This is a genomic window from Bradyrhizobium cenepequi, assembly GCF_020329485.1.
In the GTDB taxonomy this organism is placed as follows: domain Bacteria; phylum Pseudomonadota; class Alphaproteobacteria; order Rhizobiales; family Xanthobacteraceae; genus Bradyrhizobium; species Bradyrhizobium cenepequi.
Genome location: NZ_JAGKJI010000018.1, coordinates 1 through 56,721, shown reverse-complemented (window position 1 = coordinate 56,721; position 56,721 = coordinate 1). Strand labels below are relative to the sequence as shown.

The 56,721-nt window shown below is 64.0% G+C and carries 55 protein-coding genes and 1 pseudogene (1 of these 56 only partly in view); 25 read left to right on the top strand and 31 right to left on the bottom strand.

Features of this window, described 5'->3' with window-relative positions; genetic code table 11:
- From J6497_RS19880 to J6497_RS19835, 10 genes are all read right to left on the bottom strand, one after another.
- On the bottom strand, positions 1-304 hold the 5' end (the start) of the coding sequence (locus J6497_RS19880) for an efflux RND transporter periplasmic adaptor subunit (protein ID WP_225705974.1). The gene continues 881 nt to the left of window position 1, outside the view; only the first 304 of its 1,185 coding nucleotides appear in the window; it begins with the start codon at positions 302-304; the stop codon falls past the left edge of the window.
- 73 nt (positions 305-377) lie between these two features.
- The gene (locus J6497_RS19875; RefSeq protein ID WP_225705973.1) at positions 378-656 is read right to left on the bottom strand and encodes a metal-sensing transcriptional repressor; all 279 of its coding nucleotides are present in this window, start codon (positions 654-656) and stop codon (positions 378-380) included.
- Positions 657-805: 149 nt separating this feature from the next.
- Positions 806-1,528, bottom strand: a complete 723-nt coding sequence (locus tag J6497_RS19870; protein WP_225705972.1) for a LamG domain-containing protein — start codon at positions 1,526-1,528, stop codon at positions 806-808.
- Positions 1,525-2,904, bottom strand: a complete 1,380-nt coding sequence (locus J6497_RS19865; protein ID WP_225705971.1) for an ABC transporter permease — start codon at positions 2,902-2,904, stop codon at positions 1,525-1,527. The genes J6497_RS19870 and J6497_RS19865 overlap by 4 nt, the downstream gene beginning before the upstream one ends.
- Entirely contained in the window at positions 2,891-3,631 is a 741-nt protein-coding gene (locus J6497_RS19860) for an ABC transporter ATP-binding protein (RefSeq protein WP_225705970.1), read from the bottom strand. Before J6497_RS19860 ends, J6497_RS19865 begins: the two co-directional genes overlap by 14 nt.
- A 39-nt stretch (positions 3,632-3,670) precedes the next feature.
- Entirely contained in the window at positions 3,671-4,015 is a 345-nt protein-coding gene (locus J6497_RS19855; protein ID WP_225705969.1) for a hypothetical protein, read from the bottom strand.
- A gap of 11 nt (positions 4,016-4,026) precedes the next feature.
- Complete coding sequence (locus J6497_RS19850; RefSeq protein WP_225705968.1) at positions 4,027-4,968, bottom strand: DUF1259 domain-containing protein; 942 nt, start codon at positions 4,966-4,968, stop codon at positions 4,027-4,029.
- Between the two features lie 68 nt (positions 4,969-5,036).
- Positions 5,037-5,267: a PepSY domain-containing protein gene (locus J6497_RS19845; protein WP_376708239.1), complete on the bottom strand. Its 231-nt coding sequence runs from the start codon at positions 5,265-5,267 to the stop codon at positions 5,037-5,039.
- A 48-nt stretch (positions 5,268-5,315) separates the two neighbouring features.
- The gene (gene chrA, locus J6497_RS19840; RefSeq protein ID WP_225705967.1) at positions 5,316-6,707 is read right to left on the bottom strand and encodes a chromate efflux transporter; all 1,392 of its coding nucleotides are present in this window, start codon (positions 6,705-6,707) and stop codon (positions 5,316-5,318) included.
- Positions 6,704-7,522 (bottom strand): chromate resistance protein ChrB domain-containing protein, encoded by an 819-nt coding sequence (locus J6497_RS19835; protein WP_225705966.1) that lies wholly within the window; start codon positions 7,520-7,522, stop codon positions 6,704-6,706. Before J6497_RS19835 ends, chrA begins: the two co-directional genes overlap by 4 nt.
- A 265-nt stretch (positions 7,523-7,787) precedes the next feature.
- On the opposite strand from J6497_RS19835, the gene J6497_RS19830 reads away from it, so the two are divergent.
- The 3 genes from J6497_RS19830 to J6497_RS19820 all read left to right on the top strand — a co-directional run bounded on the left by J6497_RS19830 (position 7,788) and on the right by J6497_RS19820 (position 11,520).
- Positions 7,788-8,060 carry a DUF6719 family protein gene (locus J6497_RS19830; protein ID WP_225705965.1) on the top strand — a complete coding sequence of 91 codons (273 nt, stop codon included), beginning with the start codon at positions 7,788-7,790 and terminating at the stop codon, positions 8,058-8,060.
- Positions 8,061-8,132: 72 nt separating this feature from the next.
- Entirely contained in the window at positions 8,133-8,723 is a 591-nt protein-coding gene (locus J6497_RS19825) for a GNAT family N-acetyltransferase (protein WP_376708238.1), read from the top strand.
- A gap of 139 nt (positions 8,724-8,862) precedes the next feature.
- A complete protein-coding gene (locus tag J6497_RS19820) occupies positions 8,863-11,520 on the top strand; it encodes a flavin-containing monooxygenase (RefSeq protein ID WP_225705963.1) in 2,658 nt (885 codons plus the stop codon).
- A 14-nt stretch (positions 11,521-11,534) separates the two neighbouring features.
- Here the strand turns inward: J6497_RS19820 and J6497_RS19815 are convergent, their stop codons facing one another.
- Entirely contained in the window at positions 11,535-12,584 is a 1,050-nt protein-coding gene (locus tag J6497_RS19815) for an AI-2E family transporter (protein ID WP_225705962.1), read from the bottom strand.
- A 242-nt stretch (positions 12,585-12,826) separates the two neighbouring features.
- Here J6497_RS19815 and J6497_RS19810 point away from each other — a divergent pair, with 242 nt between their 5' ends.
- The gene (locus J6497_RS19810) at positions 12,827-13,408 is read left to right on the top strand and encodes an MFS transporter (RefSeq protein ID WP_225705961.1); all 582 of its coding nucleotides are present in this window, start codon (positions 12,827-12,829) and stop codon (positions 13,406-13,408) included.
- Positions 13,409-13,527: 119 nt separating this feature from the next.
- Here the strand turns inward: J6497_RS19810 and J6497_RS19805 are convergent, their stop codons facing one another.
- The 13 genes from J6497_RS19805 to J6497_RS19745 all read right to left on the bottom strand — a co-directional run bounded on the left by J6497_RS19805 (position 13,528) and on the right by J6497_RS19745 (position 25,589).
- A complete protein-coding gene (locus tag J6497_RS19805) occupies positions 13,528-13,947 on the bottom strand; it encodes a DUF411 domain-containing protein (protein ID WP_225705960.1) in 420 nt (139 codons plus the stop codon).
- 120 nt (positions 13,948-14,067) lie between these two features.
- A complete protein-coding gene (locus J6497_RS19800; RefSeq protein ID WP_225705959.1) occupies positions 14,068-14,679 on the bottom strand; it encodes a class I SAM-dependent methyltransferase in 612 nt (203 codons plus the stop codon).
- A gap of 10 nt (positions 14,680-14,689) precedes the next feature.
- Positions 14,690-15,397: a c-type cytochrome gene (locus J6497_RS19795; protein WP_225705958.1), complete on the bottom strand. Its 708-nt coding sequence runs from the start codon at positions 15,395-15,397 to the stop codon at positions 14,690-14,692.
- 134 nt (positions 15,398-15,531) lie between these two features.
- On the bottom strand, positions 15,532-18,723 hold the full coding sequence (locus J6497_RS19790) for an efflux RND transporter permease subunit (RefSeq protein WP_225705957.1): 3,192 nt from the start codon (positions 18,721-18,723) through the stop codon (positions 15,532-15,534).
- Entirely contained in the window at positions 18,720-20,165 is a 1,446-nt protein-coding gene (locus J6497_RS19785; RefSeq protein ID WP_225705956.1) for an efflux RND transporter periplasmic adaptor subunit, read from the bottom strand. The genes J6497_RS19790 and J6497_RS19785 overlap by 4 nt, the downstream gene beginning before the upstream one ends.
- Positions 20,162-20,569, bottom strand: a complete 408-nt coding sequence (locus J6497_RS19780; protein ID WP_225705955.1) for a FixH family protein — start codon at positions 20,567-20,569, stop codon at positions 20,162-20,164. Before J6497_RS19780 ends, J6497_RS19785 begins: the two co-directional genes overlap by 4 nt.
- Positions 20,570-20,668: 99 nt before the next feature.
- Positions 20,669-21,064, bottom strand: a complete 396-nt coding sequence (locus J6497_RS19775) for a hypothetical protein (protein WP_225705954.1) — start codon at positions 21,062-21,064, stop codon at positions 20,669-20,671.
- A 110-nt stretch (positions 21,065-21,174) separates the two neighbouring features.
- Complete coding sequence (locus tag J6497_RS19770) at positions 21,175-21,477, bottom strand: copper-binding protein (protein ID WP_225705953.1); 303 nt, start codon at positions 21,475-21,477, stop codon at positions 21,175-21,177.
- A gap of 20 nt (positions 21,478-21,497) precedes the next feature.
- On the bottom strand, positions 21,498-21,956 hold the full coding sequence (locus J6497_RS19765) for a cupredoxin domain-containing protein (protein WP_225705952.1): 459 nt from the start codon (positions 21,954-21,956) through the stop codon (positions 21,498-21,500).
- 46 nt (positions 21,957-22,002) lie between these two features.
- The gene (locus J6497_RS19760; protein WP_225705951.1) at positions 22,003-23,373 is read right to left on the bottom strand and encodes a multicopper oxidase family protein; all 1,371 of its coding nucleotides are present in this window, start codon (positions 23,371-23,373) and stop codon (positions 22,003-22,005) included.
- Between the two features lie 14 nt (positions 23,374-23,387).
- Positions 23,388-24,821, bottom strand: coding sequence for a TolC family protein (locus J6497_RS19755; RefSeq protein WP_225705950.1), 1,434 nt, complete (start codon positions 24,819-24,821; stop codon positions 23,388-23,390).
- On the bottom strand, positions 24,818-25,108 hold the full coding sequence (locus J6497_RS19750; RefSeq protein WP_225705949.1) for a hypothetical protein: 291 nt from the start codon (positions 25,106-25,108) through the stop codon (positions 24,818-24,820). The genes J6497_RS19755 and J6497_RS19750 overlap by 4 nt, the downstream gene beginning before the upstream one ends.
- Before the next feature lie 76 nt (positions 25,109-25,184).
- Positions 25,185-25,589 carry a hypothetical protein gene (locus J6497_RS19745; protein WP_225705948.1) on the bottom strand — a complete coding sequence of 135 codons (405 nt, stop codon included), beginning with the start codon at positions 25,587-25,589 and terminating at the stop codon, positions 25,185-25,187.
- A 139-nt stretch (positions 25,590-25,728) separates the two neighbouring features.
- Between J6497_RS19745 and J6497_RS19740 the strand changes: the two genes are divergently transcribed.
- On the top strand, positions 25,729-26,964 hold the full coding sequence (locus J6497_RS19740; RefSeq protein ID WP_225705947.1) for an MFS transporter: 1,236 nt from the start codon (positions 25,729-25,731) through the stop codon (positions 26,962-26,964).
- A gap of 210 nt (positions 26,965-27,174) precedes the next feature.
- Here J6497_RS19740 and J6497_RS19735 read toward each other — a convergent pair whose 3' ends face one another.
- Positions 27,175-27,723, bottom strand: coding sequence for a cupin domain-containing protein (locus J6497_RS19735; protein ID WP_225705946.1), 549 nt, complete (start codon positions 27,721-27,723; stop codon positions 27,175-27,177).
- A 148-nt stretch (positions 27,724-27,871) separates the two neighbouring features.
- On the opposite strand from J6497_RS19735, the gene aptA reads away from it, so the two are divergent.
- Together aptA and J6497_RS19725 are read left to right on the top strand one after the other, a co-directional pair.
- Complete coding sequence (gene aptA / locus J6497_RS19730) at positions 27,872-29,200, top strand: omega-aminotransferase AptA (RefSeq protein WP_225705945.1); 1,329 nt, start codon at positions 27,872-27,874, stop codon at positions 29,198-29,200.
- A 68-nt stretch (positions 29,201-29,268) separates the two neighbouring features.
- Positions 29,269-30,534 carry a D-amino acid dehydrogenase gene (locus J6497_RS19725; RefSeq protein ID WP_225705944.1) on the top strand — a complete coding sequence of 422 codons (1,266 nt, stop codon included), beginning with the start codon at positions 29,269-29,271 and terminating at the stop codon, positions 30,532-30,534.
- Positions 30,535-30,634: 100 nt separating this feature from the next.
- Here the strand turns inward: J6497_RS19725 and J6497_RS19720 are convergent, their stop codons facing one another.
- The gene (locus J6497_RS19720) at positions 30,635-31,273 is read right to left on the bottom strand and encodes a TetR/AcrR family transcriptional regulator (protein WP_225705943.1); all 639 of its coding nucleotides are present in this window, start codon (positions 31,271-31,273) and stop codon (positions 30,635-30,637) included.
- A gap of 153 nt (positions 31,274-31,426) precedes the next feature.
- Here J6497_RS19720 and J6497_RS19715 point away from each other — a divergent pair, with 153 nt between their 5' ends.
- From J6497_RS19715 to J6497_RS19705, 3 genes are read left to right on the top strand one after another with little or no spacing between them, the layout of a single operon-like run.
- On the top strand, positions 31,427-31,924 hold the full coding sequence (locus tag J6497_RS19715) for a (2Fe-2S)-binding protein (RefSeq protein WP_225705942.1): 498 nt from the start codon (positions 31,427-31,429) through the stop codon (positions 31,922-31,924).
- The gene (locus J6497_RS19710) at positions 31,921-32,979 is read left to right on the top strand and encodes an FAD binding domain-containing protein (protein ID WP_225705941.1); all 1,059 of its coding nucleotides are present in this window, start codon (positions 31,921-31,923) and stop codon (positions 32,977-32,979) included. Before J6497_RS19715 ends, J6497_RS19710 begins: the two co-directional genes overlap by 4 nt.
- Positions 32,969-35,236 carry a xanthine dehydrogenase family protein molybdopterin-binding subunit gene (locus J6497_RS19705; protein WP_225705940.1) on the top strand — a complete coding sequence of 756 codons (2,268 nt, stop codon included), beginning with the start codon at positions 32,969-32,971 and terminating at the stop codon, positions 35,234-35,236. The genes J6497_RS19710 and J6497_RS19705 overlap by 11 nt, the downstream gene beginning before the upstream one ends.
- Positions 35,237-35,484: 248 nt before the next feature.
- On the opposite strand, the gene J6497_RS19700 is transcribed toward J6497_RS19705, so the two are convergent.
- On the bottom strand, positions 35,485-37,074 hold the full coding sequence (locus J6497_RS19700) for a gamma-glutamyltransferase family protein (protein WP_225705939.1): 1,590 nt from the start codon (positions 37,072-37,074) through the stop codon (positions 35,485-35,487).
- A gap of 307 nt (positions 37,075-37,381) precedes the next feature.
- Here J6497_RS19700 and J6497_RS19695 point away from each other — a divergent pair, with 307 nt between their 5' ends.
- A complete protein-coding gene (locus tag J6497_RS19695) occupies positions 37,382-37,897 on the top strand; it encodes a Dps family protein (protein WP_225705938.1) in 516 nt (171 codons plus the stop codon).
- Positions 37,898-37,932: 35 nt separating this feature from the next.
- Positions 37,933-38,790, top strand: coding sequence for a formate dehydrogenase accessory sulfurtransferase FdhD (gene fdhD, locus J6497_RS19690; RefSeq protein ID WP_225705937.1), 858 nt, complete (start codon positions 37,933-37,935; stop codon positions 38,788-38,790).
- 556 nt (positions 38,791-39,346) lie between these two features.
- On the opposite strand, the gene katG is transcribed toward fdhD, so the two are convergent.
- Complete coding sequence (gene katG, locus J6497_RS19685) at positions 39,347-41,527, bottom strand: catalase/peroxidase HPI (RefSeq protein ID WP_225705936.1); 2,181 nt, start codon at positions 41,525-41,527, stop codon at positions 39,347-39,349.
- Between the two features lie 105 nt (positions 41,528-41,632).
- On the opposite strand from katG, the gene J6497_RS19680 reads away from it, so the two are divergent.
- Positions 41,633-42,571: a hydrogen peroxide-inducible genes activator gene (locus tag J6497_RS19680; RefSeq protein WP_225705935.1), complete on the top strand. Its 939-nt coding sequence runs from the start codon at positions 41,633-41,635 to the stop codon at positions 42,569-42,571.
- A gap of 52 nt (positions 42,572-42,623) precedes the next feature.
- Positions 42,624-43,862, top strand: coding sequence for a dienelactone hydrolase family protein (locus J6497_RS19675; RefSeq protein ID WP_225705934.1), 1,239 nt, complete (start codon positions 42,624-42,626; stop codon positions 43,860-43,862).
- Positions 43,863-44,022: 160 nt separating this feature from the next.
- Here J6497_RS19675 and J6497_RS19670 read toward each other — a convergent pair whose 3' ends face one another.
- A complete protein-coding gene (locus J6497_RS19670; protein WP_225705933.1) occupies positions 44,023-45,021 on the bottom strand; it encodes a LacI family DNA-binding transcriptional regulator in 999 nt (332 codons plus the stop codon).
- A gap of 132 nt (positions 45,022-45,153) precedes the next feature.
- Between J6497_RS19670 and J6497_RS19665 the strand changes: the two genes are divergently transcribed.
- Positions 45,154-46,026, top strand: a complete 873-nt coding sequence (locus J6497_RS19665; RefSeq protein ID WP_225705932.1) for a phytanoyl-CoA dioxygenase family protein — start codon at positions 45,154-45,156, stop codon at positions 46,024-46,026.
- A gap of 87 nt (positions 46,027-46,113) precedes the next feature.
- On the top strand, positions 46,114-47,463 hold the full coding sequence (locus J6497_RS19660; RefSeq protein ID WP_225705931.1) for an MFS transporter: 1,350 nt from the start codon (positions 46,114-46,116) through the stop codon (positions 47,461-47,463).
- Positions 47,464-47,555: 92 nt separating this feature from the next.
- Here J6497_RS19660 and J6497_RS19655 read toward each other — a convergent pair.
- Positions 47,556-47,678, bottom strand: a pseudogene (locus tag J6497_RS19655) (VOC family protein); the annotation flags it as partial.
- 701 nt (positions 47,679-48,379) lie between these two features.
- On the opposite strand from J6497_RS19655, the gene J6497_RS19650 reads away from it, so the two are divergent.
- The 5 genes from J6497_RS19650 to J6497_RS19630 are packed head-to-tail and all read left to right on the top strand — an operon-like array spanning position 48,380 to position 52,594.
- Positions 48,380-48,817, top strand: coding sequence for a hypothetical protein (locus J6497_RS19650; RefSeq protein WP_225705930.1), 438 nt, complete (start codon positions 48,380-48,382; stop codon positions 48,815-48,817).
- Positions 48,814-49,671 (top strand): alpha/beta fold hydrolase, encoded by an 858-nt coding sequence (locus tag J6497_RS19645; protein WP_225705929.1) that lies wholly within the window; start codon positions 48,814-48,816, stop codon positions 49,669-49,671. Before J6497_RS19650 ends, J6497_RS19645 begins: the two co-directional genes overlap by 4 nt.
- Before the next feature lie 17 nt (positions 49,672-49,688).
- Positions 49,689-50,885 (top strand): ABC transporter substrate-binding protein, encoded by a 1,197-nt coding sequence (locus J6497_RS19640; RefSeq protein ID WP_225705928.1) that lies wholly within the window; start codon positions 49,689-49,691, stop codon positions 50,883-50,885.
- Between the two features lie 60 nt (positions 50,886-50,945).
- A complete protein-coding gene (locus J6497_RS19635) occupies positions 50,946-51,830 on the top strand; it encodes an NAD(P)-dependent oxidoreductase (RefSeq protein WP_225705927.1) in 885 nt (294 codons plus the stop codon).
- Positions 51,831-51,838: 8 nt separating this feature from the next.
- Positions 51,839-52,594, top strand: a complete 756-nt coding sequence (locus tag J6497_RS19630) for an IclR family transcriptional regulator (RefSeq protein WP_225705926.1) — start codon at positions 51,839-51,841, stop codon at positions 52,592-52,594.
- A 9-nt stretch (positions 52,595-52,603) separates the two neighbouring features.
- Here the strand turns inward: J6497_RS19630 and J6497_RS19625 are convergent, their stop codons facing one another.
- The gene (locus J6497_RS19625) at positions 52,604-53,284 is read right to left on the bottom strand and encodes a GntR family transcriptional regulator (protein WP_225705925.1); all 681 of its coding nucleotides are present in this window, start codon (positions 53,282-53,284) and stop codon (positions 52,604-52,606) included.
- Positions 53,285-53,425: 141 nt separating this feature from the next.
- On the opposite strand from J6497_RS19625, the gene tcuA reads away from it, so the two are divergent.
- The 4 genes from tcuA to J6497_RS19605 form a co-directional block, all read left to right on the top strand.
- Positions 53,426-54,817, top strand: a complete 1,392-nt coding sequence (tcuA, locus tag J6497_RS19620) for an FAD-dependent tricarballylate dehydrogenase TcuA (protein WP_225705924.1) — start codon at positions 53,426-53,428, stop codon at positions 54,815-54,817.
- A gap of 180 nt (positions 54,818-54,997) precedes the next feature.
- On the top strand, positions 54,998-56,107 hold the full coding sequence (gene tcuB, locus J6497_RS19615; RefSeq protein ID WP_225705923.1) for a tricarballylate utilization 4Fe-4S protein TcuB: 1,110 nt from the start codon (positions 54,998-55,000) through the stop codon (positions 56,105-56,107).
- 20 nt (positions 56,108-56,127) lie between these two features.
- Complete coding sequence (locus J6497_RS19610) at positions 56,128-56,430, top strand: putative quinol monooxygenase (protein WP_225705922.1); 303 nt, start codon at positions 56,128-56,130, stop codon at positions 56,428-56,430.
- Between the two features lie 54 nt (positions 56,431-56,484).
- On the top strand, positions 56,485-56,721 hold a 237-nt coding region (locus J6497_RS19605), incomplete at its 3' end, for a transposase (protein WP_225704199.1).

Below are 56,721 nucleotides of genomic sequence, written 5' to 3'. Positions count from 1 at the left end.
TCTTGCGCAGCTCGGCCACTGTCCCGGACAGCTTCACCGAAACATGGGACACCCGGCCAGCATCTGGAGTCACTGTCCCCGGCACGGCCAGGCGTTTCGCTACCATTCCGGCGCCTGCCGTTGCCAGGTCGATGTGCGCCAGCTTGATCCGGTCGTCGTCCATGGCAACGATGGGTATCCTCGGTTCGGTCTGCCCGGGCTTGCTGCTGGCCTGCGTCGGGGCATTGCCCGGCGCGATACCAACGGCGCGTTGCAGCGTAGCCCACACGCCCGGCGTCAGCGCCACGGCCGCGGCGCCGGCCATGAAGGCAATCGCTGCGATGATGGAGCGGCTTGCCATTGACGGCTCTTTGATCGGACGAAAGGACACTGCAGCCCTAGAGATACTTGGAGATGGCCTTGAAGTCGGCCACCACGCTCTTCGTCGATTTCACGGAACCGTTCACTGCTGTATCCAGGCAGTGATCGACATGATCGTGAATCAAGCTTCGCTTGGCTTCGCTGATCGCCTTCTCGACGGCATGAAGTTGCTGGGCGAGATCGAGGCACGGCCGCCCCTCGCCAAACATTTCAATCACGCGACGCAGATGCCCTTCGGCCCTGCGAAGCCGCTTGAGGATTTCCGGATGGGTTTCGTGGATGTGCTCATGAGTCATGGCAAGACCCTATCCCCCGGGAGGGGATAGGGCAACCAGATTTGCACCGGCGCGATTGCCGATGGGCGCCCCAGCCTGCGTGGCGATCAGTCGCGGGCCCGGCCGGTCCGCGCTGCGACCGCGACGCGAGTCGCTTCACGATGCATTTCTCAGTCGGCTGCCGTGACAGTATAGTCGGAGAATTGCACGTGGCTATCGGCCTTCGACCACAGGCCGACGCGGCCTGAGACGGGCTGCGCCAGTGTGTGCTCGAGATAGAGCTTGCCATCGAGATAACCCGCGACCTTTGTGCCGTTGATGCGGATCTTGAGGTCGTGCCATTGGCGCGTGGCGGTTGGCGTGTTGCGCACCCATTTGACCGACGAGCGCTTGCCCTTCTCGAACTTCCAGAGCACGAGGTTGTTTTCCAGACAGTTGGCGCGGATGGTCAGGTAGTCGCCGTTCGGCTTCAGGTTGAACAGGATTCCGGCACCCTGATCGATGCGGCCTGACAATCCCTGGAAGCGCACCGTGATCTCGCCGTCGGTGAAGTTTTGGATGTCGGGCGCGATCGCGTAGGGGAAATAGGCATAGGCCTGGACGCGGTCGAGGAATTCGGCGTAGCGCTCGCCATAGAGCGCGCGCGCCTTGTCGGCGATCCCGGCAGACGATTGTCCCTCCTTCCACTGCCGGCCGTCCACGGCGAGCACCTTCTTGCCGCTATCGCTCTCGATCCGCCAGGTGCCGACGACCGGCACCAGCGATTTCGGTTCGGCGCCAATGGTGTCGTCGACGAAGTCGATTTTCGTCGGCTGCCCGGCGAGTGCCGGCAGCACCAGTACTGCGAGAACCGTCGCGGCAGCGACGCGTCCGATGCTTCCTGCTGTGGTCATGGTTGAGCTCCTTTGCAGGTGAACAGGGATATGACCGGCGGCCGTCGGCTCCACCACCAGGCGCCGGCGATCAACAGCGGCAGCCCGCCGATGAACCAGAACAGTGTCGCATCCGCCGTGGCGACCAGCGGATAGCCCGGATATGCGTCACCAGGTGCGGCCGCGGGCGGCTGCACGCCGGCCAGGGCGTACAGCAGCGGCAGGACTTCGCGCGGACTGGTTGAGCGGCTGACATCCGATCGGGTGCCGTAGGAATATTCGATTTCGCCATAAGTATCGTTGGCGGGTCGGCTGGCGGCATCGCGGCGGCTGCCGGCGAGAACGATCAAAACGTTTGGCATTGCGCGATCGAGCTTCGCCAGCACGTTGCGCTGCAGATCGCCATAGCGTGGATCCTCCGGTGCGAGATAGACCTTGATGATCAAAGGCAATCGGAGGGTGGCGAGCAGCCGCTGATCGGCCGCCGGGAAGGAGTTCCGCCGATCCTCGGTGACATCGATCGTTTGCCTGATCTGTGTCGACAGGCCGAGCGTCAGCAGGGTGGCGAGGACGCACGGGACGGAACGTATGCACTTGGTTTGTGTTGCCACGCCGGGCAGCAGCCAGACGGACGCGAGGGCGGACAGGCCCGCGATTGCGCCGGTCCCGCCGAGCACCAGCCCGGCGGAGAACAGGCCTTGTTCGAACGGGCGGAGCACTTGCGTCAGCGATAGTTGTGCGACAAAGGCCGCGACGCCGGAATGGCCGGCAAGGGTGAAATCGAGCACCCATGATCCGATCGTCACCGCCAGCGCAATGATGGCGGCCGTGGCCGAGCTGTCGGCAATGGTCGCGGCGAATAGTGCGATCGCGCCCACGAGCAGGCCGTAGAGCAGATGGCCGAACAGGAGATTGACAGTCTCGGATGCCGCAAGATGCCCGCCGATCATCGCCCAGATTGCCAGTGCTGAAAGAGCGGGGATGCTTACCAGGGTCCAAGCCGCGAGCACGGCGGTCAGCTTGGCAAGAATGAGCGTCGAGGATCGATAGGGCAACTGGACCAACAGGCTCAGCGCGCCCGACTCCTTTTCCTGACCCAGCACGCGGATTGCCACGAATGGGAACAACAGCGTGACCGCGACGTAGAACGAGCCGAACGTCGGCACCAGGATGCCGTCGAGCGGCGACAGACTTGCCGCCAGCACCGGAGATTGCTGCGCCGACGCGCTCGCTTCGCCATAGAGCGAGACGGCTTGAACGAAGCTGTAGCCGATCAACGGACAGACCAGGAGCAGCATCGTCCACAGCGCCCGGCCGCAGACAATCTCGGCCAGTTCCTTCGCAAGCAGCGGAGCGAGCGGCGCCTGGCGAGCGCGATATGGTTCATGTGAGCGCAAGAAAAATCTCCTCCAGCGAACCGCCGGCCAGCGCCGTTTTCGCGCGCAGCTCGCCGAGGGTGCCGATGCCGCGCACTTTTCCGCCGGCGAGCAGCAGAAAGCGGTCGCAGGCGCGCTCGGCATCCGCAAGCTGGTGGATGGCGAGGATGAAGGTGCGTCCGCGCGCTGCTTCCTGGCGGATCACGTCGATGATGGCTCGCGTCTGCCTGATGTCGAAGCCATCGAACGGTTCGTCCATCACCAGCACGTCGTGCGGCGTCAGCAGGCCGAGCCCCAACAGCAGCCGGCGGCTAAATCCCTTGGACAGCGCATGCACGCGCTTGCCAAGCACCGGCGTCAATCCGACGGAAGCGATCGTTGCGGCCACCTGCGCTTCCGTTCGCTTGTAGACCCGCGCAAAGAAGGTCATGACGTCGATGGCGAACCGGTCCTGATAGGGCCGTATGCCGTCAGGCAGATAGAACAGCGCTTCCTTTCTCCGCTGCTGCGGCAATTCCTCTCCGCACCAGAACGCGACGCCTTGCTCCGCTGGAAGCAGGCCCGCAAGCACTTCCAGCAAGGTCGTCTTCCCGGCCCCGTTCGGACCGACAATGCCAAGGATTTCGCCGGCCGCGATGGAAAATGAGACGCGCGCGATCGCTGTCTCCCCGTCGTAGCGCTTGGCGAGGTTTTCCACGCGCAAGAGCTCGCGGGACGAATTGCGAGCGGCGTCATCCGCGAAGATCATAGGCTGGCTCCCATCGCGGCGCGCGCACCATCGACGTAGTTACTCCTTGCGAAGCTCTATGATCGTTCTCTCTTCACCGATCCTCTCCACTGTCAGTTCGACCGGATCGCCATAGCGGACCGAATTGAAGATCAGGCCGTCCTGGACCTTGAACTCTTCCGTCGTGTCAGGGGATAGCCGGACCTTCAGCGTATCGTGGCCTTGGTCGATGCTATCGATGACACCGCGCAGCGTCTCGGTCGCGGGTTTTGTCGCGACGCTCTCGGTGTCTCGGACAACAATTTCCTGCTCGGCTGTCGCGGCGGCCGCCGGCTGCGGAAGGACCGCGCCGGCTGCGATCACGGCGAAGATTGCAGTGAGCGAGCTAAGGACGATGGATGACATGGCTGCACCTGTCACTTCTGCGCCACCGCGGTCTTGTCGAGCGCGGCGCGGACGCTTCGGGCGAGCTTCAGCGCGTCGTCGTTGGCCCAGAAATGGATGAAGAACATCCGGGGTTGCTCGTCGAGCATGTGGCTGTGGATCGCGGTCACCTCGATGTCGCCTGCGCGCAAGGCTCGGATCAGCGGATTGACCTCATCGCCGGTGACGAGGAAGTCGCCGGTGATGGCGGCCTTGCCGCCGCCGGTCGGCTGGAAGTTGATTCCGTTAGCGCCGCCCATCGCGGGGGTGACTGTCATGCCGGCTTCGGCCGCCGGATCGCGGCGCGGGATCGCGAACTGATCGACGCCGCCGGTCACCATTCCCTTGGCGCGCATGATCTCGTCGAGCTTCGCGGTGTCGAGGTCGACGGTCGCGGCCGGGCCGGCGGTGGTCGGCGCATCGAACGGCGTCTTGCTGCCGGTGGACAGCGCCTCGTGAATCGCAGTGGCCAGCTTGGCCGGATCGCCATGTCCGCCGACGTGCATATAGAACGTCGCCGGCGAAGCGCGCAGGATGTGGTTGTGGACCGCAGTGATGTCCAAGCCACTGTTCAAGAGCTTCGTCATGACAGGCGTGATCTCGGATTCGAGCAGGACGAGATCGCCCATCACCATCGCCTGACCATTCACGGGGGCGAAGGCCACCCAGCCGCCGAGCGCGAGCGCGGGCTTTATCGCCACGCCGTCAAGGGTGACGTGCAGATCGGACCGCGGCAGGCCATAGCGATGGACCTCGCCGCTGACGGTAGCCGTTTTGCCGAGCGCGGCGTCCACCTTCTTCCAGTCGATCGCCTCTGCATGCGCATCCGAGATAAACGGCTCGGCAAAGATGTTCCAGTCGACGGGCTGCGCCGCCGCGAGGTTGGGCAACAGCAAGGCCGCCGCGATGGCGGTAAGGCGAGACGTCTTGGTCATGGGGATTTCTCCTCTTGTTGGAGTTCGTGTATTGGAGATGCTTGTGCTCGCGAGGGCAGCGCGCAGCTCTACCGCCGCTCCTTGAACTGACCGCTGCTGTCGACGACGATGTGGACTTCCTTTCCGTCTTTCACCGCCTTCACGATCGTGCCTTCGGCGGTTGATTTCATTTCACCGACTTGCGAGTAGCCTGCGGCCTCAAGCTTCGCGACGAGTTCCTGTTGTGTCAGGGCATAAGCAGGCGACAGCACGCCCGTCATCGCCAGGCAAAGGGCTGCGCCAGAGATCAGTCGCATCATGGTCTTTGCTCCCAGGTTGTGCCTCCAGCCCGTTGTTTGCGGTTGTCGTCAGATGATGCCCGTCAGGCGCAACAGGACGCCGGTGATGCAGGACGCTGCGAGGACGACGAGCATCCCCATATTGAAGCGAAAGATCGCGGTGGCTGCCGCGATCGACAGGGCAAGCGCTGGCCAATCCACGCTGCGCAGTATCGGCGCATCGAAGAAGAGGCCGAAGCCTTGCACCGGGACGGTCTGCCGGAAGATCGTGTGCAGCGCGAACCAGATCGAGAGATTGAGGATGACGCCGACGACCGCGGCGGTGATCGCCGAAAGCGCGCCCACGAGCGCCTTGTTGCCGCGCATTGTCTCGATATAGGGAGCGCCGAGGAAGATCCAGAGAAAGCAGGGCGTGAACGTGACCCAGGTCGCGAGCAGCCCTCCGAGCGTGCCCGCCAGCATCGGGGACAGTCCACTTGCCCCACGGAATGCGGCCATGAAGCCCACGAACTGAACGACCATGATCAGCGGTCCGGGCGTCGTCTCGGCCATGCCGAGGCCGTCGAGCATCTCGCGAGGCTCGACCCAGTGATAATAGTTGGCTGCCTGCTGCGCGACGTAGGCGAGCACCGCGTAGGCACCGCCAAACGTCACCATCGCCATCTTGCTGAAGAAGATCGCGACCTGGCTGAAGACGTTGGACGGACCGAGGCCAACGAGCAAAGCGGCCACCGGAATGAGCCAGAGTGCAAGCCACGTGACACCGACGCGCAGCGCCCGGGACGCGCTGGGCCGCACGTGGTCAGGAATCGCTTCGTCGAGCATGCTGTCGATCGCGGCGGCATTCTTTCCGCCGTGCTCGATTGCGGCGAACTCCGGCCTGCCGAGCCGGGCGCCGATGTAGCCGATGACGCCGGCTGCCACGACGATCAGCGGAAACGGCGCGGCGAAAAAGAAGATCGCGACGAACGCGATCGCCGCGATCGCAATCATGATTGGGTTGCGAAGGGCGCGCTTGCCGATCCGGACCACCGCCTGGATCACGATGGCGAGCACCGCCGCCTTCAGGCCGAAGAACAGCGCCTCGACAAAACCCACGTTGCCGTAGGCGGCATAGATGTAGCTGAGCGCCATAATGGCGATGACGCCGGGCAGGATGAACAGGCCTCCCGCCACGATGCCGCCGACAGTGCGGTGCAGGAGCCAGCCGATATAGGTCGCAAGCTGCTGCGCCTCGGGCCCGGGCAGCAGCATGCAGTAGTTGAGCGCGTGCAGGAAGCGCCCTTCCGAAATCCAGTTCTTCTCCTCGACGAGGATGCGATGCATCACCGCGATCTGCCCGGCCGGGCCGCCGAAGCTCAAGATCGCGACGCGCAACCAGACCACGAGCGCATCGGCAAAGGCGATGCCGTGCGCGTCGTCGCGCGAAGCGGCTTTCGAGTCTGCGGTGAGCTCGGTCATGGCTTCACCTTGCTGGTCGGCCAGTTATGGGTCTCCCTGGTCGCATCGCGACACCAGCGGTAGAAGGCATCGTAGAGAAGAAGGCCGGCGTTCAACTGCTCGAGGTCGTCGTCGTACATGCGCGACAGGCCGAGCGATGCCGCGAGCAGGCCTGCCGCCTCCGGGGAAAGATCGAGACGCGCGGTGTCGGCCGCGCGCACCATCACGGCCAGCCGCTCCAGTGCGGGTGTCGAAAGGCCGAACTCCTGTACCATCACGTCGAACGTGCAGAGCTCGCCGCGATGGCTCCAGAACACATTCTCGATATCGAACGGCGTGGCAGCAAAGCGCTCGGCGACCGCAACCACTTCCGCAGGAGTGACGAACAGGAACACCGCTGCGGGATCGACGAAGCGGCGGATCAGCCAGGGACAGGCGATGCGATCGATCTTCGGGCGCGATCGCGTCACCCAGACGGTGCGCCCGCGCCCGTCACGCTTCGGAATCTTGTCGGCGGGCACGGTGGGAAGGTCCGCCTGCTTCCAGCCGAGATGGCCGCCTTCGAGAATCTCTGCCGCGATGCCATTGTGGCGGAGCCACGCGGACGTGCCTTCGCTGAGCTTCTGGCCCTTATTGCAGATGACGACGGTCGACCGGCCGGCCAGGTCTCGCGCCCAGTCGTGAACGTCGAGATGCGAGCGACGCGTTGCGCCCGGGATCAGGCGTGGATCCGCCGCGAAGTCCTCATCGAGGCGGACGTCGATCAGAACAGGCACGCTAGCCGTGCCAATCAATCGTGAAAGCTTGTCAGGGGAAATCGAGGTGTATGAAGACATGCTGCGTCCCTCATAAGTTAAGGACGCGATGCTTGGGCATGTCGCCTCGCGGGGAGATCGCCTAATCCCCGTGAGGGGAAATAAACTCCTTGCTGCCGGCCATGTCAATCGACACTGCGCTGCCTTGATGGCCCTGACAAATCTTGATCGGATGGTTCCAGTCGGTTCCGCGGGCTGTTAGTCCAATCTGCCGTAGCCTCGCGCGGCGAAGCGGAGCAGTATGCCGTTTCCGAACCGGCAACCAGGAACGGGCGGGAGGGGACAAGTGAGAACGGTCATTACTGGATCGATCGCCCTGACGGTCCCGATTGCCATGGGTGGCATTTGCCACGCGCAGGTCGTCGTCAAACAGGAACCGTTGGACATGAGAAACGGGGCGACCGTGCTGGTCGATGACGGCACCTGCCCGAAGGGGATGATCAAGCTCGTGACCGGAACACACGGCATGGCCATGTCCTGGCGCCTCTCTGCACACGGCAAAATGCATTTCGGGGACGAACCGATAACGCACGTCTTGTTGACCGCCTCTCCCGATTGACGCCCCAGGTTTGTGGTTCGATCTTCAACGTGCTCTTGAACCTGGCAATTGGGCCGGAGTGGAGGTCATGTGATGAGCCCCGCGAACGCAGCTTCTCGTCCGGTGGTGACCGCCGTTGCGCCCGCCGATATCGAGCGAGCCATCTCCGTTCTGGTACTTGCCTTCAACGCCGATCCGGTAGCACGTTGGACCTATCCCGATCCGGACCAGTATCTCGCATCTTTTCGGGCCCTCGTGCGCGCATTCGGTGGCGGCGCTTTCGAGCAAGATACGGCGCGCTGTGTCGATGACTGTGCAGGCGTGGCACTGTGGCTGCCGCCGGGCATCGAACCCGACGAGGCAGCTCTTGCAGCGACCATGCCGCCAGGGCGGGAGTCAGAGATGGCCGCCGTTTTCGAAGGGATGACGGCCTATCATCCCAACGAAGCTCATTGGTATCTGCCGTTGATCGGCGTCGATCCGGTGCATCGACGCAAGGGCTGTGGCGGGGCATTGCTGGCGGACGCCGTTCGGCTGTTCGATCGCGATCATGTCGCAGCCTATCTCGAATCCACCAACCCGGCCAATATTCCGCTGTATCAGCGACATGGTTTCGAGGTTCTCGGCACGGTCCAGGTGGGGGCATCGCCGCCGCTGTTTCCGATGCTGCGCCGAGCTCGCTGAAGGTGCGGGCACGTGCTGAAGCATTTCCGAACAAGAACAACAGGTCGCTGCAGCGCACCAACCAAAGATTGAATTGTCCGATGACAAAGCGGCTCCCCCGGCATAGCCTCACGAAAAATCAAATGCACGGGAGGATGGCATGCCAGAGGCAATGGTTGCAGCACGTGCGTCAGAGGCGACAAACGGCACGGCGCAACAGGTCGACGTCGCAGTGGTGGGGGCCGGGTTTGCGGGCCTCTATCTTCTCCACCGGCTATCCAAGGCCGGCTTCACGATGGTGGCGCTGGAAGAGGCCGGCGACGTCGGTGGCACCTGGTATTGGAATCGCTATCCCGGCGCACGTTGCGACATTCAGACCATCGACTACAGCTACACGTTCGATCCGGAGCTGGAGCGCGCGTGGCAATGGTCGGAGAAATATGCGACCCAGCCGGAAATCCTGCGCTATCTCGGTTTCGTCGCCGATCGCTATGATCTCAGGCGCCATATTCGCTTTCACACCAAGGTCACGGCGGCGACGTGGGATGAGACCGCGGAACGCTGGCTGCTCACGACCGACAATGGCGCGGCCGTGTCCTGTCGCTATTACATCATGGCCACGGGCTGTCTCTCCGCGCCCAAGCCGCCGGAGATCGACGGCGTCAAGGACTTCAAGGGCGAGGTGTATTTTACCAGCCGCTGGCCGCATGAAGAGGTCACCCTCGCCGGCAAGCGCGTCGGCGTCATCGGCACCGGATCGTCGGGCATCCAGTCGATCCCGGTGATCGCGGAGCAGGCGGCGCATCTCACGGTTTTCCAGCGCACGCCGAACTTTGCGCTGCCCGCGCACAATGGTCCGCCGCCGGCAGATCGGCTCGGCATGCTGGAGGGCGACCGTGCCGGCTATCGCGAACAGGCGCGGTGGTCGCTCACGGGCGTGCCATATCCGCAGCAGACGGTCGTGAGCTGGCAGTTGAGTGATGCCGAGCGGCGCGAGCGCTTCGAAAAGGCGTGGGCCGCTGGCGATCTCGTCCACGTCCTGACCCAGCTCTGGGCCGACCAGGGCGTGGACGTCGATGGCAATGCGCTGGTCGCTGAGCTGATCCGCGAGAAGATCCGCGCGGTCGTGAAGGATCCCGATACGGCCGAGGCGCTGACCCCGCACGATCATCCGTTTGGCTCCAAGCGCCCCTGTCTCGATACCAACTATTACGCCACCTATAACCGTCCGAACGTCGCGCTGGTGAACTTGCGGCAGGAGCCGATCAAGGAGATCACGGCCTCCGGCATCACGACCGACAAGCGCAGCTTCGATCTTGATGTGATCGTGTTCGCGACCGGCTTCGACGCCATGACCGGCGCCATCCGGGCGGTGCATCCGATCACGGGACGTGGTGGAAAATCGCTGTCCGACGTCTGGGCGCAGGGACCGCAGACCTATCTCGGACTCACCGTTGCCGGATTCCCCAATCTGTTCATGATCACCGGACCAGGCAGCCCGTCGGTGCTGTCGAACATGGCGGTGTCGATCGAGCAGCACATCGACTGGGTGGTCGATCGGTTGATCGCGCTGCGCGAGGCGGGCTTCACCACCATCGAGCCGACCGAGACGGCGCAGGCGGGCTGGGCGCGGCACATGACCGGCTGCTCGATGGTCACGCTGCACCGGCTCGCCAACACCTGGTACACGGGCGCGAACGTTCCGGGCAAGGCGTGGGGCGTGATGCCCTATACCGGCGGCGTCGGCCCCTATCGCAGCATCTGCAACGAGATCGCCAGTCGCGGCATGCTCGGCTTCAGGCTTACCGGGCCCGATGTCGCCGAGCAATGCAATGACGGCGAGGTCGTGCGGCTGCAACCGGATGTGCGGCTCGTGCTCGGCATGCTGGCGGACATGAACCTGCCGCCGATCGAACAGCTTGGTGCCCAGGGCGCGCGCGACTTCCTCGATGAGTTCAACAAGGGCCGTCCCGCGGGCCGGCCGGTCGGCGAGATCGTTGACGGCACGCTTCCGGGCAACGACGGTCCGCTGCCATACCGGCTCTATCGGCCGGCGACGCCGGGACCGCATCTGATCGTGGTCTATTTCCACGGCGGCGGCTGGGTCTTGGGCGATGAGCAGTCGGACGATCCGTTCTGCCGCGACATGTGCCGGCGCAGCGGAATGATCTTCGTCAGCGTCGGCTATCGGCATGCGCCCTGGCACCGCTTCCCGACGGCAGCGGAGGACGGCTTTGCGGCGACGCGCTGGATTGCCGAGCACGCTGCCGAGCTCGGCGGTGTGTCGGGACCCGTGCTGGTCGCCGGCTGGAGCGCCGGCGGTAACATCGCGGCCGTCGCCTGCCAGCTCGCGCGCGATCGCGGCGGCCCTGAGATCGCGGGCCAGCTATTGATCAGCCCGGTCACTGACTGCACGTTCGATCGGCCATCGTACACCGACAATGCGACGGGCTACTTCGTGACACGTTCGCTGATGTACTGGTTCTGGGACATCTACTGCTCGCCTGGCGACCGGACCGATCCGCGCGCCTCGCCGCTACGCGGCAAGCTCGAGGGTTTGCCTCAGGCCTTCGTGGTGGCCTGCGAGTTCGATCCGCTGCATGACGAGGGGGTTGCTTACGCCGAAGCGCTCGCTGCTGCGGGCGTGCCGGTGGAACAGCTCGACGCCCGCGGCCATTTCCACTGTTCCTTCACCATGGTCGATGTGATCATCACCGGCGTCAGCGGGCGTGTGCGGATGGCCGAGGCCTTGCGACGGTTTGCCGGGTTGGCTGAGGCGGGGATGGTGCCGCAAGAGGTCGCGGTGGCCGCGGAGTAGTGAGGAACGGAGGATTACGCCGTCGTCCGCCTGGAGGCGGCGAAGATTTCCCACGCCACCATGAAAATGGCGGCGATCAGCGGACCGATGACGAAGCCGTTCAGACCGAAGACTTCGATGCCGCCCAGCGTGGAAATCAGCACGACGTAGTCGGGCAGCTTGGTGTCCTTGCCGACCAGGAAGGGACGCAGCACATTGTCCACCAGGCCGATGACGAGCACGCCATAGGCAATCAGCCCGAGGCCCTGCCATATGGCGCCGGTGGCCAGGAAATAGAGGGCAACGGGGATCCAGACCAGCCCGGCGCCGATCGCCGGCAGCAGCGACAGGAAGGCCATCAGCACCGCCCACAAGATCGGCGCGTGAACGCCCAAGAACCAGAACGCCAGCCCGCCGAGCGCGCCCTGGGCCATCGCCACCAGCACGCCGCCCTTGACGGTGGCGCGGACGACATCGGCGAATCTTGTGAACAGCGCGGACTTCCGATCGGCCTCGAGGGGGACGGCCTCCTTGATCCGATCGGCAAGCGCCTTGCCGTCGCGCAATAGGAAAAACAGAAGGTACAGCATGATGCCGAGGCCGATCACAAAATCGAACGTGTTCATTCCGATGGTGAGCGCCTGCGGCGCCAGAACCTGTCCGCCCTTCATAAGGCCTGACGTCAACGTTTCGCGCAGCGCCGAAAGGTCGCCCAGGTTGAAGCGATCCAGCCAACCGGTCGCCCACGCCGGCAGCGCATCGAAGATCCGCTGGACGTAGCCGGAGAAGTCGTACTCCCCGGACTGAATCTTTGCGTAGAGGCTCGACGCTTCCCGAACGAGGGAGGTCGCGATCAGCGCGAGCGGCAGAAGCACCATCGCAATGATGAGCAGGACCGTGATCGAGGCGGCGCTCGTCGGCCTTCCGCCCACCGATCTCAATATCCTCCGATTGACCGGCGCAAAGATGACGGCCACGACGATGGCCCAGAGCACGGCACCATAGAACGGCTGCAAAATCCAGGCGAACGCCAGGGTGACGACGAACAGCAGCAGCAGGAAACCTTGATCTTCAATCCGTCGCACGTCTGTCTCGCTTCCACCTTTGCGGCGCCGCTGTCCCTACAACGAACCCGGCGCGGACTTCGTTCACGGTCCTGTATATTGCTTTCTTGCTCCCCGGTCGCGTCGAAAGAATCGCTCTCGCTTACGCACGGCGTCGCAGCCTGCTGCCATTCTCCCACAGGATGCCTCCGTCCTATTTGCCGTAGGTGTCGCCTCGTGCAAACGCGGTCATAGTTCGCCCGAAAAAGAAACGTGGAGGAAACATGACCGAGAGCGCCGTTGAGACCATCGCATCGGAGGTCGAGGAGGGCGGTGCGGTATCGCCGAGGAAAGTGTTCTGGGCGACCTGGTTTGGATGGATGCTCGATGGCTTGATGGGCGCGGTGGCAGGGCTCATCACCAACGTCGGCACGCTGATCGGCTGCCTCCTGATGCCCTGGATCACCGGATATCTCGCAAGCCGCCGCCGGACGGCGGTGCTGTTCTTTATGGGCTCGCTGATCTCGGTGGTGGCGAGCTACGAGATCGCGATCGCGCATCTCGACAACCTTGCGCTGTTCCTGGTCCTGCTGCCGGTGCTCGGCTTCTTCACCAACGGCGTATTCGGCCTGTTCACGATCTGGCTGCCGGAGATGTTCCCGACCGCGTTGCGGGGATCCGGCTCCGGCTTTGCCTTCAGCATGGGGCGCGTATTGGGCGCGGCCGGCCCCACCCTGATCGGCGCGCTTGCTGCAAAGACCGGGAGCTATCCGCTCGCGATCTCGCTGTTGTCGCTGATCTACGTGGTCGGCCTGCCCTTCATCGCGATGGCGCCCGAGACGGCGGGGAAGCCGCTGGCGAAGTGAGGTGAGGGCGTGGGAAAGGTTTTCTCGGTCGCCTTGGCATTCGCTTGCGGCAACATAGCCCTGACTCGGGAGCCTGAACAAAGATGGAGCCTGTCTCGTAGGTGGCAAATGAGGACAGATCAGCCGATCGCCTCTTTGCCCAGGAAGCGCATGAACGGCTTGGGGCCATCTGCTCCAAACGAAATTACGGTGTAGGGCTGAGGCCGATCACCTTCCATGCCCGGCGATCCGACCGGCATTCCAGGCACCGCGAGACCTCTCACGTTCGTCCGCCCGGAAAGCAACCGTCGCACGGCCGCTGCCGGCACGTGTCCCTCGACGATGTAGCCGTACACTTCTGCCGTGTGACACGCGGCCAATTCCGGTGGCACCCCAAGTCGGACGCGGATCGGCTCCAGGTCGGAGGTCTCTTCCACTCGCACCTTGAATCCGGCGCCGCGCAGATGCTGTACCCATCCCGTACAGCATCCACAGTTCGGGTCCTTGTGCACCGTGATCGTAGTTTCGTCCGCTTCTACGGCACTGGTAGATGCCGCCATCGCCAACCCTGTCAAGATGCCCCCAAACGATCGGCGTGTGACGGAATATGCGCTATGTTCCATGTTCTGCTCCGCTTTCAGTTCACATGGCGTTCGCCTTGCTTGGTCGCTCAGGCCCCATCAACGAGGGCTTGCCAAGCCTTCATACATGAAGGTCATAGGTTTCAGTCCATTCATGTATCCGGTGCGCATCTCCTCGACATGAAAGCCGTTCCTGCGCACGACGTCAGCAATGTCCCGATTGAGATGGCAACCGCCTGAGATGCGCCTCCATGCGGGCGTCAGGCGATCTTGCCACCATTGCACACGGGGTTCGGGTGCGCGCCCGTGCTCGACGAAGACAAGCTTTCCTCCCGGCTTCAGGACCCGCCGAACTTCCGCGAGAGCACGGTCGACGTCGGGAATGCTGCACATTGTCCAAGTCGTTACGACGGTATCGATTCTACCACCCTCGATCGGAATCGCATCGGCCGAGGCTTCGACAAACTCTACAGGAATATCTTGATGTGGAGCGTGGCGCGCCATGTTCAGGAGCTTCGAACCGGGTTCGAGGCCCACAACATGCTTCACAGCCGCGCCGTAGAATGGGAGATTGCGACCGGACCCGATGCCGATCTCGAGCACGAGGCCCTCCGCCGCCCTTATCGCCCTCTCCCGGTAGGGCAGAAGCTCCTTGTTGCGCATCGCAAGGTCGCAAAGCCTCGGAAGAATGATGTCATTGTAGAAGCCCATCTGGCCCATCCTAGCATCGCTGTTCGATCATATTGCTGATCTCGTCGGGTGCGGAAAAGATCAGGTCGGCGCGATCGCCCATCATACCTGCCGGGACGATCGCTGCCACGCCTCTCTCCGGACCTTCCTTGCTGGAGTCCGTCTTGAGCCGGAGATTGCGTTCCCAGAATGGGCGCGTCTTGCCATCGGCGGTGGTCACACGATAGGTGTCTCGACAGTGGGTGATGCGCGTTACGCGTTCGGAAGGCTGAAGGCTCTTTAGGTTCGGGACGCGTCCACCTCCCATCATTCCCCTCATCATGCCGCCCATGCCGGACTGAGCCATCTGCTGGGGGCCGGCGCCGGGCTTGGTGGCTTCTTTCAAAAAGGCGAGCAGATCGGCGCGTGTGCGAGCACCCTTGATGCCTTCGAACGGCATGATGTTGTCCGGCACCATGCGCTCGGGGGCGGTCAGCCAAGCGTCCAACGAAAGGTCGTCCCAGATGATCCCGGAAGCTTTCAGCGCCTCGGAGTAGCGATCAAAGCTCGGCAGGCTACCCGCCTTGCGGCCCCAGAGATTTGCGAGGCTCGGACCCGTCATGTTGCGATCGGGCTCGAGCGAGTGGCACGGCGCGCAGGCGCGAAAATCCTGCTCGCCGCGAGATAAACTGTCCTGCTGCGCGCGGCCCGGCGAAGAGGCCAGAACAAGCGCGATTGCCGCAATGAGCACACGATGCATGTTCATTCCTCCCAATCGTAGGCAGTTTGCTCCGCTGTACCAGATCGCAACGAATGGCAGTGGGTCGCCGGTGCAATGAAGCGCGTCGGCTACCGCACTGATGCTTGGTCTCGTGAGCTGTCGTCATGGTCGGCTCATTCTGCCGGCTCTGGAACGCGGACGCGCGCCACGCGCGTCCCGGTGGAGGCCGGCGGACGTGATTGGTCCTGATCGTCAGACGGCAGGCCGAAACCCTTGACGATGCCGAAGATCGCGGGGATCACGATGAGCGTCAGCAGGGTCGAGGAGATCATGCCGCCGATCATCGGCACCGCGATCCGCTGCATGATCTCGGAGCCGGTGCCGGTGCTCCACATGATCGGCAGCAGGCCGGCCATGATCGCGACCACCGTCATCATCTTCGGTCGCACGCGCTCGACCGCGCCTTCCATGATGGCCTTGCGCAGATCGGAGCGGGTCAAGGCGCGTCCCTCGGCGGCGCGTCGTTCCCTGATCTCGGCCAGCGCCTGGTTGAGATAGATCAGCATCACGACGCCGGTCTCGGCGGCGACGCCCGCGAGCGCGATGAAGCCGACCGCGACGGCGACCGAGAGGTTGAAGCCGAGCCACCACATCAGCCAGAGGCCGCCGACCAGCGCGAACGGCAGCGACAGCATCACGATCATGGTTTCGGTGACCGAGCGGAAGTTGAGGTAGAGCAGGAGGAAGATGATCACGAGCGTTGCCGGCACGACGATCTTCAGACGCGCCATCGCGCGCTCGAGATATTCGTACTGGCCACTCCACATCACGTAATAGCCCGGCGGAAACTGGATGCTCGCCTGCACCGCGCGCTGCGCGTCGGCGACATAGCCGCCGAGATCGCGGTCGCGGATGTCGACATAGATGTAGGTCGCAAGCTGTCCGTTCTCGGTCCGGATCGAGGTCGGCCCACGCGCCGGCTGGATCGTCGCGATCTCGCCGAGCGGCACCGCGCCTCCCGCCGGCATCGGCACCAGGATGTCGCTTCCGATCGCTTTCGGATTGTCGCGGAGATCGCGCGGGTAGCGCATGTTGACGGTGAAACGCTGCCGGCCCTCGACCGTCGTCGTCACCGTCTGTCCGCCCAGCGCAGTCGCGATCGTGTCCTGCACGTCCTGCACCGACATGCCGTAGCGCGCCAGCGCTGCGCGGTCCGGGGCAATCTCGAGATAATAGCCGCCGATGCCGCGCTCGGCGTAGGCCGACGAGGTGCCCGGTACCGCCTTGAGGACCTGCTCGATCTGCTTGGCCAGACGATCGATCTCGATCAGATCGGTGCCGATCACTTTCACGCCAACTGGCGTGCGGATACCGGTCGAGAGCATGTCGATGCGCGCCTTGATCGGCATGGTCCAGGCGTTGGACACACCAGGGAATTGCAGTGCCTTGTCCATCTCCGCGATCAGGCTGTCGACCGTGACGCCGGCCCGCCACTGCTCCTTGGGCTTCAGGTTGACGATGGTCTCGAACATCTCGGTCGGCGCCGGGTCGGTCGCGGTCGCCGCGCGGCCGGCCTTGCCGTAGACCGACGAAACCTCGGGGAAGGAGCGGATGATGCGATCCTGCATCTGCATCAGCTCGGCGGCCTTGGTCACGGAGATGCCGGGCAGCGTGGTCGGCATGTAGAGCAGGGTGCCTTCGTTCAGGTTCGGCATGAATTCCGTGCCGAGCTGGCGCGCCGGCCACACTGTGACGGCGAGGACGGCGAGCGCGAGCAGCACGACGAGGATCCTGGCGCGCAATACGCCCTTGATGACCGGACGATAGATCCAGATCAGGAAGCGGTTGATTGGGTTCTTGTGCTCCGGAACGATTTTGCCACGCACGAAGATCACCATCAGGGCCGGCACCAGCGTGACCGACAGCAGGGCGGCGGCCGCCATCGCGAAGGTCTTGGTGAAGGCGAGCGGACTGAATAGCCGTCCCTCCTGCGATTCCAGCGTGAAGATCGGCATGAAGGAAACGGTGATGATCAACAGGCTGAAAAACAGGGCGGGCCCGACTTCGGCGGCGGCGTCGATCAGGATCGAGATGCGCGACTGCCCGGGCTTGGCCCGCTCGAGATGCTTGTGCGCGTTCTCGATCATGACGATGGCAGCGTCCACCATGGCGCCGATCGCAATCGCGATGCCGCCGAGACTCATGATGTTGGAGCCGATGCCCAGAAGCTTCATCGCGCCGAACGCCATCAGCACGCCGACCGGCAGCATCAGGATCGCAACCAGCGCGCTGCGGACATGGAGCAGGAACACGATGCAGACGAGGGCGACGACGAGGCTCTCCTCGACCAGCGTGTGCTTCAGCGTATCGATGGCGGCGTTGATCAGGTTCGAACGGTCATAGACCGGCACGATCTCGACCGATTTCGGCAGGCTGGTCGCGATCTCCTTGAAGCGCTTCTTGACGTTGTCGATGACGTCGAGCGCGTTGACGCCGAAGCGCTGCAGCACGATGCCGCTGGCGACCTCGCCCTCGCCATTGAGTTCGGCGATGCCACGCCGCTCGTCCGGGCCGAGCTCGACGCGGGCGACGTCGCGCAGCAGCACCGGCGTGCCGTTGTTGACCCTGAGCACGATATTGCCGAGGTCGTTGATATCCTTGATGTAGCCTTTGCCGCGGATGACGTATTCGAATTCGGACAATTCGACGGTGCGGCCGCCGACGTCGGCGTTGCTGGCGCGAATCGCCTCGCGCATCCTTTGCATGCTGATGCCGCGGTCGCGCATCCGTTGCGGATCGAGGATCACGTTGTACTGCTTGACGAAGCCGCCGATGCTCGCGACCTCCGCGACGCCCTCGGCCTTGGCAAGCGCGAATTTCAGATTCCAGTCCTGGATCGTGCGGGTGTCGGCGAGGTTCAACTCCCTGGACATCACGGCGTATTGATAGACCCAGCCGACGCCGGTCGCATCAGGTCCGATCGTCGGCGTCACGCCGGACGGCAGCCGCGAGGTGGCGCCATTGAGGAATTCGAGCACGCGCGAGCGCGCCCAATAGATGTCGGTGCCGTCCTCGAAGATCACATAGACGAAGGAGACGCCGAAGAACGAGAAGCCGCGCACGACCTTCGATTTCGGCACCGTCAGCATGGCGGTCGTCAAGGGATAGGTGACCTGGTCCTCGATCACCTGCGGCGCCTGTCCCGGATATTCCGTGTAGACGATCACCTGCGTGTCGGAGAGGTCAGGGATTGCATCGAGCGGCAGGTGAAGCAGCGCATAGAGTCCGGCCGCCGCGGCGAAGCCGGTGCCGAACAGCACCAGCAGCAGGTTGCGCGCCGACCAGGCAATGACGCGGGCGATCATGGCCGTCCTCCCGTGCCGCTGGTCGACGATGTGTCCGGCGCGCTGCCTGCCGCGGAAAAGCCCTTCAGCGCCGCTTTGAGGTTGCTCTCGGCGTCGATCAGGAAGTTGGCCGAGGTCACGACCGTGTCGTCTTCGCTGACACCCTCCGTGATCTCGACATATCCGCCGCCGCGATGTCCGACCTTGACCTCACGCGGCTCGAACCGGCCGCCGCGCTTGTCGATGATGACCGTCTGGCGGCTACCCGTGTCGAGCACGGAGCTATCGGGTACCGCGAGCACGGGATCCTGGCTGCCGACCTCGATCTCCGCATCGACATACATGTCGGGAAGCAGTGCGAGGTCAGCATTATCGAGCTCGATCCGGAGGCGGACCGTGCGGGTCTCGCGGTTCATCTGCGGATAGATCACGCTGACCTTGCCGGTGAAGGCGCGGCCGGGAAAGCCGCGGGCGCGCACGGTGACGGGCTGGCCGACGGTGATGCCGCCGATATCGCGTTCTGCCACGTCGACGACGGCCCAGACGAGCGAGGTGTCGGCGACGCGGAACAGCACGTCGCCAGGCTGTGCGCGCATGCCTTCGACGGCGTTGCGTTCCAGCACGATGCCGTCACGCGGGGCAGACCACTGGATCACGATCGGAACGGTCCGGGTCTTTTCCAGTGTCGTGATGGCGGACTCCGGCACGTCGAGATTCATCAGCCGCTGCCGGGAGCCGCGGCCATAGGTTTCGATGGTCGCCGTGGCCTTCGAGGTGATGGTGGAGAGATATTCAGCGGCGGCCGAGGAGACCGCCGGGCTGTAGATCTCCATCAGCGGCTGGCCCTTCGCCACACGGCTCCCGGTGGTCACATCGGCGACCTTCTGCACATAGCTTTCGGCGCGCATGGCGATGACAGAGACGCGGCGCTCGTCGAACTGGATGGTGCCCGGCGCGCGCACGAGCGTGCTGACGATATGGAGCATCACCGGCTCGGACTTGACGCCGGTGCGCTGGATCCGGCCCGGCGACAGCCTGATTGAGCCGTCGTCAGAGTCCTCGCCCTCGTAGACGGGGATGTAGTCCATCCCCATCGAATCCTTCTTCGGCGTCGGCGACGTATCCGGCAGCCCCATCGGGTTGCGATAGTATTTGGTCTTGCGACTACCCTTGGCTTCGGCACTCTCGGTCGGCGCTGGCTGGGGCGCGTCGTCGAAACTGATGTCGGCGCCGGCGGGGACGGCGTGATAGTCGCGGCCATCCTCGGTCGTCTTCGGCGTCAGCGAGTAAAAGGGCTTGCCGTCCGGGTGCTGATAATAAATGGGCGCCCCGCCGCCGGCGGCGGCCACGTGCGAGACGGCGTAACCTGCGGGCTTCGGCCACGGGATTACGCCAGCGAAAATGGCGATGCCCGCCGCTGCGAAACTCGCAGCGGCGGCGCCGATCACGATGGCGCGGGTCATTTCTGCGCCGTGACAACGAGTTTGTTTTCGACGGCGCCGGTCTCGCCCTGCACCTTGGCGCCGAGCGAAAGCTGCCAGCGGCCGGCCATGCCCAGAGTGGCCTTGAACTTGTACAATCCTGGTTCGCCGCCGGGCACCGCGGTGACCTTGGTCGCCATCTCCTGCATGCCGTCAGGCGCCATATCCAGCCGGGTGGCGAAGATCACCGCGTCCGGTACTGGTTTGCTAGTCTTCTTGTTGACCAGCCGAACCGTGATGATCTTGTCTGCTCCGGCCTGGACGATCTGATCGACCAACTGGAATTCGTAGTCCTTGATCTCGGCCCGCGCGCTGCCGGCCGTGCCCAGCATGGCCATGCCGATGAGCGCCGCCGAGACGGCGCGCCTGGTGTCGAACGATTTCATTTTCCATTCCTCGATTGCTTTGGTCTTGCTGCTCGCGCAGCACGTGTCATCCGCGCGGCCTTTCAAGCCACGCGGCAGCGTCCGGCGCCGCGACGCCGGTCAGGCCAAAGTTCGAGGGGGATAGTCAGGAGGCGGGCGCGCGAGCCCGTCAGCGATAATGTCGTCCAAGGGATGGAGCTGCTGCTCCAGCCGTAGGTCCAGCGCGACCATGCTGCTAGATGGAGCGACCTGCAAAACCTGCATCATGCAGACCGCAACCAGCGGACAATCCTGGCAGGTGGGAGCCTTCTGCTTGTCCGGGCAGCACGGCATGGCCGCTGCCATGTCGGCCATATCCATATCGGCTATGTCATGCCCATCCGACATCGCCGCCATGTGCACACCGGCGGACGACACCAAATGCTCCGCCGCGGCCGGCGTGGCGAGCGGCGCCAGCGTCAGGCTCGCCGTCACCAGCAGCGCGACCAAAAACTTGAAAGATTGGCGGATGTCCATGGGTTAAGTTTCTCACAACTGGCCGGCCGCTGGAAGGTCCTGGTGTTCAAAATTTGCTGTGTCTTCGGTCCATCCCCGAACGACGACGCGACCAAATGCGCCCGTGATGCTCATTTTGCCTTCTGCAGCTTCGTTACCGTATACCCTGACGCGGCTTCTTCGGCCTCGAACTGCACCTTGTCGCCGACCTTCACCTGTTTGAGCATAGCGGGGTCCTTGACGCGGTAGACCATGGTCATTGGTTCGTCCATGCCAATGCTTTTGGCCGGGCCATGCCTGAGCGTGATCTTGCCGGCGCCCTCGTCGATCTTCTTGACCTCGCCGTTGATGGCGGCGCTCTGCGCGGAGGCTGCCTGCGTCAGCAGGCTGGTCGCGAGTGCCCCCGCTGCGGCCATGCGGATGATCCCGTTCATTGTTGTTCTCCTCTCGTTGTTCATTTCACGGTGATGCGGCCGGTCATGCCGTAGTCTCGATGATCGGAGATCAGACAGGCATATTCGAAGCTGCCGGCATGAGTGAATTTCCAGACGATCTCGGCCGACTTCTTCGGCGCGAGACGGACACCGTTCGGATCATCGTGCTCCATATGCGGGTGCTTCTTCATCGTCTCGGCGTGCTTCAAGTTCTCCGTGGTGGTGGCGAGGAGGAATTCGTGGTCCTCCTTGCCGACGTTGCGGATCACGAAGCGGATCTGCTCGCCACGCTTGACCTCGATCTTGGCGGGCTTGAACGCCATCTCGCTCATCTCGACCTCGATCGTGCGCGACGGCTTGTTCGGATTGCCGGGTTCGCCGGCTGAATAGGATGAGTGGCCATGCTGTTCATGAGCGGGCGCAGCAGCAGCGGTTGCAAGCGCAATCAGCGCGAGGCTGGTCGTAGTGATTTTTGTCATCGGAATGTCCTTCAAGGATTCTTCTGGGTAGGGCGCCAGTGCATCGCTACATCTTCATTCCCTTCATCGGTTTGTTTCCACCGCGGTTGCCCGTCGTCGGTGCTGTTGCTGGCGATGACTGCCGCGCGGGTGCGGCGTCGGGCGTCTTCACCTCATAGGCGACGGTGCCGGGCGGGTGCTGGTAGGGACCGGGATCGCGATAGTCGTCGCGGGCCATTCCCTCGCGGATCTTCATCACCGTGAACATGCCGCCCATCTCCAGCGGGCCGAACTGGCCGCTGCCGGTCATCATCGGGAGCGTGTTGTCGGGCGCGGGCATCTCCATGTTGCCCATCGCCATGCCGGTCGAGCCCATCACCATCGCGTCCGGTGCGAGCTTGCCGACGGCTTTGGCGAGGTCCTTTCGCGAAACGCCGATGAGATTGCGCATGTCGTGGCCCATCGCATTCATGGTGTGGTGCGACTTGTGGCAGTGGAACGCCCAGTCGCCGGGATTGTCGGCGAGCACGTCGAACACACGCACGGCGCCAACGGGAACGTCGGTGGTCGCTTCTGGATATTGCGCGCTCTCAGGAATCCAGCCGCCATCGGTGCAGGTCACATGAAAACTGTGGCCGTGCAGGTGGATCGGATGGTTGGTCATGCTGAGATTGCCCATCCTCACCCGCACCTTGTCGTTAAGCCGCACCGGCAGCGGATCGATGCCGGGAAACACGCGGCTGTTCCAGGTCCACATATTGAAGTCGGTCATCTCATTGACCTTCGGCAGATAGGTGCCGGGGTCGATGAGGTAGGTGCTCATGACGAAGACGAAGTCGCGGTCGACGGGACGGAAGGCGGGATCGCGCGGGTGCACCACGATCATGCCCATCATGCCCATCGCCATCTGCACCATCTCGTCGGAATGCGGGTGGTACATAAAGGTGCCGCTGTGCTTCAGCTCGAACTCGTAAACGAAGGTCTTTCCCGGTTTGATGTGCGGTTGCGACAGCCCGCCGACGCCGTCCATGCCTGAGGGCAGGATCATGCCGTGCCAATGCACGGTGGTATGCTCGGGCAATCTGTTGGTGACGAAGATACGGACCTTGTCACCCTCGACGGCCTCGATGGTCGGTCCCGGCGACTGGCCGTTATAGCCCCAGAGATTGGCCTTCATGCCGTCGGCGAATTCGCGCACCACCGGCTCGGCGACGAGATGGAATTCCTTCCAGTCGCCGTTCATGCGCCAGGGAAGCGACCAACCGTTCAGTGTTACGACCGGCCGGTAATCCGGTCCCGAGGTCGGATGGAGCGGCGGCTGCGAGACCGCCTTATCCATCGTTGGTGCTTCCGGAATGGCGGCGGCCTGCACGCGTCCAGCGACGGCACCGGCGCCGACGAGAGCTGCGCTGCCCAAGAATCCTCTGCGTGAAAACATCATCCCCTCCACACTCAGTGAGCGCCGGCAGCCGGTGCGGCCGCGGATGCTGTCGTCGTTGGGATTTCCCTTGTCAGCGATCCGCCGCCGTTGATGGCGGTCTGCAGGTCGGATTGTGCCAGAAAGAATGCCTGCTTGGCGTCGATTGCAGCTCGGAGCGAAGCGAGGCGTTGGCGCGCCTCGGTCAGCAGCGCGAATACGTCGATCTGCATGCTGGAAAAGCGCAATTGCATTTCTTCCGTGATGATCTGGCGCAGCGGCAGGATCTCGCGCTGATAGTGGGTGGCGATGTCGTAGCTCGAGCGGTAGGTGCGATAGGCGTCGCGAGCCTCCGAGCGAATATTGACCGCCCTCTCGGTCAGCCGGTTGAAGGCGAAATTGTAGGTCTCCGCCGCCTGGCGGACGCGCACCTCGCCGCCATCGAACACCGGGATCTGGAACTGGACGTCGAAGCCGCGCTCGCGGAACGGCGGATTTTCCGGATCGCGGGTGCGCTTCTCAATGCCGGCGAGGTCGAGCAGCGTGACGAAGCGCGTCGCCTCCGTGAGGTCGAGTGCCTTCGCCAAGCCAACAAGCTCCATGCGCGCGATCTGTAGGTCGATGCGGTGGGCCACGGCGTCGGCTTCGATCGAGGGCAGCGCTTGCGGACGTCTCGGCAGAGGCGGGAGCTTGTCTGGAATCTTGAAGTTGAGATCGTCGTCCCACAATCCCATCAGGCGGGAAAGCCGTTCACGGGCACTTGCCGCCTCCTGGCGTGCAGTGGCGAGGTCGGCCGTGGTCTCTGCGTAAAATACCTGCTCGCGCGCCTGATCGAGCTTGTTGAGCGCGCCCGTCTCGCCGAGCTTTTTCGCAAGCTGCGCGGTTGATTCGGCGGTCGACTTGGCATCGGTGAGCAGGCCGACCATTTCGTTGGCTGCTAGGCTGCGGAAGTAGGCGCGCCGGACATCGGCGGCGAGTCGAAGCGTTTCCAGCGCAGCGCGTAATTGTGCTTGCCGAAAACGTTCCCGCGCGATGTCGGAGCGGAATGGCAATGTCGCCAGTGCAAGGATATCGCCGACCACCTGGCGTTCGGCTTCGCTCGCGCCGTTGCCGCTGATCCGCGAGATCGAGAAGACGGGATTGGGCGGCAGGCTCTGCTCGACCAGATCGGTCTCGGCGAGCGCCAATTCGTTATAGGCGGCCTGCAGTCCCTTGTTGCTGAGCAGGGCGACCTGCACCGCGGAATCTGCGGTCAGCGGACGCGAGAGCAGGCGCCGGACCGTGCCGCGGATGCGTTCGGCATCGTCGGCGGAGCGCAGGAATGCGACATCCTTGCCGATGGTTTGTTCTGTCGCGGTGGCGACGATGGTCATGCCGCTGTCGGGAGAGAAGGAAGCGCAAGCGGACAGGACAGGACCCGCCATCAGCAGCAGACCGATCGCAGGCACACGGACGGCAACATGGATCATTGTTGCGGTTCCTGCCGTTGTCCCGGGGCAACATCCTCGTTGCGCTCGCGCCAGGGCGCCGGCGTCGCGGGACGCAGGCTGGTGTAAGGTGCGATCGTCGAGCGATAGCTGACGCCTGGGACGCGCGCGGCTGGATCGGCCGGGTCGGAATTGGCAAGCCGCGTTGTCGCGGGCTGACAGCCCGCGGCCGTGACGGCGATGATCGCGCCGAGCGCGAGGGTGGATCGGAGATGGCGTCCGCCGGCCGTACCAACGACGGCGGACTTCGCCCCTGATAGCGAAGACATCAATGGATTCCTGATCTGTGCATGAATCAAGGCGCACGCGCGCTTCATCGCGCAGCGCGTACGTCGTCACGTCAGTTCAGGCGTTGGGGGGACGATAGGGCAGAGGGGGCGCCGAACCATGCAGGCGCCGGTAGGTTTCAGGAACGCAGGTCGACATCGGCCGCGCGGGCTTCGCGATCCCGGGCAAATCCGCCGTCATTGCGGAAAGGCAGAGCATGGCGCAACCGGGCCCTGGCGAGGCCTTGCCATCATGCTCGTGCTTGACGCCGTCGGCATCTGCGTGATGGGCGGCGTGGCCGCCGCCATGTTCGTGCAGGCCATGACCGGAGCGGGGATGCGCGTCCGTGGGCGCCTGTGCGACCTCGGGCGGCAGCCAAGGTGCGGGATTGCCCACCGCGAGTGCGGCCCCCGGCGCAAGGACGCAAAACAGGTAGAGCAGGGCGACCAACCACCCTGCCTTGGCCCGTTGCCGTTTCGTCAAGCGTACGAACATCAACGCCTAAATACCGCCAATCGCCGGCTTCGCCAAGTTGTGACAACGTCATTCGGGCTTTCACATGCCCAATATTTCGCCAAACCGCTTGACCGGGAAGCAATTCGCGACGAAGTTTGGCTTCGCCGTGGAAATTCCTTCTCAAATCAGCCCATATTCCGACCAGTTCATTCCCGACTCGCGCCGGGCATGGCTGCGGCTCGCCGTTGCCGTGGTGATCGGCTCGCTCGGTAGCGTCGGCATGTGGTCGGTGGTGGTGGCGCTGCCGGTGGTGCAGGGGGATTTCAGCGCCACACGAGGGACCGCCTCGCTGGCCTTTACCCTGGTCATGATCGGCTTCGGCTCGGGCGGGGTCTTGACCGGCAAGATCACCGATCGCCACGGCATCGTTACCGCGATCGGGCTCGGCATCGGCATCCTCGGGCTAGGCTATATCGGCGCCGGCTATTCGCCGTCAATCTGGTCGTTCATCCTGTTTCATTTCGCGATCGGGCTGTCGTCGTCGGCGACCTTCGGGCCGTTGATGGCGGAAGCCTCGCACTGGTTCGACCGCTACCGCGGGCTTGCGGTCGCGATCGCCGCGAGCGGAAATTACATCGGCGGCACGATCTGGCCGCCGCTGGTGAACCTCGGCATGCAGCAGTTCGGCTGGCGCACCACGCATGTCGTGATCGGCATCTTCACCGCGGTTGCGATGGCGGTCGCGCTGTTCGCGCTGCGGCGGCTGACGGGCGCAGCGAGCCAGCGCAGCCATCTCAACGCGCGGCCGCCGCGCGTCAATGTGCGCCTCTCCACCAATGCGCTGACTGCGATGCTCTCGCTGGCCGCGATCGCCTGCTGCGTGGCGATGGCGATGCCGCAGGTGCATATCGTCGCCTATTGCGGTGATCTCGGCTATGGCGTCGCGCGCGGCGCCGAGATGCTGTCCCTGATGCTCGGCTTCGGCATCATCAGCCGCATCGGTTCGGGCTTCCTCGCCGACCGGATCGGCGGCATCCGCACGCTCCTGATCGGCTCGGTCGCGCAGGGCGCGGCGCTGCTGTTCTACCTGTTCTTCGACAGCTTGAGCTCGCTCTACATCATCTCGGCGATGTTCGGCCTGTTCCAGGGCGGCATCGTGCCGAGCTACGCCATCATCATCCGCGAGGCGATGCCGGCATCGGAAGCGGCCACACGGGTGGGCATCGTGATCTTCGCCTCGGTGATCGGCATGTCCCTGGGCGGCTATATTTCCGGTTTGATCTTCGATGTCACCGGCTCCTACGCTGCCGCCTTCGCCAACGGGCTCGCCTGGAACGCGCTCAACGTCACGATCATGCTGATGCTGTTGCTCCGCTCGCGGCAGCGGCTGGCGATGGCGTGAGCCTGACATCTCTTCGGATTTGATCGAGCGCAAAGCGCTACGGCGGCAATCCGCTAGCTTTTCTCCAGAAAGCATGGAGAAGAGCCATGACACTCGATACCATCCTGGTCATCATCGGCGTGACGGCGATGGTCATGACAATCGCTGCGGCCATCCTCTGGGGCGACAAGCAGACGCGTGATCTGTAAGGCCGCGCGGCGCCTGCCGCATTCAGAATGTCGGTGGAGTGCAGGCGCTGATCACCTCGCAGGGTTTGCCGCCGACGCAGCGAAAGCGATGCGGGCGACGGCTTTCGAAATAATAGGCGTCGCCGGGATTGAGGATACGGCGCTCGTCATCGACGGTGACCTCGAGTTTGCCGGACACCACGATGCCGCCTTCCTCGCCGTCATGCACCAGCGGCACGCGGCCGGTGTCGCTGCCGGGCTCGTAGCGTTCTTTCAGGATCTGCAGGCTCCGGCCGAACAGATTGTCGCCGACCTGGCGATAGGAGATCGGCTTCTTGCCGATCTCGGTCAGTTCGTCGGTGCGATAGAACACCTTGCGGCGGCGCTCCGGCTCGAGCGCGAAGAATTCAGCCAGTCCCATCGGAATTCCATCGAGGATGCGCTTCAGCGCCCCGACGGACGGGTTCATCTGGTTCGACTCGATCAGCGAGATCGTCGAATTGGTGACGCCGGACCGCTTGGCGAGTTCGCGCTGCGACAGCTTCTGCTGCGCGCGAATGAATCGCAGCCGTCCACCGATATCGACGCTCATGGCGAAATTCCTGTTGCAGGTGTTGCGGATCGCGCAAATATGCCGCGTTCGCCCCAATGAGATCAATGGGTTGCGGCGGCACAGAAAAGGACTTGTTGCGCCTATGAGAGCGTGTTCGGCTGGCTAGGTCAGCAGTGGAGCGACGCTCGTGACCGTTCATCAGATTCCGAACACCATCAAGCTCGATTCGTTCTGGATGCCGTTCACGGCCAACCGGCAGTTCAAGGAGACACCGCGGCTGTTCGCCTCCGCCGAGGGCATGTATTACACGAGCGTCGACGGGCGGAAGGTGATCGACGCCTCGGCCGGGCTTTGGTGCGTCAATGCCGGCCACGGCCGCAAGCAGATCGCCGCAGCGGTCGAGCGGCAATTGATGACGCTGGACTTCGCGCCGTCGTTCCAGATGGGCCATCCGATCGCCTTCGATTTCGCTGAACGCCTCGCCGCGATCGCGCCGAAGGGACTGGATCGCGTCTTCTTCACTAATTCGGGATCGGAATCGGTTGATACTGCGCTGAAGATCGCGCTCGCCTATCACCGCGCAACCGGCCAGCCGACCCGTACGCGCCTTATCGGCCGCGAGCGCGGCTATCACGGCGTCGGTTTCGGCGGCATGTCGGTCGGCGGCATGGTGGCCAACCGCCGCGCGTTTGCAACCCATCTGCCTGGTGTCGACCACATCCGCCACACCCATGATCTTGCCCGCAACGCGTTTGCGAAGGACCAGCCGGAGCATGGCGCCGAACTCGCCGACGATCTGGAACGCCTGGTGGCGCTGCATGGCGCCGAGACCATTGCCGCTATCATCGTCGAGCCGGTTCCGGGTTCGACCGCCGTGCTGCCGCCGCCGAAGGGCTATCTGCAGCGGCTGCGCGAATTGTGTGACAAGCACGGCATTCTCCTGATCTTCGACGAGGTCATCACCGGTTTCGGCAGGCTTGGCACGCCGTTCGCGTCGCAGTTCTTCGGCGTGACGCCCGATCTGATGACGACCGCGAAGGGCATCACCAACGGCACCGTTCCCTGCGGCGCAGTGTTCGCCAGCCGCAAGGTCCATGACGGGCTGATGACCGGGCCGGAAAGCCAGATCGAGCTGTTCCACGGCTACACCTATTCGGCGCATCCGGTGGCCTGCGCCGCAGGCCTTGCGACGCTCGACATCTACAAGGACGAAGGCCTGCTGACGCGCGGCGCTTCGCTCGCCGAGTACTGGCGCGATGCGCTGCATCAGCTCAAGGGCCTTCCGAACGTGATCGACATCCGCAATGTCGGTCTGATGGGCGCCGTGGAAGTCGCGCCGCGCAAGGACGGAGTTGGTGCGCGCGGCTATGACGTCATGGTCGATTGCTTCAATCGCGGCCTTTACCTTCGCATGAGTGGCGACTCCTTCGCGATGTCGCCGCCTTTGATCGTCGAGCGCAACCATATCGACGAAATGGTGTCGATCCTAGGCGACGCGATCAAGCGAGTGGCCTGACCCTTGCTCCAGCCGTTGCGAAGATTATTTGCAGCGGCAAGTAATGCCGCGGCGGGAGCCTGAAAAGCGTGAAAGTCATCATCCTCGGCAGTGGCGTCATCGGCGTCACGTCGGCCTATTATCTCGCGCGTGCCGGTCATGAAGTGACGGTTATCGACCGGCAGCCGAAGCCCGCGCTCGAGACGTCCTTTGCCAATGCCGGCGAAGTTTCGCCCGGCTACTCTTCGCCCTGGGCCGGCCCCGGCGTGCCGATCAAGGCCATCAAATGGCTGTTGATGAAGCACGGTCCGCTGGTGGTCCGGCCGAAACCCGATCCCGCGATGTGGGTCTGGCTCTTGAAGATGCTGCGCAACTGCACCGCGGAACGCTACGCGGTCAACAAGAGCCGGATGATCCCGATCGCGGAATATAGCCGCGACTGCCTGCGCGCGCTGCGCGGCGAGATCGGCATCCGCTATGACGAGCGCTCCCGCGGCACGCTGCAACTGTTCCGCTATGCCTCCCAGCTCGACCACACCGCCGACGATATCGCGGTGCTCAAGCAATATGGCGTTCCTTTCGAAGTGCTCGATCGCGAAGGCTGCATTGCCGCCGAGCCGGCGCTCGCCGCTGTCAAGGACAAGATCGCCGGCGGGCTGCAGCTGCCGCAGGACGAGACCGGCGATTGCCACATGTTCACGCAGGCGCTGGCGCTTGAAGCCGAAAAACTCGGCGTGCGTTTCGAGTTCAACGTCGGAATCGATGGATTGATCGCCGATCCTTCGCGCGTCACTGGCGTCGCCACGAGCAAGGGCGTGCTGCAGGCCGACGCTTATGTCGTCGCGCTCGGAAGCTGGTCGCCGCGGCTGGTGAAGCCGCTCGGCATTTCGCTGCCGGTCTATCCCGTAAAAGGCTATTCGATCACGGTGCCGATCGTGGATGCCAGCGGCGCGCCGGAATCGACGGTTATGGATGAGAGCTACAAGGTCGCGATCACGCGGCTCGGCGACCGCATCCGCGTTGGCGGCACCGCGGAGATATCAGGCTACTCTGATAAGCTCTATGCTGCACGGCGCGTGACGCTCGATCATTCGCTGACCGATCTGTTTCCGCGCGGCGGCGATCTCGCCAAGGCGACGTTCTGGAGCGGTCTGCGCCCGATGACGCCTGATGGACCGCCGGTAATCGGCGCGACAAAGTATGGCAATCTCCATCTCAACTCCGGTCACGGCACGCTCGGCTGGACCATGGCCTGCGGCTCGGGCAGCGTGCTTGCGGACCTGCTATCAGGACGCAAGCCGGAGATCGATGTGAGTGAGCTGTCGATCGCGCGCTACGATCACAGATTTGGGTGAGTTGCTCGTCATTGCGAGGAGCGAAGCGACGAAGCAATCCACGTCTTCGCGTGCGGCGAGATGGATTGCTTCGCTTCGCTCGCAATGACGAGGCTTGGGATTAGCGCTTTCGTTTCAGAGCCTTCTTCACCGGCTTTCGCTTTGCCGCCGTCGCCTTTGCCGGTTGCACGCGCAGCCCGTCAATGAACACATCCAACAGCCGCAGCACGGTCGATTGCCAGCCTGCCTGGTCGTGCATGTAGCACAGTCCGATCAGCGCGCGCAGCACGTCTTCGGCGCTGATGTCGGCGCGGATCTCGCCGGCGGCGACCGCGCGCGCAAGCAGCGCGCCGATCGCCCGGGTCAGGCGCTCGAGCGAATAGGCGTGAAGCTCGGGGGAGCCGTGGGCGACCAGTGCCAGCGCGGCCGCCATGCCCTTCTTGGTGGCGACGAACTGGACATTGGCGTGCAGCCAATGCCGCAGCGCTTCGACCGGATCGGCCTCATCGTTCAATTGTTCCGCGAGATCGCCGAGCTGGTCCACCTCGCGCCGATAGACCGCTTCATACAGCGCTTCGCGAGTCGGAAAGTGACGGTACAGCGTTCCGATGCCGACGCCGGCGTGCCGCGCCACGGCCTCCAGGCTGGCTTCGGGACCACCAGCGCTGAACACGGCTTTTGCCGCCTCCAACACGCGCTCGCGATTGCGCACGGCATCCGCGCGTGGCTTGCGAACTAGTCCTGCGAACTGACTGGCCATCAGATTTGCGGTTACCCCTCCCTTGTAAAACGGAGGATGCCTCCGTATATGCGATGAATACCCGGCCTGCAAAGGTCCGCCGATCACATTGGCGGCCGCAGGCGGTGCGTTACCACTGTAACAATTTCACCATAGCACTGATCGGAGCCCTGCATGAATTTCTCCATCAGCCTCACCGTGAACGGTGTGCGGCGGGAGATCGAGCTCGACGACCCCCGCGTCACCTTGCTCGATCTTTTGCGCGAGCGCCTTGATCTGACCGGAACCAAGAAGGGGTGCGACCGCGGCCAGTGCGGCGCCTGCACTGTGCTGGTCAACGGCCGGCGCATCAATTCGTGCCTTGCTTTGGCGGTGAGCCAGGACGGTGCCGACATCCTCACCATCGAAGGTGTCTCGCGGGGCGACCAGCTCCACCCGATGCAGGCCGCTTTCATCGCGCATGACGGCTTTCAATGCGGCTTCTGCACGCCCGGCCAGGTGATGAGCGCGATCGGGCTGATTACCGAAGGCCAGGCCGGCGATGATCCCGAGCGCGTGCGCGAAGGCATGAGCGGCAATCTCTGCCGCTGCGGCGCCTATGCCGGGATCACCGAAGCCGTGCTCGAGGCTCAGAACACTCTCACGAATTCCGACCAGAGGCGCTCCGCATGATGAATTTCGATTACGTCAGGCCAGCGACCGTCGCCGAGGCGGTCGCAGCCGCGTCCGAGAAAGGCGCAACCTATCTCGCTGCCGGCACCAACCTGCTCGATCTCATGAAGGGCGGCGTTTGCCATCCGAGTCGCCTTGTCGACGTCACGCGCCTGCCGGGACTCGACGGCGTCGAATATCTTGCCGATGGCGGCGTGCGGATCGGCGCGCTGGTCCGCAATGCCGACCTCGCGCATGACGCCGAGTTCGTGCGCGCCTTTCCCTCTGTGGCCGAGGCATTGCTGTCGGGCGCTTCCGCGCAGCTCCGCAACGCAGCGACGGTCGGCGGCAACGTGCTGCAGCGGACGCGATGTGCGTATTTCTACGACGCCCCCAGCGCCTGCAACAAGCGCTGGCCCGGCGCCGGCTGCGATGCGCGCCATGGCGAGAACCGCCTGCATGCCGTGCTCGGCTGGAGCGAGGCCTGCATCGCCACGCATCCGTCCGATTTCTGCGTGCCGCTGGTTGCGCTCGATACGGTCGTTGAGATCGAGGGCAGGAGCGGGCGACGCGAGGTCGCGCTCGAGGCACTGCACCGCCTGCCCGGCGACACGCCGCAGCGGGAGACTTTGCTCGAACGCGGTGATCTGATCGTCGCGCTGCGGCTGCCGGCCGAGGCGCGCGGTTTCGCCGCGCATGCGCGCTACATCAAGGTCCGTGAGCGCACCTCTTATGCGTTCGCCGTCGTGTCTGCTGCCGCAAGCCTGCGGATCGAGCAGGGCACGATCCGCGAGGCGCGGCTTGCGCTCGGCGGCGTCGCGGCAAAGCCGTGGCGCGCGCGGGCGGCAGAGCAGGTTCTTGCCGGCGTCGCGCCCGATGCTGCCGGCTTGCGCGAGGCGGCGCGCATCGCGCTCGCCGATGCCAAACCCTCCGGCGACAATGCGTTCAAGATCGAGCTCGCCCAACGCATCCTGGTGCGGGCGCTGACACTCGCCGCCGCTGGCACGCCGGAGCGCATTCCTGCGCTTCCTGGTTCTCCCTTCTCATCCGTTTCAGGAGTGCATCATGTCGCCTGAGATCAACCTCACCTGCGACCCCGCCCATCTCAGGCACGGCTCGAACATCGGCCAGCCGCTGACGCGCCGCGATGGCATCCTGAAGGTGAAGGGCGAAGCCCGCTATGCCGCGGACAATCACCCGCCGGGGATGCTCTACGCCGTGATCGCGGTCTCTACCATCGCGCGCGGCCGCGTGACTTTCCTCGATGTCGCGGCGGCCAAGCGCCATCCCGGCGTCGTCGAGGTCATGACGCCCTCGCACAAACCTCCGCTTGCGGAAGATCCGGACGGGAAGCCCAATCCTTTCGCGTTCAAGATGGAGCTGCTGCAGAACGACGAGGTGCGCTACGCGAACCAGGCGATCGCAGTCGTGGTCGCCGAGACGCTGGAAGCCGCGACCGAAGGCGCGGCGCTGCTGTCGCCGCAATATCACGTCGAGCCTGCGCGCGTCGGCCTCGATGACGCCAAGAGCTATCTGCCGCCGGTGGTCGGTATCGGCAATCCGGCCGAGGTCCGTCATGGCGATGTCGACGCCGCGCTTGCTGGCGCATCGAACCGCATCGAGGCGATGTATGAAACCTCCGCGCAGTACCACAACGCAATGGAGCCGCACGCGATCGTCGCAAGCTGGGATGGCGACAAGCTCTCGATCGATACGCCGAGCCAGGGCATGGCGATCGCGCAGATGCGGCTGGCCGGACTGTTCGGCATTCCGCCGGGCAATATCCATATCCGCAGCCCGTTCCTCGGCGGTGGTTTCGGCTCCAAGGGACTGGTCTCCGGGCCGCAAGTCCTCGGCATCATGGCCGCAAAACTGGTCGGCCGTCCGGTCAAGCTCGTGCTGCGCCGCGACCAGATGTACGGCCCGGTCGGCCATCGCCCGCCGACGCGGCAGACGCTGCGCATCGGCACCGATGGCGAGGGCCGGCTGACTGCGATCGATCATCACGCCAAGGTCACGACCAGCACGTTCGATGATTTCTACGAGCCGGCCGCCGACGCCTCGCACACGCTCTATGCGAGCCCCGCGATCAAGACCTCGCATGAAGCGGTGCGCGTCGATACTGGCACGCCGCTGTTCATGCGCGCGCCGGGAGAGGCGACCGGGTCGATCGCGCTCGAGAGCGCCATCGACGAGATCGCTCTGGCCTGCGGAATGGACCCGCTCGATTTCCGTCTCAAGAACTACGCCGAGGTCGAGCCGATCTCGGGAAAGCCGTTTTCATCGAAGGCGCTGCGGCAGTGTTACGCCAAGGGCGCCGAACGCTTCGGCTGGGCCGGGCGTCCGCTCACGCCACGGCAGATGCGCGACGATGCCGGCTTCCTGGTCGGCTGGGGCATGGGCACCGCGACCTTTCCGGCGCTGATGTTCCAGGCGCAGGCGCGCGCGGTGATCCGCAGCGACGGGTCGGGCGTGATGGAGAGCGGCGCGCACGACATGGGGCAGGGCGCCTGGACCGTGCTTGCCCAGATCGCGGCCGACGGACTCGGGCTCGGCATCGACCAGGTCGAGTTCAGGTCGGGCACGTCGGATCTGCCGGACGCCGGCATCGCCGGCGGCTCGGCGCATACTGCGACCGCGGGTGCTGCGATCCACAATGCCGGCGCGGCCGTGATCGCAAAGCTCGCCGATCTCGCGACCAATGACGAACGCTCGCCGCTGTTCGGCGCCGGCAATGCCGGTGTGATCGCACGGGAAGGGCGACTGTTCCGTCGTGACGATGAAGCGCGCGGCGAGAGCTATACGGACATCCTCAAGCGCGCCGGCCTCGCCGAGATCGAAGCCAGCGGCGGCGGCGCGGCCGATCCGGCGGCGCAGTCGAACTACGCCATGCATGCCCATGGTGCGGTGTTCGCGGAGGTGAAGGTCGATCCCGAACTCGGCCAGATCCGTGTGACACGCCTGGTCGGTGCCTTTGCCGCCGGCCGCATCATCAATCCGCGCCTGGTCCAGAGCCAGCTCTTTGGCGGCATGATCTGGGGCGCATCGTTCGCGCTGCACGAGGAAGCCGTGATGGATCATCGTTCGGGGCGGATCCTGAACGCGAATCTTGCCGAGTACCATATCCCCGTGAATGCCGACGTGCCGTCGCTCGATGTGCTGACGGTCGATGAGCACGATCCGCACGTGAACGTGCTCGGCATCAAGGGTGTCGGCGAGATTGGCGTCACCGGCAGTGCCGGTGCGGTCGCCAATGCGGTCTGGCACGCCACCGGCGTTCGCGCACGCCGCTTCCCGATCCGGATCGATGATCTCCTGATGCGATTGGATTAAGTCGCCGCGCCGAGCGCTGGTGCGTGTGGAGCCGGAGCGTGTGGAGAGAGTTGATCCCCACCCGGTTTGCGCAACGCGCAAACCGACCTCCCCTTTTCAAGGGGAGGTGAAACGCCGCCGTTTACGCCGCTGCGCTCCTTCCCCCTGAAAGGGGTAAGGTTGGGATGGGGGTTTGCTGCGAGTCGTACCGTCCGAAGTGGAGAGAACCTTCACCTCGGAGGTGGAGGGAGGGCGTGCGCCAAACCCCATCAACCTTCCGCCACCGCTTCGCTCCAGGCGTGGAATGGCTCGGTGGCGCCGCTGTTGGTGGCGCCGTCGCGCAGCACGACGCTGGGACAGGCGAATTTCAGTGGCATCGTCTGCAGGCGCGCTTCGTCATAGTCGAACCGTGAGTGCAGCGCCTCGCGCACCTGCGGCGGCAGCCGCACGTCACCGATCACGATCGCGCCCTCGCTGGCGTCGATCCTGGGCTGATGGATCGCAGCATCGAGGTCCATGCCGTAATCCATCACGAAGGAGAGCAGTTGCGTCACCGCCGGCAGGATTCGCCGTCCACCGGAGGCGCCGACCGCGACACGGCGGCCATCGGCGGCTTGCGCCACGACCGGCGTGTAATTGCACAGGCAGCGCTTGCCGGGCGCCAGCGAGTTCGGCGTGCCCGGCGTCGGATCGAACCACATGATGCCGTTGTTCATGGTGATGCCGGTTTGCGGCGTCACGAATTTCGAGCCGAAGGTCGACAGCAGCGTTTGCGTCACCGCCGCCATGTTGCCGTCACGGTCCACGACGGAGAAATGCGTGGTGCAGGTGGGCGCGACCGCTTCCGCACCAAGCGAGCGACGGCCGTCGGCATCGCCCATGCCCTGCAGGCGTTCGCGATAGGCGGTCTGCAGCGCCTGCGCGTAAGCCGTGTAGGCGGCACCGTCCGGGGCGCGTGAGGGCTGCAGGTTTTGCTGCAACAGGCGCAGCGTATGCGCGAGCGTCGGCCCGGCGGTCAATTCGGGCGTCGCATAGACATAGCCGCCGCGATAGGCGATGCGCAGCGGTTCACGCAGATGGGCGCGGAACGCGGCCAAATCCTCGACCGATATAGCGCCGCCGCTGTCCTGGATGTCGGCGGCGATGCTGCGCGCCAAGCCACCCTCATAGAAGTCGCGCGGTCCTTCGGCGGCGAGCTGCGCCATCGTCGCCTTCAGGCGGTCCTGCGGCAGCCGCACCACCGACTTGATGCCCCATTGCGCATTCGGCGGCAGGCCATCCTGCAGAAAGGCGGCTGCACTCGCCGGATAGCGGCGGAGGTCGGTGGCAGAGCTTGCGATCATCAGCGTGGTCCACCAGTCGACCAACAGACCTTCGGCGGCGAGATCGACGCTCGGCTTGAGCAACTCCTTCCACGGCAATTTGGCATGGCGGCGATGCGCCTCCTCCATGCCTGCCACCACGCCGGGCACGGCGACCGAGCCGGAGCCGTGGAGGTTGCGGTCGTCCTTCACCCGCGCCCAGGGAAAGAGGTCGGAGGCGGTGCCGTCACCTGTCAGTGGATAGTCCTCGATGCGAAGGCTGTTCGGCGTCCGCATGCCATAGTCGATCACCTCATAGCGGTTTTCGCGGGCACGGTAGAGCACCATCGCGCCGCCGCCGCCGATTCCACTCATCCAGGGCTCCACCACGCCAAGCGCAAAAGTGGTGGCGACCACGGCATCGACGCAATCGCCGCCTGCCGCCAGCACGGCCGCGCCGACCTCGGCGGCCCTTCGCGATTGCGAAGCGACGATGCCGCCCTTGGAGGTGACAGCCGGTTTGCGAATTTGCTGGGTGTTGGAGAACTGGTCGGACATCGCGGTCTTCAGGCCTTCTCGGAGGGACAGATCAAGTCACCGTAGCATGCCGGCCGTCGCACGCTAAGGCAACTGGCCGCGCGATCGGAGGTTCAGGCCGAATCCGCATGGGTGGGAGAGTGTGTCCATACCCCTTCAATCAGTCTGCATTTGGAGTACCGGCAAAGGCGCTCCGTCCGTGAAACCGTGTGAATCCGAAAGAGTCCGCAGGCTCTGGAAAGATACGCTCTGCGACACACGCTATGACAACAGCCAGAGACGGCCCGGAATAGCTGAGGCCGCCGACCAAGAAACAAGGATGGCACGAATGCTCAAGTCTTCTCACCCGCGTCCCGAATTGCAGAGCCCGACCGACCTGAAAACCGAAGCGACTCGCGATATTTCGGCAGCGCTCGGCGGCCTGCTCGCCGACGTGTTCGCGCTCTATCTCAAGACCAAGAATTTCCACTGGCATATGTCGGGCAGCCATTTCCGCGACTACCATCTTCTGCTCGACGAGCAATCCGACCAGATCTTCGCGATGACCGACCCGATCGCCGAACGCGCGCGCAAGATCGGCGGCACGACGATCCGCTCGATCGGCCACATCGCGCGTCAGCAGCGTATCCTCGACAACGATGCCGACTATGTCGATCCGCAGGACATGCTGGCTGAATTGTTGAGCGACAATCTGCAGCTCACGCGGGAAATGCGCCAGGTTCACAATGTCTGCGACGAATATGGCGACGTCGCCACCGCCAGCCTCCTGGAAAACTGGATCGACGAAACCGAACGCCGGAGCTGGTTCCTCTACGAGACAATCAGGGGACAGTCGAACGCGTGACCTCAACCGCGTAATCGCAACGAGCTGAGGTCGTCGTGACCGCCGATTGTGCTTTCATCGAACGGGCCGGCCTCCACTGGCGTGGCGGCCACGCGAGTTCGTCGTCGCAGGCGGTGGCGGAGGAGACTGCGATCGCGTTGACCTTTGACGGGTCGACCCATGCGGTGATGATGGCGACGCCCACTGATCTGAAGGATTTCGGCGTCGGCTTCGCTGTGACGGAGGGCATAGTTGCCCGCGGCGACGAGATCAGGAGCCTCGACCTGATCGAGACCGACCTTGGCATCGAGGTCCGGATCTGGCTTGAAGAAAATCGCACGGCGGCCTTGTTCGCGCGGCGGCGCGCCTCCGTGGGCCCGGTCGGCTGCGGGCTTTGCGGCATCGAAAGCCTGGTGCAGGCGCGGCGTGCCCTTCCAAGGGTGAAGAAGGGCGCGAGGTTCGATGCGCGCGATATCCTGGAGGCCATGCGCGCTCTCCCGCCGCTGCAGGACCTCAACCGGAAAACACGCGCCGTTCATGCGGCCGCCTTCTGGCAGGCCGATGGCGGCGTCGGCCCCGTGCGTGAGGATGTCGGCCGCCACAATGCACTCGACAAGCTTGCCGGTGCTCTGATCCGTCACAACAGGTCGGTTGCGAACGGAGCCGTTCTGCTCACGAGCCGCATCTCGGTCGAGATGGTGCAGAAGACGGCCATGATCGGCGCTCCCGTCATCGTCGCCGTTTCCGCACCGACGACGCTCGCGCTCAATACCGCGGATGAAGCGGGGATCACCTTGATCGCCGTTGCGCGCGACGATGGCTATGAGGTGTTCACGCATCCCGATCGCATCGTCTTCGCACGGGAAATGCGCGGGCATCCCGTTGGGACGGGCGATGGCGCTGCGATGACGTGACCGCCGCCGCCGGTGCGGCTGTTCGTGTTCCCGCTGATGCTGCTCTACGTCGTGATCGGCTACCGCGTGTTCCGCGGCAAGGTCGGTCCGATGACCGATCATTATTGATGCGGCATGAGCAGGGCCGCATCTCTCCTGATTGATTGGTCAGCCGGTCGGCTTTCCGACCGGCTCCGCGTCCCGACATCGGCGCTGCTGTTTGGATTGCGCCTCCTATTCGGCGGCGCTCGCCGGCTATACCGCGGCAGGCTGCCTAGCGCGATCAGTCCCACACTGCCTTTTAGCATTGCTCTCCTCCTCCCGTTTTGCAGCGTCTTGCATGCGGCCGCGCGTTTGCGGCTTTCGCGACGTCTGGTTGTTGGGTGAAGGCTAACCGATGGCCGATGCAGCGCGGACATCTCCACGCCGCGCGGCTTGACGGGCAGTCTCATTTTGCATGCTGCGCCGCAATGAAATCCGGTGTGGGATTGCCGTGCGAACGGTGAACGCAAAGAGGGCGGCGTTTGCCTTGAAACGCCGCCCTCTCCGATTTCCAGTCTATGGCTTGCAAAAGCCTTCAGGGCGTCAAGCGGCTGCTAAGGTCGAAGCGATCGAGGTTCATCACCTTGGTCCAGGCCGCCACGAAATCCTTCACGAACTTCTCCTTCGAGTCCGCGCAGGCATAGACCTCGCCGAACGCGCGCAGCTGCGAGTGCGAACCGAAGATCAGGTCGACGCGGGTGCCGGTCCACTTGAGCTCGTTGGTCTTGCGGTCGCGGCCTTCGTAGACGCCATCTCCCTTGTCGCTCCATTGCGTACGCATGTCGAGCAGGTTCAGGAAGAAGTCGTTCGTCAGCTTTCCGGGCTTGTCGGTAAAGACGCCGTGCTTCGACTGGCCGACATTGGCGCCGAGGACGCGCAGTCCGCCGATGAGGGCCGTCATCTCCGGGCCGGTGAGCCGCAGCAGTTGCGCACGGTCCACCAACGCCTCCTCAGGCAGCATGAACTGATGCCTCTTGCCAATGTAGTTGCGGAAACCGTCGGCCCGTGGCTCGAGCGGAGCGAAAGAGGCGACATCGGTCTGATCCTGTGACGCATCCGCGCGTCCCGGCGTGAAGGGGACCTTCACGTCAGTGCCGCCGTCTTTCGCCGCTTTCTCCACCGCGGCACAGCCGGCGAGAACGATCAGATCGGCGAGCGAAACCTTCTTGCCGCCCTTTTGCGATCCGTTGAACTCGCTCTGGATGGCTTCGAGTTTCTGCAGCACGGTCTTGAGCTGCGCCGGCTCGTTCACCTCCCAGTCCTTCTGCGGGCTCAAGCGAATGCGGGCGCCGTTCGCACCGCCGCGCTTGTCCGAACCGCGGAAGGTGGACGCCGAGGCCCAGGCCGCCGACACCAGCTGGGACACCGACAGGCCGGAGGCGAGCATCTTCGCCTTCAGCGCTTCGACGTCCTTGTCGTCGATCAGCGGATGATCAACCGCCGGGATCGGGTCCTGCCAGATCAACGTCTCCTTCGGCACCAGCGGGCCGAGGTAGCGCACGATCGGGCCCATGTCGCGATGGGTGAGCTTGAACCATGCGCGGGCAAACGCGTCCGCGAACTGGTCGGGATGCTCGTAGAAGCGACGCGAGATCTTCTCGTAGGCCGGGTCCATGCGCAGCGACAGATCGGTGGTCAGCATGGTCGGCACGCGCTTCTTCGACTTGTCGAAGGGATCCGGAACGATCGCGTCGGCTCCCTTTGCCTGCCATTGCCATGCGCCTGCCGGGCTCTTCACCAGCTCCCATTCATATTTGAACAGGTTCTCGAAGAAGTAGTTGCTCCACTTCGTCGGGGTCTGCGACCAGATGACTTCAGGACCACCGGTGATAGCGTCAGCCCCGACGCCGGTGCCGAATTTGCTCTTCCACCCGAGGCCCTGATCCTCGAGCGCGCCGCTTTCCGGCTCCGGACCGATGAGGGACGGATCGCCTGCGCCGTGGGTTTTTCCGAAGGTGTGGCCGCCGGCAATCAGCGCGACGGTCTCCTCGTCATTCATCGCCATGCGGAAGAACGTCTCGCGGATGTCATGCGCGGCGGCGACCGGGTCGGGCTTGCCGTTCGGTCCTTCCGGGTTGACGTAGATGAGGCCCATCTGCACCGCGCCGAGCGGCTCGGCGAGCTGGCGCTCGCCGCTGTAGCGTTCGTCGCCCAGCCAGGTGCCCTCGGGACCCCAGTACAGCTCTTCAGGCTCCCAGACATCGGCGCGGCCGCCGGCAAAGCCGAAGGTCTTGAAGCCCATCGACTCGAGGGCGACGTTGCCGGCGAGAATCATCAGGTCGGCCCAGGAGATCTTGCTGCCGTACTTCTGCTTGACCGGCCAGAGCAGCCGGCGCGCCTTGTCGAGGTTCGCGTTGTCAGGCCAGCTGTTGAGTGGCGCGAAGCGCTGCTGACCGGCGCCGGCGCCGCCGCGGCCATCGGTGATGCGGTAAGTGCCTGCGCTGTGCCACGCCATGCGAATGATCAGGCCGCCATAGTGGCCGAAGTCGGCGGGCCACCACTCCTGCGACTCCGTCATCAGAGCATGCAGATCCTTGATGACCGCGTTCAGGTCGAGCGTCTTGAATTCCTTGGCGTAGTTGTAATCCTTGTCCATCGGATCGGACAGGCTTGAATTCCGATGCAGGACCTGGATGTCCAAATGGTTTGGCCACCAGTCACGGTTGGCAAATCCGTGTCTTGCACCCGAGACCGGGCATTTTGTCTTGTCATCCATTATCGCCTCCTGCGGCAGTTTCTGGTGGGTTGTCTGGAACAAGTCTAAACAATCGATATCATCAGGTGAAATTGACTTTCGTGATTGTTGCGATAAGATATTCTGATGATCCAGTTTACCCTCCGACAGCTTCGCTATTTTGACGCGGTGGCGCGTCACGGCCATTTCGGTCGCGCAGCGGAGGCATGCGCCATCACGCAGCCAGCGTTGTCGATGCAGATCAAGGAGCTGGAAGAAGCGCTCGGCGGCGTGCTGTTCGAGCGCAGCGCACGACAGGTCGTGCTGACGAAGTTCGGCGAAGAACTCGCCCAGCGTGTCCGCGAAATCCTGCGCTCGGTCGATGAACTCGGCGATTTCGCGCGCGCGTCGCGGGACCAGCTCGTCGGCCGGCTCCGCATCGGCATGATCCCGACGATCGCGCCCTATCTGCTGCCCAAGGTGATCGGCAATCTCACCCAGATCCATCCCGAACTCGACATTCACGTCCGTGAGACGGTGACGCCGAAGCTGATCAAGGAGCTTGGCGAAGGCCGGCTCGACACGGCCATTGTCGCCCTGCCGGTATCCGAGCCCTCGCTGACCGAGGTCGCGCTGTTCACGGAGAATTTCCTTTTGGTGCGGCCGGGCGAGGATGAGGGAACGCCGGTCCCGAGCAGCGAGGCGCTGCGCGAAATGAAGCTTCTCCTCTTGGAGGAGGGACATTGCTTTCGCGATCAGGCGCTGTCGTTCTGCAACATGCAGTCGGCGCCGCCGCGGGAAGTGCTGGAAGCGAGCTCGCTGTCCACCCTCGTTCAGATGGTCGGCGCCGGCATCGGCGTCACCTTCATCCCGGAAATGGCTGTCGCGGTGGAGACGCGTTCGGCATCGGTATCCGTCGCCCGCTTCAAGGATCCGCAACCCTCGCGAACCATCGGCATGGTCTGGCGCAGGACCAGCCCTCTAGCCAGGCAGCTTATGCAGATTTCCGAAGTGGTTTCTTTGTCGGCCGATGCATTGCGCGAGCAGCGCACGCCAAAGTCTTCATCGCGTCATCGCCGGCATTGAACGCTTCGAGCATGACACCCAAACGATCATGCTGACGAGAGGAGATCGAACGATGGCGGGACAGTGGATCGACATCGCTGCAACGGACGGCGGCAGCTTCAGGGGATATCTCTCCGTTCCCGCCTCGGGCTCCGGTCCCGGCATCCTGCTGCTGCAGGAAATCTTCGGTGTCAATGCCTCGATGCGCGCGGTGGCGGACTACTACGCTGAGGAAGGCTACGTCGTGCTCGCGCCGGATCTGTTCTGGCGCATGGAGCCGGGCGTCGAGCTCGGCTACAGCGAGGCCGATTTCGGCAAGGCGATGGGCTACTACCAGCGCTTCGATGTCGAGCAGTCGATCAAGGATGCGAGCGATGCGCTGAAGGTCCTGCGCGCGCGTCGCGAATGCAGGGGCAAGGTCGGCGCGCTCGGCTTCTGCCTGGGCGGCAGGCTCGCTTATCTCGCCGCCGCGCGCACCGACGTCGATTGCGCCGTCAGCTATTACGGCGTCGGCATCGAGGGCAATCTTGGCGAGATCGCTAATATCAAGGCGCCGATGGTCTTTCATTTCGCCGAGCTCGACCGCTTTGCGCCGGCGGAAGCACGCGAACAGATCAAGGCGGCGTTCGCGGGACGTCCCGACGTCGAATTCTATCTTTATCCCGGTTGCGACCACGCGTTCGCGGCGCCGGAGCGGGCGAGCTTCAACAAGCCCGCGACGCTGATGGCGCATACGCGCTCGATCGCGCTGTTCCGGAAGGTGCTGGGGCCTCAGTACGATCTCTCCGCATTGTGGGACAGGCATACCGAACTCGAATTCGTGACGCGCTCGGCGGAGGAGACCATGAAGACCATGGTCGCCGAGCCCTATGTCAACCACATTCCGACCATGACGGGCGGCGTCGGCTATCGCGACCTGCTCCGCTTCTACAAGAACCATTTCATCCCGAAGACCCCGCAGGACACCAAGCTGGTGCCGATCTCGCGCACCATTGGTGCCGACCGCATTGTCGACGAGATGCTGTTCTGCTTCACCCATGACATCGAGATCGACTGGATGCTGCCGGGCATCCCGCCGACCGGCAAATATGTGGAGATCCCGCTGGTCGCGATCGTCCGCTTCCGCGGCGACAAGCTCTACAATGAGCATATCTATTGGGATCAGGCCTCGGTACTGGTGCAGATCGGGTTGCTCGATCCTGCGAAGCTTCCGGTGGCCGGCGTCGAGACCGCGAAGAAGCTGGTCGACGAGTCCTTGCCGTCGAACACGTTGATGGCGCGCTGGGCCGAGAGTTGTTTACCTCTCCCATAGGGAGAGGTCGGCGCGTAGCGCCGGGTGAGGGGTTACACTCCCTCGTTGGAATTCATCCCCTCACCCGGATCGCATCTTGCGATGCGATCCGACCTCTCCCCGATGGGGAGAGGTGAGGCACCTCCGGCGTGGCACTAACTCGACCTCATCTCATCATGCGCTAGCCGCTGTCGCGCAGCACCAGCTCGAAGCCGAGATCGATGCGGCGTTCGCCGCCGCGCTCAAGCGTCAGTGTCGCCGCGGTGCAGCCGATCGCATCGCCATGGACGCTGATGGTGCTGAGACTCGGCGCGATCAGCCGTCCCATCTCGAGATCGCCGAGGCCGATGACCGCGACCGGCTGCGCCGAGGCGGGGCCGTCGCGCAGCAATCCCGCCTTGCGCAGGCCAGCCATGAAGCCGATGGCGTGGGCGTCATTGGCTGCGAACACGGCATCGACGCCAGGCAAATTCGCGTGCGCGGCGACGCTGCCGGAGGCGTTGCGTTCGAGGATCAGCCGCCGCGGCGGCGATAGCCCGCACGCCAGCGCGTGGTCGTGGAAGCCGAGCCATCGCCGTGTGCCGCGCGGGTCGTCGCCGCCGATGAAGGCGAGATGCTGACGGCCCTCCGCGACGAAGTGGCGCGCGACGGCCACGCCGGCTTGATAATTATCGAAACCCGCAACGGCATCGATCGGATCGATCGGCAGCTCCCAGGTCTCAACGATCGGAATGCGCGCGTGGCGCAGCAGGCGCTTGCCATCCTCAGTCGCGGGCGAGCCGACCATGATGATCGCCTCCGGCCGCCGCGACAGCAGCGCCGCGAGCATGCGGTCCTCGCGCGCCGCATCGTAGCGCGACTGCGCAAGGATCACGGAACAGCCGAGCGGCTCGAGCTTGTCGGAGAGACCCTGCACGGTGTCGGCAAAGATCGAGTTCGCGATCGTCGGCACCAGCACGCCGACCGAATTGGTCTTCGCGCTCGCAAGCGCTCCGGCGACCAGGTTCGGCACGTAGCCAAGTTCCCGCATTGCCTTTTCGACCCTGGCGCGGGTCTCCGGCGCGACCAGCTCCGGCAGCCGGACCACGCGGCTCACGGTGATCGATGAAACACCGGCGCGTTTGGCCACCGCCGACAGCGTCGGGGCGATCTGGCTGGAACTGGTTTCGGTCTCGGTCAACTGGGAACTCATGGCGGTCATGAATCTGCACGATTCCGGATTGCGCATCCATAGTGACAGCGCTAGCATTCTCAATGATAGCGCTAACATATGGCCGTGATAGCGCTAGCATAATAAAGGAGGAACCGCCGCATGATTTCAGACGAAATGGTCCAAGCCTATCGGCGCGACGGGGTGATTGTCGTCCCTGAGGTGCTCGACAAGGATATTCTGGCGCGGATCCGCATGGTGCTGGCCGAACTGGTCGCCGGCGCGGCTGACGTGACCGAGCACACCGACGTCTATGACCTCGAACCCGGCCACACCCCTGATAATCCGCGGGTCCGCCGCATCAAGGCGCCGCACAAGGTGCATCCGATTTTCGATCAGATCGTGCGCAGCGAGCCCGTCATCTCCATTCTCACCAAGCTGATCGGACCCGGCCTGCGCCTGCACGGCTCCAAGCTCAACATGAAGTCCGCGCAGTACGGATCGCCGGTCGAATGGCACCAGGACTGGGCGTTCTATCCCCACACCAATGACGACATCCTTGCGATCGGCGTGCTGCTCGACGACTGCGACCTGGAGAATGGGCCGATGCTGGTGACGCCCGGCTCGCATGTCGGCGATAGTATGTGGAATCATCACGGCGAGGACGGCTGCTTCGCCGGGCTGATCGATCCCGACCTGATTCAGGACGAGATCAAGCGTGCCGTGCCCTGCATCGGCAAGGCCGGCAGCATGTCGTTCCATCACGTGCGCGCGCTGCACGGCTCGGCCACCAACACGTCGAACCGCCCGCGCAACCTCCTGCTCTATGAAGTCGCGGCGAGCGATGCCTGGCCGCTGATGGGCGTGAAGGATTTTGCCGAGTACGACAGCCGCCTGCTCGCCGGGGGCTCGGTGGTCGCGCCGCGCATGACCAGCGTTCCGGTGCGCGTGCCGCTGCCGCCGCCCAAGCGCCAGGGCTCGATCTACGAAACGCAGTCCGCATCGAAGAAGACCTACTTCACGCGCGCCGCCTGAAGAATTCCGACGAAGCCCGCGGGGAGCAACACCCGCGGGCTTCGCGCTTGCGACGACCAATAAACAAACCAACAGGGATGGAAACCAATGACCGAGCTCAAGGCCGGCGGCGCCGGCCAATCGCGTTTACGTGTGATCCTTGCTGCGAGCGTCGGCTCCGCGCTCGAATGGTATGACTTCTTCCTCTACGGCACCGCGGCCGCGCTGGTGTTCGCCGAGCTGTTCTTCCCCAAGAGCGATCCCGTCGTCGGAACGCTGCTGGCGTTCCTGACCTTCGGCGTCGGCTTCGTGGTGCGCCCCTTGGGCGGCATCATTTTTGGCATCATGGGCGATCGCTATGGCCGCAAGCCGGTGCTGGTTGCAACGCTCTTGATGATCGGCGTCGGCACCACCGCGATCGGCCTGTTGCCGACCTACGCGCAGATCGGGATCTGGGCGCCATTGCTGTTGGTCGCGATGCGCGTGGTACAGGGCCTCGGTGCCGGAGCCGAATATGGCGGCGCCGTGATCTATCTCGTGGAGAACGCACCACGCAGGCATCGCGGCTTTTGGGGCGGCTTCGCGCCGCTCGGCGTGTCGGTCGGCAATCTGCTTGCCGCCGGCGCCTTTGCGCTTGTGACCATGCTGCCGCGCGAGGCGATGCTGAGCTGGGGCTGGCGCCTGCCGTTCCTGGCGAGCTTCCTGTTGATTCTGGTCGGCCTCTTCGTCCGCCTGCGCGTGGCGGAAACACCTGTCTTTACCGAGGCCGTCGTCGCGCGCGGGAAGGTCGAGCGCAACCCGGCCATGGAGGCGCTGCGCCAGCATCCGCGCAACTTCCTGGTCGTGCTGGGAGCGCGGATGGCCGAGAACGGGCTCGGCTATTTCTTCCCCGTGTTCGGGCTCAGCTATGTCATCACGACGGTGGGCGTACCGAAATCGGAGGCGCTGAGCGCGCTGATGCTCGCATTCACCATCGAACTGTTTGCGATCCTCGGCTTCGCGGCGCTGTCGGATCGCATCGGACGGCGGCCGGTCTATCTGTTTGGCGCACTCGCGGGCGTGGCGCTGGCTTTCCCGTTCTTCTGGATGGTCGGGACCAAGGAATGGATCTGGATCGCGGTGGCCTTCATCCTGGCCCGCGCCGTGGTGACGGCCGCGATGTTTGGACCGCAAGCTGCGTATTTCGCCGAGCTGTTCCCGCCGCAGCGGCGCTTTGCCGGATTCGCGTTTGCGCGCGAGCTCGGCTCGCTGCTCGCCGGCGGTCCGGCGCCGTTCGTCGCAACGGCGCTGGTCGCCGCTTACGGCAGCTGGTGGCCGGTCGCCTGCTACGCGATGTTCCTGTCGCTGTGTACGGTGATCGCGATCTGGATCGGGCCTGAGACCTATCGGGAGGACATCGCCGCCGACGAGCCCGTCGTGCAGCACGACTTGCCCGTGGCGATGCCGCAGCGGGCCTGAGGGGCAGCGCAGCCACTCCGCGGCCAGTCGCCGCTCCGGTTCATGGGGCTGTGACTGGCCGACGCGCTGCCTCTCTACGGGCAGCGCCGCCACTATGATGGCAGCGGTTTGCCGGCCTGTTCATTGACGATGTATTCGGCGTACCAGTCCGGCCAGTTCGCATCGTGCTGGCCGCCGTTCCGCTTCTCGTGCTCGCCATGCGCGGCTGCGCTGCGCAGGCAATGCGGCGATGGTCACGGACTGTCGGTTCCCTCTCTCACGCGCTTTCACGACCTTTTTATGCCCGCATCGGGACATATCGGATGTCGATCCAGGCAGGCTTCACCATTTATTTGAGATGATATCCGTCATTTAAGAGGGGATTGCCCCGATCTTGCTTGGAGCCGCATATGGGTGAGGTCGTTCGATTTGTTCCAAAGTCTGAGCTTGAGCGGGCTCGGCTTATCAGAGAAGCGCGCGCGATCTACGACGCCATATTCCCGGCGGCCGATGACGTCAGCTCACAACGGGACGACGAAGCTCCGCAACAGCGGGGGTGACTTTAGCGTTCAAAACGGCCGCTGCTCGGGTGCATTGAGCGCTCGGGCAGCTTGATCGAAATCCGCTTTGACGCCGGCTGCGATACACGCGCTTGCGTTCGACGTTATCCGCGCGGCCAACCGCGATGACATTCTCTGCTGCAGTACCGAGAATTCCCTCGGCACGTTGCCCGTCTCAGATTCATACCGACTGTCATTGTGATGATGCCCGCGCCCCCTCGGATCGCGCGGAGAAAATACCTATAGGGTTCGCTCGACTACCATTCACCAGATGTCGCCGATCCCCTTGAGTTCGGTCGGGAAGTGAGTGTAAAGGGGTAGCAGTAAAATAGAACAACGTTCTGCTGCGCAGAACAGTCGGGTTGGAGGAATCGAGCGTGAACCCTGATGCGGCATCGACCGACCGGCCATCCGTCGGGTTCGACGATCAGGTCGTCGAAGCGTTCAAGATCATTCCGGAATTGCTGTCGCGCGATGAGAAGCTGATCGGCCGCGGCCGACTGCTCGACGTGGAGTGTCTGCTCGGGCCCACGGTGCAGCCCTTTCATGTGACCATCCGCGGTGGGCGCATCCTCGATATGAGCCCCGCGCCGGTGCTGATGCGGTCCTGGCGTTTCGCCTATCGCGCGACGCCGGCCGCGTATCACGCCTATTGGCAGGCGATGCCGCCGCCGGGCTGGCACGATCTGCTCGCGCTCACCAAGCGCGGGGGGGCGACATTGGAAGGCGATCTGCATCCCTTCATGGTGCACCTGCAGTACTTCAAGGATCTCCTGTCGCTGCCGCGTCGCAGCAGTTTCGGGAGCGCGCCATGAATGGCTTTATCGAACCGATCGTTGGCCGTTACGTCCATGTCGAGATCGATGGTGAGATCAACCGCATCTACTTCGAAGAGAGTGGCAGCGGCATTCCCCTGGTCTGCCTGCACACCGCCGGCTCCGACGCGCGACAGTGGCGCCATTTGCTGGTCGACGAAGAGTTCACCAAGCAGTTTCGCATCATCGCGTTCGACATGCCCTGGCACGGCAAGTCGAACCCGCCGGACAGCCAGTATGGCAACGAATACAGGCTGACGACGGCAAGCTACACAACCACGATCCGCGCCTTTTGCAACGCGCTGAAGCTTGATCGTCCGGTGGTGATGGGCTGCTCGATCGGGGGGCGTATCGTCCTTAATCTCGCGATATCGCATGCCAGCGAGTTTCGTGCACTGATCGGATTAGAGGCCGCTGATTTCCAGCAGCCCTGGTACGACACGGCCTGGTTGAACCGGCCCGATGTCCATGGCGGCGAAGTTTGCGCCGCGCTGGTCTCCGGCCTGATCGCACCGAACGGCCCAGTGGTGGCGCGCGACGAAACCCTTTGGGGCTACAAACAAGGCGGTCCCGGCATTTTCAAGGGCGATCTCTATTTCTATCGCGTCGACGGTGATCTTCGCGGCCGCGTCGGCCAGATCGATGTGCGCCAGTGCCCGCTCTATCTCCTGACCGGCGAATACGATTTCTCCTGCACGCCGGAGGACACGCTACGCACCGCCGCGAGCATTCCCGGCGCCAAGGCCACGATCATGGAACGGCTTGGCCATTTTCCGATGAGCGAGAATCCAGCGCAGTTCCGCGCCTATATCGCTCCGGTGCTGCAAGATATCGTAAACGGGCAGAATATTTGAATTAGGGAGGCGTATTGATGAAGTTGCGTTGGACGATCGCGGCCGTGCTGGCCGCGCAGGTGAGTGTCGCGTCGGCAGCGGATAACGTTATTCGAATCGGCGTGCTCAACGATCAATCCGGCGTGTTTGCCGACAATGGCGGCCGCGGCTCGATCGCAGCGGCGAAGCTTGCGGCGGAGGATTTCGGCAACGAAATCCTCGGCAAGAAGATCGAGATCATCACCGCCGATCACCAGAACAAGCCGGACATTGCTTCTGCCACCGCACGGAAATGGTTCGACAATGAAGGCGTCGACATGATCGCCGACGGCGCCGCGTCCTCCGCGGGCTTTGCTATCCTCGAAATCGCGCGGCAGAAGAACAAGATCTTCGTCATCAGCGGCCCCGGTTCGTCCGACTTCACTGGAAAGGCCTGCTCGCCGATCAGCTTTCACTTCAACTACGACACCTATGCGCTGTCGAAGCTGACCAGCGATGCGATCACGCGCGCCGGCGGCAAGACCTGGTACTTCGTCACGGCAGACTATGCGTTCGGCCACGCGTTGCAACGCGACGCCACCAAGTTCATCGAAGCCGCCGGCGGCAAGGTGATCGGTTCGGCCGCGCATCCTCTGGGCACCGCGGATTTCGCTTCGTTCCTGCTGCAGGCGCAAGGCTCCAAGGCCGATGTCGTGGGGCTTGCGACATCGGGCGCGGACGTGCAGACCGCGATCAAGCAGGCCGGCGAGTTCGGCATCGTCGAGGGCGGGCAGAAGCTGGCCGGTCTTCTTGTCTTCATTACCGATGTCAACTCGCTCGGGCTGAAGGCGACGCAGGGCCTGCAGGTGACGACCTCCTTCTACTGGGACCTCAATGACGAGACCCGCGCCTGGTCGAAGCGCTATGCGGCGTTGATGGACGGCAAGGTCGCAAGCATGGTTCAGGCCGGCGTCTATAGCGGCGTCCACCATTATCTCGCCGCGGTGAAGGCGGCCGGCACGACGGATGCGACCGCCGTTGCCGCCAAGATGCACGAGATGAAGGTCAACGACATGTACAACAAGGATGTCGCTGTCCGCCCCGATGGACGCGTGCTGCACACGATGCATCTCGTGCAGGTGAAGAAGCCGGACGAATCGAAGTACAAGTTCGACTACTACAGGATCGTCAGCTCCAGGCCCGGCGCAGAGGTGTTCCGGCCCATGAGCGAAGGCGGCTGCCCGCTGGTGAAGTGAAGATATCGAGACGGACGGCGCCCATCGGTTGCCGCCCCAAAGTTTGAGGAGAATGCCTGCATGACAGGGACAATCGGATTCATCGGTCTTGGCGTCATGGGCGAGCCGATCTGCCGCAATCTGGTGCGCAAGAGCGGGCGCAAGGTGCTGGCATTCGATCTTTCGGCTGAGCCGCTGGCGCGGATCGTCGCCGATGGCGCCGTGGCCGCCCGGTCGGTGGCCGATGTCGTCGGCGGCAGCGAGATCATCTTCATCTGTCTGCCGAGCGCGAACCACGTGTCATCGGTCGTCGAGGGCGGCATCGCGCAGGCCATCCGAAGCGGTCAGACCGTGATCGATCTCGGTACCTCCGAGGTCGGCATGACCCGCGACTTTGCGCGGCGGCTGGCAGACAAGGGCGCACTCTGGATCGACGCGCCGATCGCCCGCACCCGCCAGGCGGCGCGGGAGGGTACGCTCAGCGTGATGGTTGGCGCTACAGCCGACGCGTTTGCCAAGGTCGAGCCGCTGATCCGGCACTTCGCCACCGACGTCACGCTTTGCGGCGGCACCGGCGCGGGCCAGGTGACGAAGATTTTGAACAACATGGTGCTGTTCGAGACCGTCAATGCACTGGCGGAAGCTGTTGCCGTTGCGAGCCACAGCGGCGTCGAGCCAAAGCTGCTGCTGGAAACCCTGTCCAAGGGATCGGCGGACAGCTTTGCGCTTCGCAACCACGGCATGAAGGCGATTGTTGCGAAAGAGTTTCCGCTGCGGGCGTTCTCGACCGAGTATGCGCTGAAGGACCTGACCTACGCTCTGGAGCTTGGAGGGCAGGCAGGCTTGAATCTGCGGGGCGCGGCGCTGATGCGCAGCATTTTCGAGGAGACGATCGACAAGGGGATGGGGGATGCGTACTTTCCGGTCATCGCCAAACTGATCGATCCCGCTGGCTTCTCCAGCTAGGAGACACTATGCGTTCGCCCGGTGTCGCCGCCGTCGACCGTGCGCTCACCATCCTGGGTGCGTTCGAGGAAAAGCCGGAGCCGATGAGTCTCGCCGAGCTCTCCCGGCACACCGGGATGTACAAGAGCACGCTGCTGCGGCTGATGACCTCGCTGCAGGAATTCGGCTATCTCGTGCAGCTCCCCGAGGGACGCTACCAGCTCGGGCCGACGCCGTTCCGGTTGGGCGCGATCTATCAGCGCGCCAACAATCTGCATGACCATGTGATGCCGGTCCTGAGGCAACTCGTGGCGGCAGGTACGGAAAGTCCGTCGTTCCACGTCCGGCATGATGGCAAGCGCCGCTTGTGTGTCTTTCGCATCGATTCCCAGCATTCGACGCTCGACCGCGTCGAGGCCGGCATGTTGCTGCCGCTCGACCGCGGCGCTGCCGGACGAGTCATCCTGGCATTCGATGGCGAGAACGGCGAGGCCTACGATCCTATCAGGAAGGGCGCCATTGCGGTCTCGTTCGGCGAGCGCGACCCGGACTGTGCCGGTATCGCCTGTCCCGTGTTCGGGCCGAACGGGAAGCTTGCCGGCGCGCTCTCGCTTTCCGGACCCAAGCCGCGCTTCACCAAGGACAGCATCAAGACGATGTCGTCGCTGCTATCGCAGGCGGCGGCGCGGCTGACGCGGTCGCTCGGCGGTCCGACCGAGCTTCTGGATCACGTCGCTCCTCCGCTCGAGGGGTCGGCACGCGTGTCGCGACGAGCAAGGAAATAGCGGCGCGCTCTACTGCTTCTGCAGAAGTTTCAGGCGGCAGCGCAGCGCTTCCCTGATATGGGCGCGCGCCAGCTTCTCCGCCTTGTCGCCGTCGCGGGCGGCGATGGCATTGATGATGGCCCGATGCTCCTTGCGGCTGGTCGACGGGCGGCCGGCCACGGAGAACGTGGTAGGGCCGAGCAACGCGATCCAGTCCTGCAGCTCCCTGGAGGCGCCATCGAGATAGCGATTGCGCGCCGCGCGGCAGATTGCTTCATGGAAGGCGCGGTTGAGCTCTGCCATCTCGGCCGTATCGTCTGGATATTCCGCAAACGCCTGCTCGATATCGGCGAGCGCATCGATCTCGGGCGGTGAGGCGTGTTCGGCGGCAAGCCGGGCGGCCGCGCCTTCCAGGATCTCGCGCATGGTATAGAGCTCGAGCACCTCGCCGACATCGAGGCTGCGGACGATCAGCCCCCGGCCGCCCGCCGACGTGACGAAGCCGCGCGCCGCGAGCCGCCCCAGTGCCTCGCGCACCGGAGTGCGGCTGACCTTCAGCCGCTGCGCGACTTCTTCTTCCCGCAGCCGGTCTCCGGCCCGATAGGCTCCGGCCTTCAGCGCCTCACATAATGAGCGGAACACGGCCTCCCCGAGTTGAACGCCGGAACCGCGCGAAATCGATCCGATCGCCTTGTTCGGCCGCTTTGCCATCCTGCCTCCGACCGCAAGCGCATCAATCCCATGCAAAGACGATGCTTGCGGGGCTTATGTATATCTTTGTATACAAAAAGCGACAATGGCGCCGGCATTCCAGAAACGCCGAAAATGGCTTTTCGCTGTTGGGCAGAAGGAATGAGCAGCAAATACGACGTGCTGGTGATCGGTGGCGGCAACGCCGCTCTGTGCGCTGCGATCAGCGCGCGGCGTGCCGGCGCCTCTGTGCTGGTGCTGGAGGGGGCGCCAAAATTCTACCGCGGCGGCAATACGCGCCACACGCGCAACATGCGCTGCGCCCATGACGCGGCGACTGAGATCCTGACCGGTCCTTATACCGAGGAGGAGTTCTGGAAAGACCTGCTGCTCGTGACTGGCGGCCAGACCGACGAGGAACTTGCCAGGTTCATGATCCACGAATCCAAGGACATCCTAAACTGGATCGTGGAACAGGGCGTGCGCTGGCAACCCTCGCTCGGCGGCACGCTCAGCCTCGGCCGCACCAATTCATTCTTCCTCGGCGGCGGACGCGCGATGCTGAACGCGCTCTATCTCACGGCGGAACGGCTCGGCGTCGACATCCGCTACGACGCCGAAGTCGTCGATCTCAGGATCGAGGACGGCCTGTTCCTCTCCGCCGAGTTGAAGCGGCCGATCGATGGTACGGCGGAGGTCCGCGCCGCGACGCTGGTTGCGGCCGCCGGCGGTTTCGAGGCCAATATCGAGTGGCTCAGGGAATATTGGGGCGAGGCCGCCGACAATTTCCTGATCCGCGGCACGCCCTATAATCGCGGCTCGATCCTGAAGATGCTGCTGGCCAAAGGCGTGCAGCAGGTCGGCGATCCCACGCAGTGCCACGCGGTGGCGATCGACGCCCGCGCGCCGAAATTCGATGGCGGCATCATCACACGGCACGATTCGGTGGTGTTCGGCATCGTCGTCAATAAGCGTGCCCAGCGCTTCTACGACGAGGGCGAGGATATCTGGCCGAAGCGTTATGCGATCTGGGGCCGCCTGGTCGCGGCGCAGCCCGACCAGATCGCCTACATCATTTTCGATTCCACCGTCGTGACCAGCTTCATGCCGACGCTGTTCCCGCCGATCGCCGGCGAGACGATCGCCGAGCTTGCGGGCAAGCTCGAGCTTGATCCGGCAGCGCTGGAAAAGACGATCCGCGAATTCAATGCCGCGGTGCGGCCCGGCACCTTCGATCATACCATTCTCGATGATTGCCGCACCGAGGGCATCACGCCGCCGAAGACGCATTGGGCGCGCCGGATCGAGACGCCGCCCTATCTCGCCTATCCGGTGCGGCCCGGCATCACCTTCACCTATCTCGGCACACGCGTGAACAAGCAGGCGCGGATGCTGATGAAGGATGGCAAACCTTCCGTCAACATGTTCGCCGCCGGCGAGATTATGGCCGGCAATGTGCTGGGACGCGGCTATGCCGCCGGCATTGGCATGACCATCGGCAGCGTGTTCGGCCGGATCGCAGGACGGGAAGCGGCAAAGAATGCACGGAACTAGAGGCTGCATCCGCGATCGGCGCTGTACTCCCTCTCCTGCGTGCGGGGGAGAGCCGGGGTGGGGGTCTCTCCACGATTGGCGCTCTCGCGAGCGGAAAGAACCCCCACCCGGCGCTTACGCGCCGACCTCCCCCGCAAGCGGGAGAGGTGAAGTTAACTCGCGGACAGACCGATTCAACCGATGACATCACGCTCAGGGATCTTGCAGGAAGCCGATCGTCTGATGACGGTCTGCAATTCGTGTCGCTATTGCGAGGGGCTGTGCGCGGTGTTCCCCGCGATGGAGATGCGCCGGTCGTTCTCCGACGGCGACCTCAACTATCTCGCCAATCTCTGCCACGCCTGCGGCGCCTGCTATGTCGACTGCCAGTTCTCACCGCCGCATGAATTCAGTGTCAATGTACCGAAGACGCTGGCGGTGGCACGCGCCGAATCCTATGCCGCCTATGCCTGGCCGGGCGCGCTGTCCGGCGTGTTCGAACGCAACGGACTCGTCATCAGCCTGGTTGCGGCGTTCAGCATGGCCGCTTTCATTCTCGGCTTCGCAGTCATCAACGATTCGAATTTGCTCTTCGGCGTCCACACCGGCCCCGGCGCCTTCTACAGGCTGATGCCGCATAATGCGATGGTGGCGCTGTTCGGCGCGGCCTTCCTCTATGCGATCGTGGCGCTGGTCATGAGCGTGCGCGCATTCTGGCGTGATATCGGCGAGCCGATCGGCGCACGGGCCGACGGCGGTTCGATCTTCCAGGCGATCCGCGATGCGGGCGAACTGCGCTATCTCCATGGCGGCGGAGTTGGCTGCTACAACGAAGACGATCGTCCGACCGACCGGCGCAAGTTTTATCACCACCTTACGTTCTATGGCTTCCTGCTGTGCTTCGCCGCGACATCGGTTGCCACGCTCTATCACTATTTCCTCGGACGCGAAGCGCCCTATGCGTGGTGGGACCTGCCGGTCGTGCTCGGCTCGCTCGGCGGCATCGGCCTGATCGTCGGGCCGACCGGGCTGCTGCTCGCGAAGGCAAGACGCGATCCCGCGCTGCTCGATGATATCAGCTACGGCATGGATGTCGGCTTCATCGCCATGCTGTTCTTGACGGGCATCACCGGAATGGCGCTGCTGCTGTTGCGTGCGACGCCCGCCATGGGACCGCTGCTCGCACTGCACCTCGGCGCCGTGTTCGCGTTGTTCATCACCATGCCCTATGGCAAGTTCGTCCACGGCATCTACCGTTTCGCCGCGCTGGTGCGTTACGCACAGGAGCGGCGCCATGGCCTGAATGGTTAAGCGGATCAAAGGAGGGCGACATGTTGACCATCACGGCGATTATCCGGGTCAAGCGCGGCCACGAGAGCGCCATGCGTCAGGCGCTGCTCGAAGTCGCCGCGAGCGTTCGTGCGAACGAACCGACGACCATCGGCTATTACATATCGCAGGACGCGACGGATCCGTGCGTGTTCACCACCTACGAACGCTACGTTGATCGTGCGGCGATGGATCGGCACAACAATTCCGAAGCCGTCCTTCGTTTCTTCGGTGTCGCCAAGCCCATGATCGACGGCGAGGTGACGCTGGTGAGCGGCACAGAAATTTCCACGAAAGACGACTAGGGTCTGTTGGGATTCAGGATTCTCATCCGGGCTCGGTTGTGATTCAAGCTATGGATGGACCGATTCGTTTTGACTGATGCCCAATGGGCGAAGATGGAGCCGCTTTGTCTTGGCAAGCCAAGCGATCCCGGCCGCAGTGGCAAGGACAACCGACGGTTTGTCGAGGCCGTGCTGTGGATCGCGCGAACCGGCAGTCCCTGGCGGGATCTGCCGCCCTCGTTCGGCCACTGGAACAGTGTCTTCACGCGCTTCCGCGACTGGGTGAAGGCGGATATCTGGAAGCGGCTGTTC

Excerpts from the sequence above, each read along its gene's own strand:
- J6497_RS19665 (WP_225705932.1), top strand. The coding sequence starts at position 45,154 with ATGATTTCAGACGAAATGGTCCAAGCCTATCGGCGCGACGGGGTGATT.
- J6497_RS19630 (WP_225705926.1), top strand. The coding sequence starts at position 51,839 with ATGCGTTCGCCCGGTGTCGCCGCCGTCGACCGTGCGCTCACCATCCTG.
- J6497_RS19735 (WP_225705946.1), bottom strand. The coding sequence starts at position 27,723 with ATGAGCGTCGATATCGGTGGACGGCTGCGATTCATTCGCGCGCAGCAG.
- J6497_RS19710 (WP_225705941.1), top strand. The coding sequence starts at position 31,921 with ATGATGAATTTCGATTACGTCAGGCCAGCGACCGTCGCCGAGGCGGTC.
- J6497_RS19610 (WP_225705922.1), top strand. The coding sequence starts at position 56,128 with ATGTTGACCATCACGGCGATTATCCGGGTCAAGCGCGGCCACGAGAGC.
- J6497_RS19755 (WP_225705950.1), bottom strand. The coding sequence starts at position 24,821 with ATGATCCATGTTGCCGTCCGTGTGCCTGCGATCGGTCTGCTGCTGATG.
- J6497_RS19695 (WP_225705938.1), top strand. The coding sequence starts at position 37,382 with ATGCTCAAGTCTTCTCACCCGCGTCCCGAATTGCAGAGCCCGACCGAC.
- J6497_RS19785 (WP_225705956.1), bottom strand. The coding sequence starts at position 20,165 with ATGACCCGCGCCATCGTGATCGGCGCCGCCGCTGCGAGTTTCGCAGCG.
- J6497_RS19625 (WP_225705925.1), bottom strand. The coding sequence starts at position 53,284 with ATGGCAAAGCGGCCGAACAAGGCGATCGGATCGATTTCGCGCGGTTCC.
- J6497_RS19870 (WP_225705972.1), bottom strand. The coding sequence starts at position 1,528 with ATGACCACAGCAGGAAGCATCGGACGCGTCGCTGCCGCGACGGTTCTC.
- J6497_RS19820 (WP_225705963.1), top strand. The coding sequence starts at position 8,863 with ATGCCAGAGGCAATGGTTGCAGCACGTGCGTCAGAGGCGACAAACGGC.
- J6497_RS19635 (WP_225705927.1), top strand. The coding sequence starts at position 50,946 with ATGACAGGGACAATCGGATTCATCGGTCTTGGCGTCATGGGCGAGCCG.
- J6497_RS19805 (WP_225705960.1), bottom strand. The coding sequence starts at position 13,947 with ATGGCGGCATCTACCAGTGCCGTAGAAGCGGACGAAACTACGATCACG.
- J6497_RS19680 (WP_225705935.1), top strand. The coding sequence starts at position 41,633 with ATGATCCAGTTTACCCTCCGACAGCTTCGCTATTTTGACGCGGTGGCG.
- J6497_RS19860 (WP_225705970.1), bottom strand. The coding sequence starts at position 3,631 with ATGATCTTCGCGGATGACGCCGCTCGCAATTCGTCCCGCGAGCTCTTG.
- tcuB (WP_225705923.1), top strand. The coding sequence starts at position 54,998 with ATGACATCACGCTCAGGGATCTTGCAGGAAGCCGATCGTCTGATGACG.
- J6497_RS19750 (WP_225705949.1), bottom strand. The coding sequence starts at position 25,108 with ATGTCTTCGCTATCAGGGGCGAAGTCCGCCGTCGTTGGTACGGCCGGC.
- J6497_RS19765 (WP_225705952.1), bottom strand. The coding sequence starts at position 21,956 with ATGACAAAAATCACTACGACCAGCCTCGCGCTGATTGCGCTTGCAACC.
- tcuA (WP_225705924.1), top strand. The coding sequence starts at position 53,426 with ATGAGCAGCAAATACGACGTGCTGGTGATCGGTGGCGGCAACGCCGCT.
- J6497_RS19770 (WP_225705953.1), bottom strand. The coding sequence starts at position 21,477 with ATGAACGGGATCATCCGCATGGCCGCAGCGGGGGCACTCGCGACCAGC.
- J6497_RS19675 (WP_225705934.1), top strand. The coding sequence starts at position 42,624 with ATGGCGGGACAGTGGATCGACATCGCTGCAACGGACGGCGGCAGCTTC.
- J6497_RS19825 (WP_376708238.1), top strand. The coding sequence starts at position 8,133 with ATGAGCCCCGCGAACGCAGCTTCTCGTCCGGTGGTGACCGCCGTTGCG.
- J6497_RS19790 (WP_225705957.1), bottom strand. The coding sequence starts at position 18,723 with ATGATCGCCCGCGTCATTGCCTGGTCGGCGCGCAACCTGCTGCTGGTG.
- J6497_RS19640 (WP_225705928.1), top strand. The coding sequence starts at position 49,689 with ATGAAGTTGCGTTGGACGATCGCGGCCGTGCTGGCCGCGCAGGTGAGT.
- J6497_RS19810 (WP_225705961.1), top strand. The coding sequence starts at position 12,827 with ATGACCGAGAGCGCCGTTGAGACCATCGCATCGGAGGTCGAGGAGGGC.
- J6497_RS19850 (WP_225705968.1), bottom strand. The coding sequence starts at position 4,968 with ATGACCAAGACGTCTCGCCTTACCGCCATCGCGGCGGCCTTGCTGTTG.
- J6497_RS19775 (WP_225705954.1), bottom strand. The coding sequence starts at position 21,064 with ATGGACATCCGCCAATCTTTCAAGTTTTTGGTCGCGCTGCTGGTGACG.
- J6497_RS19795 (WP_225705958.1), bottom strand. The coding sequence starts at position 15,397 with ATGCATCGTGTGCTCATTGCGGCAATCGCGCTTGTTCTGGCCTCTTCG.
- J6497_RS19875 (WP_225705973.1), bottom strand. The coding sequence starts at position 656 with ATGACTCATGAGCACATCCACGAAACCCATCCGGAAATCCTCAAGCGG.
- J6497_RS19705 (WP_225705940.1), top strand. The coding sequence starts at position 32,969 with ATGTCGCCTGAGATCAACCTCACCTGCGACCCCGCCCATCTCAGGCAC.
- J6497_RS19645 (WP_225705929.1), top strand. The coding sequence starts at position 48,814 with ATGAATGGCTTTATCGAACCGATCGTTGGCCGTTACGTCCATGTCGAG.
- J6497_RS19715 (WP_225705942.1), top strand. The coding sequence starts at position 31,427 with ATGAATTTCTCCATCAGCCTCACCGTGAACGGTGTGCGGCGGGAGATC.
- J6497_RS19760 (WP_225705951.1), bottom strand. The coding sequence starts at position 23,373 with ATGTTTTCACGCAGAGGATTCTTGGGCAGCGCAGCTCTCGTCGGCGCC.
- J6497_RS19845 (WP_376708239.1), bottom strand. The coding sequence starts at position 5,267 with ATGATGCGACTGATCTCTGGCGCAGCCCTTTGCCTGGCGATGACGGGC.
- J6497_RS19855 (WP_225705969.1), bottom strand. The coding sequence starts at position 4,015 with ATGTCATCCATCGTCCTTAGCTCGCTCACTGCAATCTTCGCCGTGATC.
- J6497_RS19660 (WP_225705931.1), top strand. The coding sequence starts at position 46,114 with ATGACCGAGCTCAAGGCCGGCGGCGCCGGCCAATCGCGTTTACGTGTG.
- J6497_RS19700 (WP_225705939.1), bottom strand. The coding sequence starts at position 37,074 with ATGTCCGACCAGTTCTCCAACACCCAGCAAATTCGCAAACCGGCTGTC.
- J6497_RS19720 (WP_225705943.1), bottom strand. The coding sequence starts at position 31,273 with ATGGCCAGTCAGTTCGCAGGACTAGTTCGCAAGCCACGCGCGGATGCC.
- katG (WP_225705936.1), bottom strand. The coding sequence starts at position 41,527 with ATGGATGACAAGACAAAATGCCCGGTCTCGGGTGCAAGACACGGATTT.
- J6497_RS19835 (WP_225705966.1), bottom strand. The coding sequence starts at position 7,522 with ATGTCTTCATACACCTCGATTTCCCCTGACAAGCTTTCACGATTGATT.
- chrA (WP_225705967.1), bottom strand. The coding sequence starts at position 6,707 with ATGACCGAGCTCACCGCAGACTCGAAAGCCGCTTCGCGCGACGACGCG.
- J6497_RS19800 (WP_225705959.1), bottom strand. The coding sequence starts at position 14,679 with ATGGGCTTCTACAATGACATCATTCTTCCGAGGCTTTGCGACCTTGCG.
- J6497_RS19780 (WP_225705955.1), bottom strand. The coding sequence starts at position 20,569 with ATGAAATCGTTCGACACCAGGCGCGCCGTCTCGGCGGCGCTCATCGGC.